We start from the raw sequence: 56,927 nt of genomic DNA, 5'->3' as shown, positions 1-56,927 counted from the left end.
CAGGCGACCGCGCAGAGGCCGGTACTGCCTTACCTGGCCAGCACCACCAACTTACCCACCGCCTGCCGTTGCCCCAGCTTCTCGATAGCAGCCCCGGCTTCTGCCAGTGGATAAGTCTGCGACACCAGCGGCTTCAACTTGCCCTCGGCATGCCAGGCAAACAGCTGGTGGAAGTTGGCCGCGTTGTCCTCCGGCTGGCGCTGGGCAAATGCCCCCCAGAACACGCCCAGTACCGCCGCGCCCTTGAGTAGCACCAGGTTGGCCGCCAGCTGTGGAATGCTGCCACTGGCAAAACCCACCACCAGCAGCCTGCCATTCCAGGCCAACCCGCGCACCGCTTGTTCGAACAGCTCGCCACCGACCGGGTCATAGATCACGTCCACGCCCTGGCCGCCGGTCAGGCGTTTGATTTCTTCGCGCAGGTTGGCCTGGCTGTAGTCGATCAGCTCATCCGCCCCGGCAGCCTTGGCCACGGCCAGTTTTTCGGCACTGCTGGCCGCCGCGATCACCCGCGCGCCCATGGCCTTGCCGATCTCCACCGCCGCCAGGCCCACCCCGCCGGAAGCGCCCAGTACCAGCAGGGTCTCGCCGGCTTGCAACTGGCCACGCTGGCGCAGGGCGTGCATCGAGGTGCCGTAGGTCATGCCGAAGGCCGCAGCGGTGGTGAAGTCCATGCTCGCCGGGATCGGCAGAACGTTATAGAACGGCACCGCCACTTGCTCGGCGAACGCACCCCAGCCGGTGAGCGCCATGACCCGGTCGCCGACCTTGAACGCGCCGGCCTTTTCGCCGACGGCGGCCACCACGCCTGCTGCCTCGCCACCTGGAGAGAACGGCAGCGGTGGCTGGAACTGGTACTTGCCTTCGATGATCAAGGTGTCGGGGAAGTTGACCCCGGCAGCCTGCACGTCCAGCAGGATCTCGTTCTTCTTCGGCAGTGGGCTGGCCACCTCTTCCAGCACCAGGTTGCGCGCCGGACCCAGGGTTTTGCACAACACAGCTTTCATCGGGGCTATTCCTTTGCGGGTAGTGGCCGATAAGTGTAGGAGGGCCGCTTGGCAGGTCAACGAGCATGGCCCGCCCTGATGGGCCGGCATAAGCCCGGGCTTGGGTTTGAGCGGTGTGCTGGGTAAGCTGGCGCCAACTGTATTGAGGAGCGAATTCGTGAAAGCGTGGATCTTGATGGTGCTGGCGCTGCTGCTGCCGGCTGCGGCCATGGCCGAGGAAGCCAAGGAAGGGGTGCCCAAGGTCGCCTACATCAGTCTGAGCCCGCCCTTCGTTGGCAACTATGCGCTCGACGGCAGCCCGCGGCTGCGCGTGTACAAGGCTGACGTGGCCCTGCGCGTGACGGGCGACGAAGCGGCCAAGACGGTGAAGCACCACGAACCGCTGATCCGTAACCAGCTGGTGGCACTGTTCACCCAGCAGACGGTGGACAGCATGAGCAACGTCGAGGCCAAGGAGCATCTTCGCCAAGAGGCGCTGAAACAGGTGCAGCAGGTGCTGGAGGCGGAAGAGGGCAAGCCGATCGTTGAAGACTTGCTGTTCAACAACCTGATCGTGCAGTGACCTGAAACAGGGTGAGGTCCATCACTGGTAAGTCGGATTGAATTCAGGCTTACCCCGTGTGTAGGACCCTTCTGTCTTTCCTGTAAGCCCGCCAGTTTTCAGTTTTTGGGGCCATGGCCAAGCTAGATTGTGCCTTGTCTTCAGTTGCTCGAGAATGTTGGCAATGGCTTTGAAGTACCAGCCGAAAGAGGCGACTGTACTGATGTGCGACTTTTCAGGCTTTCAAGTGCCTGAAATGATCAAGGTGCGTCCCGTGGTCGTTCTTCGCAAGCACAGTCAAAATCGCCAGTTAGTGACGATAGTCCCGTTGAGTACCACTGCACCGGATCACATGGCAGGGCATCACGTTGTGCTGCCGAGTTATCTGCCTGGTTCGGCCCTGACATGCTGGGCCAAGTGCGACATGATCTACACGGTGGCTACCTCCAGATTGGACAGATGTCGGGTCAAATCGCGGCAAGGAAGTGGTCGGGAATACATGACCTTTACAATGCGGCCAGAGCATTTCGCCGCCGTGAGGGCTGCAGTTGGCTTTACGCTGGGTTTCACACATCCAGCAACAGAGCGGTCTGTTGTCAATGTTACGCTCGATGCGTGATAATCAGCCTGTTCCCGCAAGGGGCTTGTAAGACTCTGAGGATCCTGGTTCGACCAGCAATTACAGAGCCGGGCAGGTATATGGCGATGACAAGTCGACCTGTCTGTGAGTAGGGCGCCGAAAGGCGCCCTTTGTCTTTGTGCCAGTTTTCCAATTTTCGGCGGACGCTCGCGCATGCCTTCAAGACGCCAGGCTCCGACGAAACCGTGCCAGCGCCACGCTGAAGAACACCAGGCCGATCAGCGTCAGCGCCAGGATATCCGGCCATACCACCGCCCACCCGGCATCCCTGAACAGGATTGCGGCACTCAGGCTGACAAAGTGCGTTGAGGGTGACCCTTGCATCACCCACTGCAGCCACTGCGGCATGCTGTCCAGTGGTGTGCTGCCGCCGGACAGCAACAGCATCGGGATGATCACCGGGATCGCCAGCAGGCCGAACTGTGGCGTCGAGCGCGCCAGGGTGGCGAGGAAAATGCCCAGCGATGTACTGGCGAACAGGTACAGCGCGGTCACGGCCAGGAACAGCCCCATCGAGCCAGACAGCGGCACGCCCAGTGCACCTTTGACGACTACCACCAACGAAATCCAGGTGCAGATCACCACCACCAGCGCATTGCTGCCGATCTTGGCCAGCATGATCTCCAGCGCGGTCAACGGTAGCACCAGCAGGTGGTCGAGGGTGCCATGCTCACGCTCGCGCAGCAGCGCGGTCCCGGTGAGGATGATCGCCAGGATGGTGATGTTGTTGACGATCTGGATCACGGCCAGAAACCAGCCCCCCTCCAGGTTGGGGTTGAACAGCGCCTTGGGGTTGATCAGCACCGGGCTTTGCTCGTTACCACGCTGGCTGTAGTCGAGCAGCTCGCGCTCGAAGATGCGGCCGATGTAGCCGGCGCCCATGAACGCTTGGCTCATGGCTGTAGCATCGACGTTGATCTGCAGCTCCGGCGAGCGCCCGGCCAGCAGGTCGCTCTGGAAGTTCACCGGTATGTTGATGACGAAGGTGTACTGGCCGCTGTCCATGGCCTGGTCCAGGCGCTGCGGAGGCAGCGGCACGGCTGGCTGGAACTCGGGCGGTTGCAGGGCTTCGCTGAGCTTGCGCGAGAGCAGGCTATGGTCTTCATCCACCACCGCCACGCTGGCGTTGTGTACACCGATCACCGAGCCGGCTGCCGGCATGTAGATCGCCACGCTGAAGGCATATAGCAGGAACAGCAGCAGGACGCTGTCATGGCGCAGGCTGGTCAGTTCTTTCAAGCCCAGGCGCAGGGTGTGGTTCAGGCGCGACATGTCAGGCCTCCTGCTTTTTCAGCATTGCCAGGCTCAGGCCGGTGAACGCGGCAAAGAAGCTCAGCAGGATCAGGCACTGCGGCCACAACTCGCGCAGGCCTAACGCCTTGGTGAAGGTGCCGACTGCGATGTCGAGGAAGTAGCCCGCCGGGAACAACTGGCCCATCACCGCTGCCGCGCCGTCCAGCGACGAGCGTGGCACGATCAGCCCGGAAAACTGGATGGTCGGCAGGCTGGTAATGATCATGGTGCCGAGAATGGCGGCGATCTGGGTGCGGGTGAATGCCGAAATCAGCAGGCCCAGGCTGGTGGTTGCCAGCAGGTAGGCCACGCCGCCACATGCCAAAGCCAGTACGCTGCCCTTGAGCGGTACGGCGAACAGCCAGCGGTTCATCGCCACCAGCAGCGCCAGGTTGACCAGGCTCACAGCCAGGTAGGGCATCTGCTTGCCAAGCAGGAATTCCAGGCGGGTGAGGGGTGTGGCGTAGAAGTTGGTGATGGAGCCGAGCTCCTTCTCGCGCACGATGCCCAGTGCCGTGAGCATGGCCGGAATGAAGGCCAGTATCAGTGCCATCACACCCGGGCCGATGGCGTTCACACTGACCACATCCTGGTTGTAGCGGAAACGCGTTTCCAGGCGCACCGGGTCCTGGCGTGGCTGCGGTTGTGGGCTGGCCTTTGCCAGTTGCTCAAGGTTGGCCTGGTGCACGGCTTCCACGTAGTTGCGGCTGGTTTCTGCGCGGAACGGCATGCCTCCGTCGAGCCAGGCAGCCACCACCGGCTGGCGCCCTGCGTACAGATCGCGGCCAAAGCCGGGCGGAATTTCCAGTGCCAGTTTGATTTCCGAGCGTTGCAGGCGCTGGTGCAGCTCGCTGCTGTCGCGGATCGGTGCCTGTTCGGCGAAGTAGCGTGAACCACGGAAGGCCTCGAGGTAGGCGCGACTTTGCGGGCTCTGGTCCTGATCGTGCACGGCGAAGGCGAGGTTTTCCACATCCAGTGAAATGCCGTAGCCGAAGATCACCATCATGAACAGTGCACCCAGTAAGGCGAAGGCCAGGCGCACCTTGTCGCGCAGCAGCTCCTTGCCCTCACGGCCGGCCACTGCCAGCAGGCGGCGCAGGCTGAAGCCCTGGCGCAGCGGTAGGGTGGGGGTGGACGCCTGTTCCAGCACGCTGCTGTCGGTGGCGGCTGGGGCCAGTTCCTGGGCCTGTTCCAGGCAGCGGACGAACGCGTCCTCCAGCGTATCGCCCTGGTACTGGTGCTGCAGGGCATCGGGCGTGTCGCAGGCCAGCACCCGCCCGGCGTGCATCAGCGAAATACGATCGCAGCGCTGGGCCTCGTTCATGAAGTGGGTGGAGAGGAAAATGGTCACGCCCTGCTCGCGGGACAGTTCTACCAGCAGGCGCCAGAAGTCGTCGCGGGCGGCGGGGTCGACGCCGGAGGTCGGTTCGTCGAGGATCAAGACTTCCGGGCGATGCAGAACCGCCACCGCCAGCGACAGGCGCTGGCGCAAACCAAGGGGCAGGGCGCCAGACGGTTGGTCGGCGATAGCGGCGAGGTCGAAGCGTTCGATCAGCTCATCGATGCGCTGGGCGCTCTCGGCTTTGGACAAGTCGAACAGGCGGGCATGCAGGGCCAGGTTCTGCCGGGTGCTGAGCTCGCCATACAGAGAGAAACTCTGCGACATGAAGCCGACCCGCTTGCGTGTGGCCAGGTCGCTGGCGTCCACCGGGCGACCCAGCAGGCTGGCGCTGCCCTCGCTGGCCGGCATCAGGCCGGTGAGCACTTTCATGGTGGTGGTCTTGCCGCAACCGTTGGAACCCAGGAAGCCGAAGATCTCCCCGCGGCCGATGGCGAAACTGACCTTGTTCACCGCTGTGAAGTCGCCAAAGCGCAGGGTCAGGTCGTGTGCCTCGATGGCGACCGGGCCGTCCGTGGCTTGGCGCGGCGGGATTGCCAATGGTTGATGCTGCGCCTTGCCCGCGCCCTGGTAATGGGTAAAGGCATCATCCAGTTTGCCGCTCGGGGTGACTGCAGCCAGTTCGTGGCTAGGGCCGGCGGCCAGCAGCCGGCCGCCATCGAGCATCAGGCAATGCTCGAACTGTTCGGCTTCTTCCATGTAGGCGGTAGCCACCAGCAAGGTCAGTTGCGGGCGTTGTGCGCGAACCTGTTCAACCAGCTCCCAGAAGCGCCGCCGCGACAGCGGGTCGACGCCGGTGGTCGGCTCGTCCAGGATAAGCAGGTCTGGCTCGTGGATCAGTGCGCAGCAAAGGCCCAGCTTCTGCTTCATGCCACCCGACAGCTTGCCGGCCGGGCGCTGGGCAAAGCGCTGCAGGTCGGTGGCCTGCAACAGATTGGCCATACGCTGTTCACACTCGCGGCGGCCCAACCCGAACAGGGTGGCAAAAAAACGGATGTTCTCGCTGATCGACAGTTCCGGGTACAGGTTGTTGCCCAGCCCTTGCGGCATGAATGCCACTTTGGGGTAGAGCGCCGTGCGATGGCGGCGTTGGCGGATCGAGCCACCCAGCACCTGCAGTTCTCCCTGCTGTAGGCGTTTCACGCCGGCGATCAGCCCCAGCAGGGTCGATTTGCCCGCCCCGTCAGGGCCTATCAGCGCGCAGCGGGTACCCACAGGGAGGCTGAAGCCTAGTGGGTGGAGGGCTATCACGTCGCCGTAACGGTGGCTGATGCCTTCGGCCAGCAGTGCCGGGGCGTTCATTGCAGGTTGGCCGGCCAGTCCACCTCAGCCGTGCGTACATAGCCGGCGCCTGGCATGCCTGGTTTGGCTTGCGGCACGGCGCCTGGGTCGCTCAGGCGCAGTTTGACCCGGAACACCAGCTTTTGCCGTTCGTCGCGGGTTTCCACCTGTTTGGGGGTGAACTGGGCCTTGGCTGCGACAAAGGCCACCTTGGCCGGCAGCGCGCGCTCGGGCAGGGCGTCGAGCACGATGCGCGCCTGGTCGCCTACAGTCAGCCGGCCGCTGGTAGAGGCCGGGAGGTACAGGTTCATGTACTGGTCGCTGGGGTCGATCAGCATCAGCACACGGCCGCCGGCACCCAGCACTTCACCGGGTTCGGCCAGGCGCAGCTGGATGATGCCGTTGATGGGCGCACGCAGGCTGCTGTCGTCGATTTCACTGGTGAGCTGCGCCACTTGGGCTTCGGCGGCGCCAATGGCGGCCTTGATCGCTGCCAGTTGGGCGCGGGCAGCGACTACTGCTGCGTTGGCCGTGTCAAAGCGCGCCTGCTGTTGGTCGAGCAACTGCTGGCTGGCGAACTTGCGCTGGAAGATTTCGCGTACGCGCTTGAGCTCCTGGCTGGCCAACAGCAGTTCACTCTGGCGCAGTTGCACGGTGGCCTGGGCGGCGGCGTAGTTTTCCCGGGCGCGCAGCACTTCGGCTTCGGCCTGGCTGCGCTGGGCTTCCATGGTGCGTGTGTCGATGCGTGCCAGTAGCTGGCCACGGGTCACGTTGTCGCCTTCATCGACCAGTACTTCGGCCAGGCGACCGGGGATCTTGCTGGCGATCTGCACTTCGGTGGCTTCAAGGCGGCCGTTGCCCATGCTCAGGCCTTCGGGCAACTGGTCGTGAAGCGACTTCCAGTACCCCAGCCCGCCGGCCGCAGCGAGCAGTGCGATCAGTGCAGTGGCGAAGATTCTAGGGGCGTATCGGTTCATCGTTCTGCATCCTTGCGGTCATGCACAGTACATCATGCCTGGCGGCCATATGTGGCGTGTTGATATCGGTCAAGCCCTTGACCTTAGCTGCGTATTCAGCCCAACGCGACAATCACCGCCCATTGCTCGGGCGTTACCGGCATGACCGACAGGCGGCTGCCTTTTTGCACCAGGGGCAACTCGACCAGACCGGCCTGCTGTTTCAGCCACCCCAGTTCCAGCACCCTTGGAAAGGTTTGTACGTGGGCCACATCCACCGCGCTCCACGGGTTCTTGTCGATCGTGGCCTTGGCATCGTGATAATGGCTTTCCGGGTCCAGCGCGGTCGGGTCCGGGTAGGCCGCGCGGGTGATTTTGGCAATGCCGGCGATGCCGGGTTGCGGGCAGCTGGAGTGGTAGAAGAAGAATTCGTCACCCACGCTCATGGCCCGCAGAAAATTACGCGCCTGATAGTTGCGCACGCCGTCCCAGCGCGCTTCGCCCAAGCGTGCGAGGGCTTCGATGGAGAGCTCGTCGGGCTCGGATTTCATCAGCCAGTAAGCCATGGATGCTGCTCCTGAAAAGGTTTGAAATAACCTGTTGCACGAAACCGACAGCCGGTTGGCGTCAAGGTTTGCGTGCGGACGCATGTTGTCGGAAAATGCGCCCCGTTTAAAGCGCGTGCGCCGGCGGTACCCAGAATATCGCCGAGTACTGAACAGTTTGCCTGGGGGGCAATCTTCGATGAATCAACGTAAAAAGCCGGATCTGCTGTGGATCCTGGTGTTCATTTTTGGCCTGGGTGTGGTCACTACCGGTTATGCGCAAGGGTTCTGGGAGCGCAAGCTGGACAACGCCTATCAGATGCCGGTCGACGCCAGCCAGCCACAACGTTGATACCCCCCGCTGGCGCCGCTCAACGTGGCGCCAGGTACCAGCCACGGTCCGAGACCGTGCCCTTCAGCGGTACATCCCAACTGGCCTGCGCCAGCCGCTCGACCTTCTGGCATTCATGCGCCAGCCCCAGCAGCAACGGTTTTTTCCAGGTTTGCCGACGCGCCTGGTAGGCCAGGCTGCGATCATAGAAGCCACCGCCCATACCCAAGCGGCCGCCCACTTCGTCAAAGCCGACCAGCGGTAGCAGAATCAGATCCAGCGCCCAGATCGGCCGCTGGCGTTTGCGGTCGATAATCGGCTCTGGAATACGGAAGCGGTTGGGCTTGAGCTTCTCACCCTGCTCAAAACGCTGGAACACCATGCGCGTGCGCGGCCAGGCGTGCAGCACCGGCAGGTAGGTGCACTTGCCGCGACGCTGGGCTTCGCGCATCAGCAGGCGAGGGTCGATTTCACCGTCGTTGGGCAGGTACAGGGCGATGTGGCGGGCGCGGCGGAACAAGGGGTGTTGCGCCAGTTGGCGGTACAGGCCGAGGGTGGCCTGGCGTTGCTGGGCAGGGGTAAGGGCGCGGCGGGCATTGCGAAGCAGGCGACGAAGCTGGGGGCGGGTGAGCGGCACGTTTTCGGTCATGGCACGGGCAATCCCAGATGTGCTGGCTTGGTACGAACAGTGCCTGCGCGGTGAATCGTCGTACAAAGCTTGAATAAAGTCGGCCAAAACGAATTGCCCGCCTTGGGGGCGGGCAAGAAAATTCAGGCTCCCCGATAAGACCGCTATCGGTGTAGCCCTTGAACCCGAAAGTTCAAGGTGGAGATTGCAGGGGGCGTTAAGGCTTTCCGTCGGGCGGACATGCACACCGGCCCCAGCGTGCAACCCCCGTGGTTGTGCGTATCGGCTCAGGGACATAACCGACTGGCGCATCCCCCAGGGAGTGGCGCCAGTATACCAATCTCAGCCGATTTTGGTATCCGTGTCGTCGGACAAAGCCTTATCTACCCGATCCAGCAGGTCGCGCACCTGTTCGCGGTTTGTGCCGCTGACCGGCGCATCGTTGCGGTCTTCCTGGCGGTGCAGCATTTCGTGGGTAATGTTCAACGCCGCCATCACCGCGATGCGGTCGGCACCGATCACCTTGCCGCTGCTGCGGATCTCGCGCATCTTGCCGTCCAGGTAGCGCGCAGCGCTGACCAGGTTGTTGCGCTCTTCCGGCGGGCAGATGATCGAGTATTCCTTGTCGAGGATCTGCACGGTGACGCTATTGCTTGAACTCATGAGTCTTGCTCCAGAGCCTTGAGGCGTAAAATCATCGACTCGACTTTGCGCTTGGCGATCTCGTTCTTTTCGATGAGGTGGGCGCGCTCTTCGCGCCAGGATTTTTCCTGAGCTACTAGGAGTGCATTTTGCCGTTTTAGTTGCTCGACGCGTTCGATCAGCAACTCGAATCGGCTCATCAGTGCCTGCAGGTCGTTCTCTTGCGTGGGTTGCACTCGATTCGCTCCGTCGTTGAGTCACCTGGCGATGATGCCTCTCCCTGGGCGGCAACGGCCAGTGCCGATGGTCTTGGCGCGCCTGCCGGTGCTAGGATACAAGGTCTTCATTCTAGACATTGCGCCGTCTGGCGCCTAGCTGCCCATGCCCAATACTCAATCGCCCTACAACGCTTTCGCCATACTGCTCTCGAGCAATGGCCATCCTGTCACCCCGGCCGAACTGCACGGCCTGCTGATTGGCCGCAGCTGCGCCGGCGCCGGCTTCGATGCCGATGCCTGGTTGGCCGATGCCGCCCAACTGCTGGAAATCGAGCCTGGTGACAGTGTCCGCAACGCCTTGGTCGGCTTGCAGGAAATGGTCAAGGGCGAGCTGACCAGCGACGACATGGCGATCGTCCTGCTGCTGCCTTCCGATGATGCTCCACTGAGCGACCGCGCCACCGCGCTGGGCCAGTGGTGCCAAGGCTTCGTGACCGGTTTCGGCCTGAACGCTGGCGGTAAGGACTTGTCCGATGAGGCCAAGGAAGTGCTGCAGGACCTGGTGGCCATTTCGCAGGTCCAGGAAGCGCTCGAAGAGTCCGAAGACGGCGAGAGCGACTACATGGAAGTCATGGAATACCTGCGTGTGGCGCCCCTGCTGCTGTTCTCCGAACTGGCCAAGCCGGCCGCACCCGCACCCAAGCCCTCGCTGCACTGATCAACCAGGGGTAGTCTGCCCATGAGCCACATTCCCAAGGCCGAGTATGCCCGTCGGCGCAAGGCGCTGATGGCGCAGATGGTCCCCAACAGCATTGCCATTCTGCCCGCCGCTGCGGTTGCCATCCGCAACCGCGACGTCGAGCACGTGTACCGCCAGGACAGCGACTTCCAGTACCTCAGCGGCTTCCCGGAGCCCGAGGCGGTGATTGCTTTGATTCCAGGGCGCGAGCATGGCGAATACGTGCTGTTCTGCCGTGAACGCAACCCCGAGCGCGAGCTGTGGGACGGCCTGCGGGCCGGCCAGGAAGGGGCGGTGCGCGATTTCGGCGCTGACGATGCCTTTCCCATCACGGATATCGACGAAATCCTGCCTGGCCTGATCGAAGGCCGCGAGCGGGTCTACAGCGCCATGGGCAGCAACCCGGAGTTCGACCGCCGGCTGATGGACTGGATCAACGTGATCCGCTCCAAGGCACGCCTGGGCGCCCAGCCACCGAACGAGTTCGTTGCGCTGGATCATCTGCTGCATGATATGCGCCTGTATAAATCGGCGGCGGAAGTGAAGGTGATGCGTGCTGCTGCAGACATTTCTGCGCGTGCCCATGTGCGGGCCATGCAGGCCTGCCGCGCCGGGCTGCACGAGTACAGCCTGGAAGCCGAGCTGGACTACGAATTCCGCAAGGGCGGGGCGAAGATGCCGGCCTACGGCTCGATCGTTGCGGCCGGGCGCAATGGCTGCATCCTGCACTATCAACAGAACGATGCGCCGCTCAAGGATGGCGACCTGGTGCTGATCGACGCCGGCTGCGAAATCGACTGCTATGCCAGCGACATCACCCGCACCTTCCCGGTCAGTGGGCGGTTTTCGCCCGAGCAGAAGGCCATCTACGAGCTGGTGCTAAAGGCGCAGGCGGCGGCGTTTGCCGAAATAGCCCCCGGCAAGCACTGGAACCACGCCCATGAGGCGACCGTGCGGGTCATCACCGCGGGCCTGGTGGAGCTGGGCTTGCTCGAAGGTGATGTGCAGGCGCTGATCGACAGCGAAGCGTATCGCGCCTTCTACATGCACCGCGCCGGGCACTGGCTGGGCATGGATGTGCATGACGTGGGCGAGTACAAGGTGGGCGGCGAGTGGCGGGTACTGGAACCCGGCATGGCGCTGACCGTGGAGCCGGGTATCTACATTGGCGCCGACAATCAGGCCGTGGCCAAAAAGTGGCGCGGCATTGGGGTAAGGATCGAGGACGACGTGGTAGTGACCAGGCAAGGTTGTGAAATCCTGACTTCGGGCGTGCCGCGTACCGTCGCCGAGATCGAGGCGCTGATGCAGGCTGCCCGCAAGGCCGTGGCATGAGCCGGGTAAACCTGGCGATCATCGGCGGTGGCCTGGTTGGCGCAAGCCTGGCGCTGGCCCTGCAGGCCGGCGCCAAGGCACGCGGCTGGAAGATCCTGCTGATCGAGCCGTTCGCCCCCGGCGACAGCTACCAGCCCAGCTACGATGCGCGTTCGTCGGCATTGTCCTTCGGCACCCAGCAGATTTATCAGCAACTGGGCCTGTGGCAGGTCATCGGCCGCCGCGCCGAGCCTATTCGCCAGATTCACGTGTCCGACCGTGGTCGCTTTGGCGCCACCCGCCTGGATGCCCTGGAAGAGGGCGTACCGGCGCTGGGTTACGTGGTGGAAAACGCCTGGCTCGGCCAGTGCCTGTGGCAAGGGCTGGACAGCGAGGTGGTGAGCTGGCGCTGCCCGGCCGAAGTGACCTCGATGCAGGCCATCGAACGCGGTTACCGCCTGCTGCTGAACGACGACACCCAGCTGGAATGTGACCTGGCGGTACTGGCCGATGGTGGCCGCTCTGGCCTGCGCGAGCAGTTGGGTATCCATGTACGCCACACGCCTTACCAGCAGAGCGCGTTGATCGCCAACATTACCCCGGGTGAGGCCCACGGCGGCCAGGCTTTCGAGCGCTTCACCGAAGAGGGCCCCATGGCCTTGCTGCCGTTGCCGGAAAACCGCTGCGCACTGGTGTGGACCCGCCAGGGCATGGATGCGCGGCGCCTGGCCGACATCGACGAGCGCAGCTTCCTGCGCGAACTGCAGGGGGTGTTCGGCTACCGCTTGGGCGCGCTGCGCCAGGTAGGCGCACGGCACCTCTACCCGCTGTCCTTGATCGAGGCCCAGGAGCAGGTGCGGCCGCACCTGGTGGTGCTGGGCAACGCAGCACACAGCCTGCACCCCATCGCGGGCCAGGGTTTCAATCTGTCGTTGCGTGACGTGCAATCCCTGGCCGAGGCGCTGCTGGTGGGTCCACAGCAGCCTGGCGACCTGAGCACGCTGCAGGCCTATCACCAGCGCCAGCGCCTGGACCAGGCGATAACCATCGGCTTCTCCGACCAGGTCACCCGCCTGTTCGGCAGCAATCAGCCGTTGCTGACGGCCGGGCGCAACCTTGGCCTGCTTGGGCTCGACCTGCTGCCACCGGCAAAAAGCTGGTTCGCCCGCCAGGCGATGGGCCTGGGCACCCGCCCTGATCCGCGGGGCCAGGCATGAGCAACCCGCGTAAACTGGCGCGCCGGGCGCGCATGCTGCGCTGGATGCTGAACCTCTACCCACCATACCTGGGTGCCGGTATCCGTGTGCAGCACATCAGCCCGGACCTGCGTAGCGTCAAGGTGGCGATGAAACTGACTCGCTGGAACCGCAATTACGTCGGTACCCAGTTCGGTGGCAGCCTGTATGCCATGGTCGATCCGTTCTACATGCTGCTGTTGATCGAGCAGCTGGGGCGTGACTACATCGTCTGGGACAAGGCCGCTAGCATCGATTTCATCTCGCCTGGCAAAGGCCCGGTTTATGCCGAATTCCACGTCGATGATGCGCTGCTGGACGAAATCCGCCAGCAGGCCGCCACCGGCAAGAAATGCCTGCCGCGTTTGCAGGTCGATATCCGCGATGGCGCCGGCGAGTTGGTGGCGCGGGTCGATAAAACCCTATACGTGCGGCTCAAGCCGCAAGCGAGGCAGGCGTAAGGCATGGAAATGCGTGCAGATCTGTTGATTGTCGGTGCCGGTATGGTGGGCAGCGCCCTGGCCTTGGCGTTGCGCCACAGTGGCCTGCAAATTTTGTTGCTCGATGGTGGCCCGCTGACGGTCGTACCCTTCGATGCCCAGGCCCCGTTCGAGCCGCGTGTCAGCGCGCTATCGGCGGCCAGCCAGCGCATCCTCGAGCGCCTTGGCGCCTGGGACGGCATTGCCAAGCGGCGCGCCACGCCGTACTCCGACATGCATGTGTGGGATGGCAGCGGCACCGGGCAGATTCACTTTTCGGCGGCCAGTGTGCATGCCCAGGTGCTCGGCCATATCGTCGAGAACCGGGTGGTGCAGGACGGCCTGCTGGAGCGCCTGCACGACAGCGACATCGGCCTGCTGGCCAATGCGCGGCTGGAGCAATTACGCCGCTCTGGCGATGAGTGGCTGCTGACGTTAGCCGATGGCCGGCAACTGCGTGCACCGTTGGTGATCGCCGCCGACGGTGCCAATTCGGCGGTGCGGCGTCTGGCTGGCTGCGAAACCCGCGAATGGGACTACCTGCACCATGCCATTGTCACCAGCGTACGTTGCAGCGCCGGGCACCAGGCCACGGCCTGGCAGCGCTTCACTGACGAAGGGCCATTGGCCTTTTTGCCCTTGAGCCGCGATGGCCAGCAAGACTGGTGCTCAATCGTATGGTCGACCACTCCGGAGCATGCCGAGCAGCTGATGGCGATGGATGAAGCGGCCTTCCTGCAAGCCCTTGGGCGTGCCTTCGAGGGCCGCCTGGGCGACGTGTTGCAGGCCGACCCAAGGGTATGCGTGCCGCTGCGTCAGCGCCACGCCAAGCGCTATGTGGGTGAAGGCCTGGCATTGATTGGCGATGCCGCGCACACCATCCACCCGCTGGCCGGGCAGGGTGTGAACCTCGGCTTCCTCGACGCGGCGGTGCTGGCCGAGGTGCTGGTCAATGCTTGCGAGCGCGGCGAGAGACTGGCCGATGTGAAGGTGCTGAGCCGTTACGAGCGCCGGCGCATGCCACACAACCTGGCGTTGATGGCGGCGATGGAGGGCTTCGAGAGGTTGTTCCAGGCCGATCCGCTGCCGTTGCGCTGGTTGCGCAACAGCGGGTTGAAACTGGTGGAGCAGATGCCGGAGGCCAAGGCGCTGTTTGTGCGCCAGGCGTTGGGTTTGAGTGGTGACCTGCCAGATCTGGCCAAGGCTTGAGAGTGGCGGGGCCGCTCTGCGGCCCTTTTCGCGACACTAGGCCCCACAGCGGTACGCAATCTCCTGTGTGGGCCTTGTGTCGCGATCGGCTGCGTAGCAGCCCCTTGCAACATCCGGTAACGGCTAGGTAGGTGAGCCAGAAAATGGGATTCACTACCATTCGCACCTCTCATACGATCGAGGAGTGCTTAAAATGTTGCCACGCAAGCCCCTACTGGCCGCCTTGGCCCTGACCCTGTTCGGCGGCACTGCCCAGGCAGCGGACGAAGTGGTGGTGTACTCCTCGCGCATCGACGAGCTGATCAAGCCGGTGTTCGATGCCTATACCGCCAAGACCGGGGTCAAGATCAAGTTCATCACCGACAAGGAAGCCCCGCTGATGCAGCGCATCAAGGCCGAGGGCGACAACGGCGTGGCCGACCTGCTGCTGACTGTCGATGCAGGCAACCTGTGGCAGGCCGAGCAGATGGGCATCCTGCAGCCGATCGAGTCCGACGTCATCGACCAGAACATCCCGTCGCAGTACCGCGCCTCGTCCCATGACTGGACCGGCCTGAGCCTGCGTGCCCGCACCATCATCTACTCCACCGAGCGGGTCAAACCCGAGGAGTTGAGCACCTACGAAGCCCTGGCTGACAAACAGTGGGAAGGCCGTCTGTGCCTGCGTACGGCCAAGAAGGTGTACAACCAGTCGCTGACCGCCACTCTGATCGAAACCCACGGTGAGGCCAAGACCGAGCAAATCGTCAAAGGGTGGGTCAACAACCTGTCCACCGATGTGTTCTCCGACGACAACGCAGTGATCCAGGCCATCGAGGCCGGGCAGTGTGATGTGGGCGTGGTCAACACCTACTACTATGGCCGTCTGCACAAGCAGAACCCGAACTTGCCGGTGAAGATCTTCTGGCCCAACCAGGGCGACCGTGGTGTGCACGTGAACCTGTCGGGCATTGGCCTGACCAAGCATGCGCCACACCCGGAGGCCGCGAAGAAACTGGTGGAATGGATGACCGGCGAAGAAGCGCAAAAGCTGTTTGCTGATATCAACCAGGAGTTCCCGGCCAACCCGAAGGTGAAGCCATCGGAGGAAGTGGCGGCGTGGGGCAGCTTCAAGGCCGACAGCATTCCGGTGGAAATTGCCGGCAAGCGCCAGGCTGAAGCCATTCGCTTGATGGATCGGGCTGGCTACAACTAAGCGCCAGGCCTTATCCTCTTTGGGCCCGTTAGGGCCCTTTCGCGGGTAAACCCGCTCCTACGGGATCTGCACTGCCTTGCGCGGTCCCCGTAGGAGCGGGTTTACCCGCGAACGACCGCGCAGCGGTCGCAATCGCACTCGAGATTTCAGCCTTGCCCCACACCCCTCAACGCCGCTGGTACCTCCCGGTCTCCCTGATCGCCGCCTTGGTGCTGCTGCCCCTGAGCGTGCTGCTGTTGTCCTGGCAATCCATCGACCTGCAGATCTGGTCCCACCTGCTCGACACCCAGATGGGTCGCCTGCTCGGCAATACCCTGACCCTGGTGGTGGGTGTGGGTGTGGGGGTCACCGTGCTGGGCGTCAGCCTGGCCTGGCTCACCAGCCTCTGCGACTTCCCCGGTCGACGCTGGCTGGACTGGGCGCTGATGTTACCGTTCGCCATCCCGGCCTACGTGCTGGCGTTCGTCTTCGTCGGCCTGCTGGACTTTGCAGGCCCGGTGCAAAGCGCCCTGCGCGAGGTGTTCGGGCCAATGCGCCTGCCTCGTGTGCGTTCCACCGGTGGGGTAATCACCGTCCTGGTGCTGGTCTTCTATCCCTATGTCTACTTGTTGGCGCGCACGGCTTTCCTGGCTCAGGGCAAGGGCCTGATGGAGGCGGCGCGGGTACTTGGGTTATCGCCCCTGCAGGCTTTCTGGCGGGTGGCCTTACCCATGGCTCGGCCGGCGATCGGTGCCGGTATCGCCCTGGCGCTGATGGAAACGCTGGCCGACTTCGGTGCAGTGGCCGTATTCAACTTCGACACTTTCACCACGGCCATCTACAAGACCTGGTACGGCTTCTTCAGCTTGTCCAGTGCGGCCCAGCTGGCCAGCCTGCTGCTGCTGGCGGTGATGCTGGTGCTGTACGGTGAGCGCCGCGCCCGCGGTGCCAGCCGGAGCGGCAACGAACGGCCGCGCGCGCAGGCGCTGTATCACCTGCGCGGCCTCAAGGCGCTGTTGGCCAGTGGCTGGTGCCTGCTGGTGTTTGCCTGCGCTTTCGTCATCCCGCTGCTGCAGTTGGTGGTGTGGTTCTGGCAGCGCGGTCGGCATGACCTGGATGAGCGTTATGTCGGCCTGGTGCTGCACACCCTGTACCTGGGCAGCATGGCGGCGCTGGTCACGGTGTGCGTGGCGCTGCTGCTGGCTTTCGCCCGGCGCCAGGCACCGACGGGCGGTATCCGCGCCGGGGTTGGCCTGGCCAATCTGGGGTATGCCCTGCCCGGTTCGGTGTTGGCGGTATCGATCATGCTGGCCTTCAGTTACCTCGACAACCACCTGGTCATCCCGCTGTCCAGCTGGATGGGCGGCGCCGGCAAGCCGCTGCTGCTAGGCAGCCTCTCGGCGTTACTGCTGGCCTACCTGGTGCGCTTCATCGCGGTGGCCTACGGGCCGCTGGAGAGCAGCCTGGAGCGCATCCGCCCGTCACTCCCTGAGGCCTCGCGCAGCCTGGGTGTCGGCGGTGCAAGATTGTTTTTCAAGGTGTATCTGCCGCTGCTGGTGCCGGGGGCACTTAGCGCCGCGCTGCTGGTGTTCGTCGATGTGCTCAAGGAAATGCCCGCCACCTTGCTGATGCGGCCGTTCGGCTGGGACACCCTCGCCGTGCGGGTGTTCGAGATGACCAGCGAAGGCGAGTGGGCGCGCGCCTCGCTGCCGGCACTGACCTTGGTATTGGTGGGGCTGCTGCCGGTCATCGGCCTGATTCGCCGTTCGGCACGTCGACCCGGTCACAGTCACTGAGGATGTCAGTTTGCGACCTTGCGGCTACAATGCGCGGCATTCGCGCGGCGGGTGTGAGTAACAAGAAAAGCTGACGACCCAACGTCATCGACCGCCGCCGCTTCGCCACGCCCGGAAGGAGAAACCCATGGGACAGCGCACGCTTTTGTATGACCTGCACCTGGCGCTAGGCGCCAAGACGGTCGATTTCGGTGGCTGGGACATGCCCCTGCACTATGGCTCGCAGGTCGAGGAGCACCACCAGGTGCGCAGCGATTGCGGCGTCTTCGATGTCTCCCATATGACCGTGATCGATGTCGACGGCACTGATGCCACTGTTTGGCTGCAGCGCTTGCTGGCCAACGATGTGGCCCGCCTCGACGACACCGGCAAGGCGCTGTATAGCCCACTGCTGAACGAACAGGGCGGTGTAATCGATGATCTGATCGTCTACCGCACGGAAACCGGCTATCGCCTGGTCAACAACGCCGCCACCCGTGCCAAGGTGCTCGATTGGCTGCAATCGCAGCGTGCCGGGTTTTCCGTGGACTTCCAGGTCCGCCCTGATCTGGCCATCCTTGCCATCCAGGGGCCGCGGGCCCGCGAAAAGGTCGCGGCCCTGCTCAGCCCCGCGCGCGCTGCACTCATCCGCGAACTGCGCCCGTTCGAGGGCGTTGCTGACGGCGACTGGTTCATTGCCCGCACCGGCTATACCGGTGAGGACGGCCTGGAGATCATCTTCCCGGGCGATCAGGCGGTGGCCTTCTTCAACGACCTGGTCGGCGCCGGTATCGCCCCAAGCGGCCTGGGCGCCCGCGATACCCTGCGCCTGGAAGCCGGCATGAACCTGTACGGCCAGGACATCGACGAAAACCACACCCCGCTCACCTCCAACCTGGGCTGGAGCATCGCCTGGGAACCGGCCGAGCGCGACTTCATCGGCCGTGTCGGCCTGCTTGCGGAAATCGAGCACGGCGTGCAGGAAAAACTGGTGGGTCTGGTGCTGGAAGAGCGCGGTGTACTGCGCGCCCATCAGGTCGTGCGTGTAGCCGGCATTGGCGAAGGGGAGATCACCAGTGGTAGTTTCTCGCCTACGCTGAGCAAGTCCATTGCGTTGGCGCGCGTGCCTATGGCTACCGGTGATCGGGCCGAGGTGGAAATTCGCGGCAAGTGGTACCCGGTGCGGGTGGTCAAACCGACCTTCGTGCGCCACGGCAAGATCCTGATCTGAACAATTTATAACCGGCGGGCGTACCGCTGAGCCAATCGAGGAATTCAAGACATGAGCAATATCCCCGCCGACCTGCGTTTTGCCGAAAGCCATGAGTGGGCTCGCCTGGAAGCCGACGGCAGTGTGACCGTGGGTATCAGCGATCACGCCCAGCAAGCCTTGGGTGATGTGGTGTTCGTCGAGCTGGCTGAAGTCGGCAAGGTGTTTGGCGCTGGCGACGCTGCGGGTGTGGTGGAGTCGGTCAAGGCCGCTTCGGACATCTATGCCCCGGTCGGTGGCGAAGTGATTGCGGTCAACGAAGAGCTGGCCGATAGCCCGGAACTGCTCAACGAAGAGCCTTACGGTTCGTGGATCTTCAAATTGAAGCCAAGCAACCCGGCCGAGCTGGACAACTTGCTGGATGCGGCTGGCTACCAGGCGCTGATTGGCGAGTAAGACCGCGTCGCTTGCTTCGCGGCTAAAGCCGCTCCTACACAGGTACAGCGCTGCATTCGAGACCGGTGCAGCCCCTGTAGGAGCGGCTTTAGCCGCGAAGAGGCCGGGCCTGCAGACAAGTTTCCCCGCACAATCGGCAATCCCTTCCTAGACTTGTAAGTCTCCATGAGGCCTGGTCTAGGAAGAGAGCGTCGTCATGTCCCAGTCGCCATCCCTGCATCAACTGCAAGAGCTCAACCCATTTCTGCGCCGCCACCTGGGCCCCGATGCCACAGAGCAGCAGGCCATGCTCAACGCGCTGGGTATCGCCAGCCGCAACGAGCTGATCGAGCAGACCGTTCCCCCTGACATCCGCCTCAATCGCCCCCTCGACCTCCCAGCGGCACTGGACGAGCAAGCCGCCCTGGCCAAGCTGGCCGGTTATGCCGAACAGAACCAGGTCTGGACCAGCCTCATCGGCATGGGCTACCACGGTACCATCACCCCCACGGTCATCCTGCGCAACGTGCTGGAAAACCCCGGTTGGTACACCGCCTACACACCCTACCAACCCGAAATTGCCCAAGGCCGGCTGGAGGCGTTGCTGAACTTCCAGCAAATGGTCATCGACCTCACCGGCCTGCCTCTGGCCAATGCCTCGCTGCTTGATGAAGCCACCGCTGCCGCCGAAGCCATGGCCCTGGCCAAGCGGGTGGCACGCAACAAGAGCAACGCCTTCTTCGCCGACGAGCACTGCCATCCGCAGACCCTATCGGTACTCAAGACCCGCGCCGAGGGGTTCGGCTTCGAGCTGATCGTCGATACTGTGGATAACCTTGCCAAACACTCGGTGTTCGGCGCTTTGCTGCAGTACCCCGACACCCACGGCGAAGTGCGCGATTTGCGCCCGCTGATCGACCAGTTGCACGGCCAACAGGCCTTGGCCTGCGTAGCCGCTGACCTGCTGAGCCTGGTGGTGCTGGCACCGCCCGGAGAGCTGGGCGCCGATGTGGTGCTGGGTTCGACCCAGCGCTTTGGTGTGCCGATGGGCTACGGCGGGCCTCACGCGGCCTATTTCGCCTGTCGCGACGACTACAAGCGAGCCATGCCGGGGCGCATCATCGGCGTGTCCCGCGATGCCCGTGGCAACACCGCATTACGGATGGCCCTGCAAACCCGCGAGCAGCATATTCGCCGCGAAAAGGCCAACTCCAACATCTGCACGGCCCAGGTGCTGCTGGCCAACATTGCCGGCTTCTACGCGGTGTACCACGGCCCGGAAGGCCTGCAGCGCATCGCGCAGCGTGTGCACCGGCTGACCTTCATCCTGGCTGCCGGCCTTGAGGCCAAAGGCATCAAACGCCTCAATCAGCACTTCTTCGACACCCTTACCCTGAATGTTGGTGGTGCCCAGGCTGCCATCATTGAAAGCGCCGAGGCAGCGCACATCAATTTGCGCATTCTCGGTCGCGGGCACCTGGGCGTGAGCCTGGACGAAACCTGCAACGAACAGACGGTGCTGCGCCTGCTCGACATCTTCCTGGGGGTGGATCATGGCCTGGAAATCACCGCCCTCGACCAGCTGGCCCTGCCTGAAGGCATCCCCGCCAGCCTGGTGCGACGCACGCCATTCCTCGCCCACCCCGTGTTCAACCTGCATCACAGCGAAACAGAGATGCTGCGCTACCTCAAGCAGCTAGAGAACAAGGACCTGGCGCTGAACCAGTCGATGATTCCGCTGGGCTCGTGCACCATGAAGCTCAACGCCACCAGTGAGATGATCCCCATCACCTGGTCCGGTTTTGCCCAGCTGCACCCGTTCGCTCCGGCGGCCCAGGCGGCAGGCTACAAGGCGATGATCGACGAACTGGAAAGCTGGCTGTGCGCGATCACCGGTTTCGATGCGATCTGCATGCAGCCCAACTCCGGTGCTCAGGGTGAATACGCCGGCCTGATGGCCATTACGCGCTATCACCGCAGCCGCCATCAGCCGATGCGCACGTTGTGCCTGATCCCGTCGTCGGCCCACGGCACCAACCCGGCGTCGGCACAGATGGCCGGCATGGACGTGGTGATCGTCGATTGCGACAACGATGGCAACGTCGACCTGGCTGACCTCAAAGCCAAGGCACACGCGGCCGGGGAGCGTCTGTCGTGCCTGATGATCACCTACCCCTCGACCCACGGTGTGTACGAGGAAGGGATACGCGAAATCTGCGATGTGGTGCACCAGCACGGCGGCCAGGTTTACATGGACGGTGCCAACCTCAATGCGCAGGTGGGCCTGGCGCGCCCCGCAGACATTGGGGCCGATGTTTCACACATGAACCTGCACAAGACGTTCTGCATTCCCCACGGCGGTGGCGGCCCGGGTATGGGGCCGATCGGTATCCGCGCGCACCTCAAGCCGTTCGTCGCCAGCCACCCGGTGGTGCCGGTGCCTGGGCTGGACCCGAACAACAGCGCGGTCAGCGCCGCGCCCTGGGGCAGCGCAAGCATCTTGCCGATCAGCTGGATGTATATCGCCATGATGGGCCCGCAGCTGGCCGACGCCAGCGAGGTGGCTATCCTTTCGGCCAACTACCTGGCCAGCCAGTTGGGCGCGGCGTTCCCGGTGCTATACCGCGGCCGCAACCAGCGCGTGGCGCATGAATGCATCCTCGACCTGCGGCCATTGAAAGCGCTGACAGGCATCAGCGAAGAGGACGTGGCCAAGCGCCTGATGGACTATGGCTTCCACGCACCGACCATGTCGTTCCCGGTGCCGGGCACGCTGATGGTGGAGCCGACCGAGAGTGAGTCGAAGGCCGAGCTGGACCGGTTCGTCGAGGCGATGCTGGCGATTCGGGCGGAAATTGACGAAGTACAGCAGGGCAACTGGCCTGCGGAGAACAACCCGCTGAAGCATGCACCGCATACCTTGGCTGATGTGCTGGGGGGATGGGACAGGCCGTATAGCCTGGAGCAGGCCGTGGCCCCCAGTGCTCACGTGCGCCAGCACAAATACTGGCCGGCGGTGAACCGGGTAGACAACGTGTATGGGGACAGGAACCTGTTCTGTGCGTGTGTGCCGGTGGAGGCTTATCGCTGAGGTTGGTGTTGGATGCTTCGCGGGTGCCTGTAGGAGCGGGTTTACCCGCGAAGCAGGCGACGCAGTTACTCGGCTACTGCATTTTTGGCCAGGATGGCATTGGCCAACTCCATGTCGGAAGCCTGCATCCCTGGGTTCTCTGCCCGTGCCTCGCGCATGGCCGCTTCCAGGAACGGCCCGCGGATCGCGCCTTCGCTGGCGACGAAGCTGCTGGCGTCATCCTGCGCGGCCACTACCAGCTTGTGATCTCGCGAGGTCAGGTAGCTCGATGCCGTGGTAGCACCGGAAGTCATCACGTTACGCCAGAAGGTATCGGCCATGGCCGAGCCAATAGGCAGCGAAAGCAAGGTAGCGGCGGCAATGGCGGTTTTGAGACGCATGTTGAAACACCTCGAAGGGTGATGGTTGAAGATGCGCGCTTGGATCTTTTCGGGCGAGGCAAGTTCCTTGAATACAAAGGACTTTTCGTCAGTTGCAGACGCGCAGCACTTCCTCGGCACGGGTCTGTCCAGCGGCCACTTTGGCCTCGCCGCAATGGCGCAGGTCAATCAGGCCATCGGCCAGCGCCTGGCGCCGCAATCGGGTCAGGTCGGCATGAGGGCCGATCAATGCGCGCAAGGTGTCGCTGGGCTCGAGTAGTTCGAATAATCCTGTGCGCCCCTGAAAACCGGTGCCGCGGCAGGCTCGGCAGGTGGCTGATGAACCTGCCTGGCAGTCGGTGCAGACGGTTCGCACCAGGCGCTGGGCCATTACCCCGATAAGCGTCGCCTTGATCAGGTAGTCGGCCACACCCAGCTCTTGCAAGCGGGTAATTGCTGCACAGGCGTCGTTGGTATGCAGGGTCGACAGTACCAGGTGCCCAGTCAGCGCTGCCTGAACTGCCACCAGGGCGGTTTCGCGGTCGCGAATTTCGCCGATCATGATGATATCGGGATCTTGGCGCAGCATGGCCCTGACCGCGTTGGCAAACCCCAGGTCCAGCGCGGGCTGTACCTGCAGCTGGTTGAAGGCTGGCTCCAGGCGCTCGATCGGGTCTTCGATGGTGCACAGGTTGACCTGTGGGGTGGCCAACAGTTTGAGGCTGGTGTACAGCGTGCTGGTTTTGCCGGAGCCGGTGGGGCCGGTGACCAGGATGATGCCTTGGCGCTGACGTAGCAGGCGCTGCCATTGGGCCAGTTGCTGGCCGTGCAGGCCAAGGCGTTCGAAGCCCTCTTGCAACTGTTGCGGGTCGAACAGGCGCAGCACCAGTTTCTCGCCAAACGGGGTGGGCAGGGTCGAAAGCCGCAGCTCCACCTCGCCACCACCGGGCAGGCGGCTTTGCAGCCGGCCGTCCTGCGGCCGGCGCTTCTCGGCAACGTCCATGCGGCCCAGGTGTTTCAGGCGGCTGACGAGGGCCAGGGTGACCCCGGCGGGGAAGGCATAGACGGTGTGCAGCAGGCCATCGATGCGGTAGCGCAATTGGCCCTGTTCGCGGCGTGGTTCCAGGTGGATATCGCTGGCGCGTTGCTCAATGGCGTACTGCAGCAGCCAGTCGACGATATGCACAATGTGTGCGTCGTCTGCGCTGGCCTCGGCCTGGCGTTTGCCCAGCTCCAGCAATTGCTCAAGTTCCCCCAGGCTGGCCGACTGCTGGTATTGCGCGCCTTTTACCGACTGGGCCAGGCGGTGAAACGACTGCGCTGACTGACGGATCTGCTGCGGGCTGGCCAGTACGCGACGGATCGATCGGCCGAGGCTACGGGCCAGGTCGGCCTGCCAGTCATCCTGGAAAGGCTGGGCGCTGGCGACGGTGACGCTTGCGGCATCGGCCGCGACGATGAGGATGCCGTGGCGCTGGGCGAAGGCTGGGGAGATCAGGCCGGTGACCTGGGGCAGGTCGAGTTGCATAGGGTCGATGCGCAGGTAGGGTTGGCCGACCTTGTCGGCCAGCCATTGGCAAAGGTACTCCAGGTCCAGAGGCTGGCCAGGGTGCTGGCGGCTTTCCAGGCTGCTGGCGGCGATGTGTTCCAGCGGGTGGCTACCGGGGTGGGCGGCGGCGTGTTCGAGTACTTGCAGGGTATCGCTGGCGTGCAGGTGCTGGTCAGCGAGCAGGGCCTGGAGCACGCGCTTGAGGTCGAGTGCCAGGTTGTCGGGGGTGTGCATGGTTGGCGTCCGTGCCTGATCGGATAGTGTTGATCAAGGCTAGCCGGGCGGCGGGTGGCTATTGGAGGTGAAAGGTTTCGGGATTTTGCTGCGCCTGTTCCGGACGCTTCGCGGGTGAACCCGCTCCTACAGGGATCGCACGGGCCTTGAGTGCTATGCGGTACAGGCCCGGCAGAGAGGGGGGTCAGACCACTGCCAACGCCACTCGCTGCAAGTTGGTCAGGCTCACCTCACCCACACACACCAGGTTACGCAGTTTCTGTGCAATGACCTCGGCCCGGTGCCAGCTCAACCCGCCAATGCCGATTTCGATATCCAGCCAGTCATCCTGCTGGCTGACCTGCACGCTATGCGGGGTCAGGAACTGCAAGGCGAACAGGTTGAGCACCCGGCACAGGCTATCGGGCTCGGCCTCGGCCTGCAGGCGATAGTGCACGGTGCTGTGGGCGTTGGTGGCGGCCCAGGCGTCGGTACGGGGCTGTGCGTTCATGCTGGTCTCCGCAAATGAGGGAGAAATTCTTGCACGTTGGTGGCGGAATTTTTTCGCTATGATTGGGTGATTTCGCCTTATTGGTGAATTCTTTTATTCAATAAAATCTGATGTGGAGAATAAACAATGCACAGCGAGCTGGACGCCTACGACCGTCGCATCCTCGAACTGCTGCAGGAGGACGCTTCGCTGTCCAGTGCACAGATCGCCGAGCGCGTCGGGCTGTCGCAATCGCCGTGCTGGCGGCGCATTCAGCGGTTGAAGGAAGAGGGGGTGATTCGTGGGCAGGTGACCTTGCTGGACCGCAAGAAGGTCGGCCTGAACACGCAGATTTTCGCCGAAGTGAAACTGAACGCCCACGGGCGCTCCAACTTCACCGAGTTCACCGAGGCGATCCGCGGGTTCCCTGAGGTGCTGGAGTGTTATGTACTGATGGGGGCTGTGGACTTTCTGCTGCGAATCGTCACGTCGGACATCGAGGCCTACGAGCGGTTCTTCTTCGAAAAACTGTCGAACGTGCCGGGGATTCAGGAGGTGAATTCGATTGTGGCGCTTTCCGAGATCAAGTCCACCACTAGCCTGCCGCTATCGCGTTGAGGCCATTCGCGGGTAAACCCGCTCCTACGACTGGCCCCACGCCTGGCGCGGATCCTACGTAGGAGCGGGTTTACCCGCGAAGCAGGCGACGCGGTATCACGCCTTGAGCAGGTGCTTCCAGCCGCGGCTCTGGTCCACCGCCCGAGCCTGTTCGATACGCGCTTCCAGCACTTCATCGCTGATAGGCTGCTCGGCCAGCTCGTGCAGCTTTTTCAGGTCGCCGTACAAGCGGTCCATTTGCGGCGCTTCCAGCACCTGGCGGGCGTGGTGCAGCCAGGCCAGAAGTTGCTCGATACGTGGCAGCTGCTCAGCCAGGTCTTCCGGGCGCTGGGTGTACAGCGGCAGCTTCAGCGCGCGGCCTTCCTCGCCCAGCAGGTGACCCAGCCAGCTGGCCAACTGCGCCTTGCCCTGGCGTTCGCCGCGGCCCTTGCGCTCTGTGGTCCAGGTCCGGGCCATCAGCCAGCGTGAGGTTTCCAGCGAGAACTGGCCCCAGCGTACGTCTTCCAGTTCTTCGGCGAACTGCTCGGGCGCGGCGCGACGGATGTCTTCGTCATCGTTGCCGGCCTGAACCAGCGGGCGCCAGTCTTCAAGCAAGGCATCAAGGCTGGTGCGCAGGTCGCGGGTGGTGGCGCGCGGTGCTGCCTGGCCCAGGCTGGCGGTGAGCGCGCGCAGCTCGCTCAGGCACTCGACCCAGTCCTGGAGCAGGCGCCAGTGACCGTTGTGGCGGTACTGCTCGGCCAGGCGCTGGCTGCTGCCCAGCAGTTGCCAGGCGAGGGCGGCATAGGCGTCGTCCAAGGCCATTTCGGCTTCCAGCGCGGTGTGCGGCAGGTCCAGCTCGTAGCTGTCCGGTTCCAGCAGGCGGTAACCGCGCTCAGCCTTGCTGATGTCGCACGGCATCAGTGGCAGGCTGGCGGCCAGTTCTGCAGCCAGTTCCAGCAGTGCTTGCGGTTCACCTTCACGCAGCTCCAGCTCCAGCTCGCAGATCTCCTCCTTGCGCTTGCCGGCGATCACGAAGCCTTGGTCCAGCGCGGCCTCGATCACCACCTTGCTCTTGCCACGGCCCCAGGCGATTTCAGCGTATTCACGGCTGAAGTCGGTGGTGAACAGCGGCTTGATGGTTTTCTTGTCCAGGTTGGCCAGTTGCTCGGGCCAGCAGGTGGCGTCCAGCTTCTTCAGGTCGAGCTTGACCTTGTCCAGGTTCCATTCGTACTCGTTGCGCTCTGACAGGCCAGCCACGCTCTGACCGCGGCACTTGAGGGTTTGGATGACAGCGTCGCCATCGCGGCGCAGGCGCAGGGCGACACGGGCGGCGGACAGCTCACGCTCGGGGGTGTCGAAGTACTGGTTGAGCAGTTCACGGGTCTGCCAGCCGGACTTGTTGCGCTTTTTCAGCAGAGGGTGCTCGCGCAGTGCGGCAAGGGTCTCGCGGCTGGCGCGGAGCTTCAGTTCGGTTTCTTTGTGCATCACAGACTCGAAAGAGGGGGGCGTGGTTGGCAGAGAGTCTACAGCAGTCAGCCCTCAACGGTTTATTCCAGACAGCGGATAGTCCTATGATGGGCAACGTTTTCGAGGAGTACGCGCATGCCGTTGCCGACGCTGAAAGACCAGTTTGCCGCCTTGATCGCCGCGCCTTCGGTCAGCTGTACCCAACCTGCGCTGGACCAGTCCAACCGCCAGGTTATCGACCTGTTGGCCGGTTGGCTCGGCGACCTGGGTTTCAAGTGCGATATCCAGCAGGTCAGCCCCGGCAAGTTCAACCTGCTGGCCAGCCGTGGCACCGGCCCGGGAGGGCTGGTGCTGGCCGGGCACAGCGATACCGTGCCCTATGACGAACAGCTGTGGGCCAGCGACCCGCTGAAGCTGACCGAAGCCGATGGCCGTTGGGTCGGCCTGGGCAGCTGCGACATGAAGGGCTTCTTCGCCCTGGTCATCGAAGCGGTCATCCCGCTGCTGGAGCACGACTTCAAGGAGCCGCTGCTGATCCTTGCCACCTGCGACGAAGAAAGCTCCATGTCCGGCGCCCGTGCCCTGGCCGAGGCCGGCCAGCCACTGGGGCGTGCAGCGGTCATCGGTGAGCCTACCGGGCTGCGGCCGATCCGCATGCACAAGGGCATCCTCATGGACCGCATCGACATCCTCGGGCGCAGTGGCCATTCGTCGGATCCAAGCCTGGGCCGCAGCGCCATGGAAGCCATGCATGCGGTCATGGGCGAGCTGATGGGCCTGCGCCAGCACTGGCAAAACACCTATAGCAACCCCCAATTCACCGTGCCGACCCCGACCATGAACTTCGGCTGCATCCACGGTGGTGACAACCCCAACCGCATCTGCGGCCAGTGCGCCCTGGAGTTCGACCTGCGGCCGCTGCCGGGCATGGACGTGGACCAGCTGCGCGCGGCCATTCGCGAAAAGCTGGTACCCGTGGCCGAGCGCCATGAGGTGCGCATCGACTATGCACCGCTGTTCCCGGAGGTGCCGCCGTTCGAGCAGGCTGCCGATGTCGAACTGGTACAGGTCGCGGAGCGCCTGACCGGCCATCGCGCTGAAGCGGTGGCGTTCGGCACCGAAGCACCTTATCTTCAGCAACTGGGCTGCCAGACCATCGTGCTGGGCCCTGGCGACATTGCCTGCGCCCACCAGCCCGGCGAATACCTTGAAATGTCACGAATCGAGCCTACCGTGCGTCTATTGCGTGACCTGATCCGGCACTATTGCCTGCACTAAACGTCAATCGAACTGATTCGTTCCTGCCTAGAGGAGACCGCGCGTGACCGCAAGCCTGTTCCGACGATGATCCTGAACGCCCCCTGCATCGCCGTTCTCCGTCCACTTATCCACAGGCCCTGTCATGCCCGATTACGTCAACTGGCTGCGTCATGCATCCCCCTATATCAATGCCCATCGCGACTGCACCTTCGTGGTCATGCTCCCTGGCGATGGGGTGGAACACCCTAATTTCGGCAACATCGTCCACGACCTGGTGCTGCTGCACAGCCTCGGCGTGCGGCTGGTGCTGGTGCATGGCTCGCGCCCGCAGATCGAAAGCCGGCTGGCCGATCGCGGCCTGACCCCGCACTACCACCGGGGCATGCGTATTACTGATGCGGCTACCCTGGACTGCGTGATCGATGCCGTCGGCGCCCTGCGCCTGGCCATTGAAGCGCGGCTGTCGATGGACATCGCCGCTTCGCCGATGCAGGGCTCGCGCCTGCGCGTGGCCTCCGGCAACCTGGTCACTGCGCGGCCGATCGGCGTGCTCGAAGGCGTGGACTACCACCACACTGGCGAAGTGCGCCGGGTCGACCGCAAGGGCATCAGCCGCTTGCTCGACGAGCGTTCCATCGTGCTGTTGTCGCCCTTGGGCTACTCGCCTACCGGGGAAATCTTCAACCTGGCCTGCGAAGACGTGGCTACCCGTGCGGCCATCGAACTGGGTGCCGACAAATTGTTGCTGTTCGGCGCCGAGCCGGGCCTGTTGGACGCTGACGGTAGGCTGGTGCGTGAACTGCGCCCGCAGCAGGTTGCTCCGCATCTGCAGCGTCTAGGCAGCGATTACCAGGGCGAACTGCTGGATGCTGCGGCCGAGGCGTGCAAAGGCGGTGTGGCGCGCAGCCATATCGTCAGCTATGCCGAGGACGGCGCGCTGCTCACCGAGCTGTTCACCCGGGGCGGTGGCGGTACGCTGGTGTCGCAGGAGCAGTTCGAAGTGGTGCGCGAGGCGACCATCGAGGACGTCGGTGGCCTGCTGGAGTTGATCAGCCCGCTGGAAGAGCAGGGCATCCTGGTGCGCCGTTCGCGCGAAGTGCTGGAGCGAGAGATCGAGCAGTTCAGCGTGGTCGAGCGCGAGGGCATGATCATCGCCTGTGCGGCGCTGTACCCGATTGCCGATTCCGAGGCCGGGGAGCTGGCTTGCCTGGCGGTGAACCCGGAGTACCGCCATGGCGGACGTGGCGATGAGCTGCTGGAACGCATCGAGAGCCGGGCACGGCAGATGGGCTTGAGTACTTTGTTCGTGCTGACTACGCGCACTGCGCACTGGTTTCGCGAGCGCGGCTTTGCGCCCAGTGGCGTGGAGCGGCTGCCGGCGGCGCGGGCTTCGCTGTACAACTACCAGCGCAATTCGAAGATTTTCGAGAAGCCCCTGTAAGCCTGTACCGCAGCCCATGTGGGAGCGGCCTTGCGTCGCGAAAGGGCCGCAAAGCGGCCCCGACAATATCAGCTTGATGCGCAAATACTGGGGGCACTTCGCCCCTATCGCGACGCCGCTCCCACAATGGGGGCGGCGTTTTCGTTTACACGGTATGCAGGTACCAGTTGTACTCGAGGTCGGAGATCGAGTGCTCGAACTCTTCCAGCTCGCTTTCCTTGCACGCGACAAAGATGTCGATGTACTTCGGATCGATGTACTTGTTCAGGATTTCGCTGTCGTCCAGCTCGCGCAGGGCATCGCGCAGGTTGTTCGGCAGGCTCTGCTCCAGCTGCTCGTACGAGTTGCCTTCGATCGGCTCGCCCGGTTCGATCTTGTTGGTCAGGCCGTGGTGCACGCCCGCCAGCACCGCAGCCATCATCAGGTACGGGTTGGCGTCGGCACCGGCCACGCGGTGCTCGATGCGCACGGCGTCCGGCGAGCCGGTCGGTACGCGCAGGGCCACGGTGCGGTTGTCCAGGCCCCAGCTTGGCGCGTTCGGTACGTAGAACTGCGCGCCGAAGCGGCGGTACGAGTTGACGTTCGGGCAGAGGAACGCCATGGACGCGGGCAGGGTCTCGAGCACACCGCCGACAGCGTGACGTAGCGCGGCGTTCTGCTCGGGATCCTCGCTGGTGAAGATGTTGTTGCCATCTTTGTCCAGCACGGAAATGTGTACATGCAGGCCGTTACCTGCCTGGCCCGGGTAGGGCTTGGCCATGAAAGTGGTGTCCATTTCATGGTCGTAGGCGATGTTCTTGATCAACCGCTTGAGCAGTACTGCGTAATCGCAGGCCTTTAGCGGGTCGGGCACGTGGTGCAGGTTGACTTCGAACTGCGCCGGGGCGCTTTCCTTGACGATGGCGTCGGCCGGGATGCCTTGCTCCTTCGCGCCTTCGAGGATGTCCTGCAGGCAGTCGGCATACTCGTCGAGGTCGTCGATCAGGTACACCTGGGTCGACTGCGGGCGCTTGCCCGAGATTGGCGAGCGCGGCGGCTGCGGGCGGCCATTCACGTTCTCCTGGTCGATCAGGTAGAACTCCAGCTCGAATGCGGCGCAGATGGTCAGGCCCATATCGGTGAACTTGCTCACCACCTGGCGCAGCACTTCACGCGGGTCGGCGAAGAACGGCTCGCCTTCCAGCTCGTGCATGGTCATCAGCAGCTGGGCGGTAGGGCGTTTTTGCCACGGCTCATTACAGAGCGTGTCGGGGATTGGATAGCAGATGCGGTCAGCATCGCCGATGTCCAGGCCCAGCCCGGTGCTTTCGACGGTGGAACCGTTGATGTCCAGGGCAAAGAGGGAGGCCGGCAGATTGATGCCTTTCTCGTAAACCTTGTGGAGGCTGGTGCGCTCTATGCGCTTGCCACGCACCACACCATTCATATCTGCAATCAGAAGGTCAACGTAGAGAACCTCAGGATGTTCCTTAAGGAACGCGTTCGCTTCGTTAAGCTGAACGGCACGCGGGGGTACCGACATGATGCAACACCTTTGTTGTTAAAAATATCAATCAAGGGGGGCTTGCAGGACCAGTCAACCGAAAAGCCATACTGATGTCAAGCCAACCCCATGACGCCCTGAAATGGCACATCTACGGCAGATTTGCTGCATATCGGGGCAGGCCATTATCCGCTATTTCTGCCTGAAAGGGTGATCTCAAACGTGCCGTGTTTTATTTTTTACGGAAGTGTTGTGTAAAAAAATGAACAAGGCTAAGCTCGGTCACAACCCAGAACACAATAATACGAGGGTCACATGGTCCGCTTGCCGCGACCTGAAAGTACTGCGTGCGCAGTGCAATCGGGTACTTCCGTCGTTTTTGCAAGCTTCGTCAATGGCGTGGTCGCCCTGGCCGCAATAATTGACGTTTGGCGTTCCCGGACCCGTCCTCGTAGCGGCTTGCCGCCCTTCGCTTCGTCTTCCTGCCTTTTGAACTCATTACGGACACAGCTGATTTCAGTGTATCCACTGTGGCTCTGCGCGTGGGTTTTTGCTTTAGCAATCGACTCCATCCAGAATCAAGTCGCGGACCACCTTACCTCCTGAGGTATTTATGAGTAACAACCTCGACCAGCTCACCGATTGGTTGAAAGAGCACAAGATCACCGAAGTCGAATGCATGATCAGCGACCTGACCGGCATCACGCGCGGCAAGATTTCGCCAACCAACAAATTCATCGCTGAAAAAGGCATGCGGCTGCCCGAGAGCGTGCTGCTGCAGACCGTGACCGGCGACTACGTCGACGACGACATCTATTACGAACTGCTCGACCCTGCAGACATCGACATGATCTGCCGCCCTGACGAGAACGCTGTGTTCCTCGTGCCGTGGGCCATCGAGCCGACCGCACAGGTCATCCACGACACCTACGACAAGAAGGGCAACCCGGTCGAACTGTCGCCGCGCAACGTGCTGAAGAAAGTGCTCAAGCTATACGCTGACAAGGGCTGGCAGCCGATCGTCGCACCGGAGATGGAGTTCTACCTGACCAAGCGCAGCGAAGACCCGGACTTCCCGCTGCAGCCCCCGGTAGGCCGTTCCGGTCGCCCGGAAACCGGCCGTCAGTCGTTCTCGATCGAAGCTGCCAACGAATTCGACCCGCTGTTCGAAGACGTCTACGACTGGTGTGAGCTGCAGCAGCTGGACCTCGACACGCTGATCCACGAAGACGGCACGGCGCAGATGGAAATCAACTTCCGTCACGGCGATGCTCTGCACCTGGCCGACCAGATCCTGGTGTTCAAGCGCACCATGCGCGAGGCGGCGCTCAAGCACAACGTGGCTGCCACCTTCATGGCCAAACCGATGACCGGCGAGCCGGGCAGTGCCATGCACCTGCACCAGAGTGTGGTCGACGTGGCCACCGGCAAGAACATCTTCAGCAATGAAGACGGCAGCATGAGCGAGCTGTTCCTCAACCACATTGGCGGCCTGCAGAAGTTTATCCCCGAGGCGCTGCCGCTGTTCGCGCCCAACGTCAACTCGTTCCGCCGCTTCCTGCCCGACACTTCGGCGCCGGTAAACGTGGAGTGGGGCGAAGAAAACCGCACCGTCGGCCTGCGTGTACCGGATGCCGGCCCGCAAAGCCGGCGCGTCGAAAACCGCCTGCCGGGCGCCGACGCTAACCCGTACCTGGCCATCGCCGCCAGCCTGCTGTGTGGCTACATCGGCATGGTCGAAGGTATCGAGGCCAGCGCGCCAGTGCAGGGCCGTGGTTACGAACGCCGCAACCTGCGCCTGCCCCTGACCATCGAAGACGCCTTGGAACGCATGGAAAACAGCCGTGCGCTGGTGCAGTACTTGGGCAAGAAATTCATTACCGGGTATGTCGCTACCAAGCGCGCCGAGCACGAAAACTTCAAGCGTGTCATCAGTTCGTGGGAGCGTGAGTTCCTGCTGTTCGCTGTCTGATCAACCCTGGTGCCGCAGGAGCGCGGCGGTCCAATAACGGAGAAGCACATGAGCGTCAACAACCCGCAAACCCGTGAATGGCAAACCCTGAGCGGGGAGCATCACCTCGCACCTTTCAGTGACTACAAGCAACTGAAGGAGAAGGGGCCGCGCATCATCACCAAGGCCCAGGGTGTGCATTTGTGGGATAGCGAGGGGCACAAGATCCTCGACGGCATGGCCGGTCTGTGGTGCGTGGCGGTCGGCTACGGACGTGAAGAGCTGGTGCAGGCGGCGGAAAAACAGATGCGTGAGCTGCCGTACTACAACCTGTTCTTCCAGACCGCTCACCCGCCTGCGCTCGAGCTGGCCAAGGCGATCACCGACGTGGCGCCGAAAGGTATGACCCATGTGTTCTTCACCGGCTCCGGCTCCGAAGGCAACGACACTGTGCTGCGCATGGTGCGCCACTACTGGGCGCTGAAGGGCAAACCGCACAAGCAGACCATCATCGGCCGCATCAACGGTTACCACGGCTCCACCTTCGCCGGTGCTTGCCTGGGCGGCATGAGCGGCATGCACGAGCAGGGTGGCCTGCCGATTCCGGGCATCGTACACATCCCTCAGCCGTACTGGTTCGGCGAGGGTGGCGACATGACCCCTGACGAATTCGGTATCTGGGCCGCCGAGCAGTTGGAGAAGAAGATCCTCGAAGTCGGCGAAGACAACGTCGCTGCCTTCATCGCCGAGCCGATCCAGGGCGCAGGTGGCGTGATCATCCCGCCGCAAACCTACTGGCCGAAGGTGAAGGAGATCCTCGCCAGGTACGACATTCTGTTCGTCGCCGACGAGGTGATCTGCGGCTTCGGCCGTACCGGCGAGTGGTTTGGCTCTGATTACTACGACCTCAAGCCTGACCTGATGACCATCGCGAAAGGCCTGACCTCCGGTTACATCCCCATGGGCGGTGTGATTGTGCGTGACACCGTGGCCAAGGTGATCAGCGAAGGCGGCGACTTCAACCACGGTTTCACCTACTCCGGTCACCCGGTGGCGGCCGCGGTGGGCCTGGAAAACCTGCGCATCCTGCGTGACGAGAAAATTGTCGAGAAGGCGCGCACGGAAGCGGCACCGTATTTGCAAAAGCGTTTGCGTGAGCTGCAGGACCATCCACTGGTGGGTGAAGTGCGCGGCCTGGGCATGCTGGGTGCGATCGAGCTGGTCAAGGACAAGGCCACCCGCAGCCGTTACGAGGGCAAGGGCGTGGGCATGATCTGCCGCACCTTCTGCTTTGAGAACGGGCTCATCATGCGTGCGGTGGGTGACACCATGATCATCGCGCCGCCGCTGGTAATCAGCCATGCGGAGATCGACGAACTGGTGGAAAAGGCGCGCAAGTGCCTGGACCTGACCCTTGAGGCGATTCGATAAGCGTTTGCTAGGCTAGCGTTGTGACATTAAGTCGTTACATGGCCCTGCTTTCCTTGATACAGGGCCTTGTAACTTGCCAGACTAGCGACTGTTTCAGTCGCCGCGCGCTCTGCACCGTGGGTTCTGGCTGCTGGACAGTTGCTAAATAAAAATTCTGGAGCATTACGCATGAATAAAATGGGCAAGACGTTGCTGGCCGCCGCCCTGATGGGTGCCATGGCCTCCGCTGTTCAGGCTGAAGACAAAGTGTTGAACGTCTATAACTGGTCGGACTACATCGCTCCGGACACCATCGCCAAGTTCGAGAAGCAGACAGGGATCAAGGTCAAGTACGACGTCTTCGACAGCAACGAAACCCTGGAAGCCAAGCTGCTGGCAGGCAAGTCGGGCTACGACATCGTCGTGCCTTCGAACAATTTCCTGGCCAAGCAGATCAAGGCGGGCGTGTACGAGGAGCTGGACCGGTCCAAGCTGCCGAACTGGAAGAACCTCGACCCCGACCTGCTCAAGGCCGTTGGCGATGCCAGCGACAAGGACAACAAGCATGCCTTCCCTTACATGTGGGGCTCGATCGGCATCGGCTACAACCCGGAAAAGGTCAAGGCTGCCCTGGGCGTGGACAAGATCGATTCGTGGGATGTGGTGTTCAAGCCTGAGAACATCGCCAAGCTCAAGAGCTGCGGCGTGAGCTTCCTCGACGCCCCGACCGAAATGCTCCCGGCTGCGCTGCACTACCTCGGCAAGCCGACCGACAGCACCAAGAAAGAAGACCTGAAGGCCGCCGAGGACCTGTTCCTCAAGATCCGTCCTTCGATCACCTATTTCCACTCGTCCAAGTACATCGGCGACATGGCCAACGGCAACATCTGTGTAGCCGTCGGTTACTCGGGTGACCTGGAGCAATCCAAGGCCCGTGCCCATGAAGCGGGCGACAAGGTCAAAGTGGACTACGTCATTCCGAAGGAAGGTGCCGGTACTTTCTACGACATGGTCGCCATCCCGAAAGATGCCGAGCATAAAGACGCGGCCTACGAGTTCATGAACTTCCTGATGCAGCCGGAAATCATGGCTGAAATCACCAACGCCGTGCGCTTCCCGAACGGTAACGCTGCTGCCACCCCGTTCGTGGACAAAGACATCACCAGCGACCCAAGCATCTACCCGCCTGCCGAAGTGAAGAAGCAGCTGTATGCGATCGCTGCGCCTGACGCTTCTGTGCAGCGAGTGATCACCCGCAGCTGGACGAAGATCAAGTCGGGCAAGTAAGCCCGATGCGACACCTCTGGGCCGGGTTTGCCGGCCCAGAGCCATTGAAAGGTAATTGATGATTGCGGCATCGAAGCTGCGAAGTTAAGTTGCGCGCCGGTTTTGCGTGTGCGGCAGCATTGTCGCTACCCAGGCACTGATTGTGAGGACCCCCACTTGTCTATTTCTGTATTCCGCAAGGCCTTGATGGCCAGCGCGGGCCTGACGCTGGCGTGCAGCGTCCAAGCGGCGCCGACGGTGCACTTCTATAACTGGTCCGACTACATCGGCCCGACTACACTCGCGGACTTCGAGAAAGCTACGGGCATCAAGCCCGTGCAAGACGTGTTCGACTCCAACGAAACCCTGGAAGGCAAGCTGCTGGCCGGTAACACCGGCTATGACGTGGTGGTGCCGTCCAACCATTTCCTGGGCAAGCAGATCAAGGCGGGCGCCTTCCAGAAGCTCGACAAGAACCTGCTGCCCAACTATTCCAACCTCGACCCGGCGTTGATGAAGCGCCTGGAAAAGAACGACCCGGGCAACCAGTACGCGGTGCCTTACCTGTGGGGCACCAACGGCATCGGTTACAACGTCGACAAGGTCAAGGCCGCGCTGGGCGTGGATACCATCGATTCCTGGGCCGTGCTGTTCGAGCCCGAAAACATGAAGAAGCTCTCCAAGTGCGGTGTGGCCTTCCTCGACTCGGCAGACGAAATGCTGCCAGCGGTGCTCAACTACATGGGCCTCAACCCCAACAGCACCGACCCCAAGGATTACGTCAAGGCCGAGCAGAAGCTGCTGGCGGTGCGCCCGTACGTGACCTACTTCCACTCGTCCAAGTACATCACCGACCTGGCCAACGGCGACATCTGCGTCGCGGCAGGTTTTTCGGGTGATGTGTTCCAGGCCAAGGCCCGCGCTGAAGAAGCGAAGAAGGGCGTGAACCTGGCCTACGCCATTCCCAAGGAAGGCGGCAACCTCTGGTTCGACGTGCTGGCGATCCCCAAGGACGCCAAGAACGTCAAAGAGGCGCATGCCTTCATCAACTATTTGCTGAAACCTGAGGTTATCGCCCAGGTCAGTGATTACGTCGGTTACGCCAACCCGAACCCCAAGGCTGGCGCCCTGATGGACCAGGCCGTAAGGACTGACGCCGCGGTTTACCCACCGCAGGAAGTGCTGGACAAGATGTTCGTGAACTCAGAGTTGCCACCCAAGGTGCAACGGCTGATGACCCGCAGCTGGACCAAGGTCAAGTCGGGCAAGTAAAAATCCAGACCCGCGACGGCACCGTAGAACAGGCCACGCGGGCACAAAAATCTTGTTGGGAGTTTCACTCATGGCAGTTGCCTCCGGTGCCTATAAAAAAGCCCTCGAGGGTGGCCAGCAACCCAAGCAGGTGCTGGTCAAGATCGACCGGGTCACGAAAAAGTTCGACGAAACGGTAGCCGTGGACGATGTGTCCCTGGAAATCCGCAAGGGCGAGATCTTTGCCCTGCTGGGCGGCTCCGGTTCCGGCAAGTCCACCTTGCTGCGCATGCTGGCCGGCTTCGAGCGCCCGTCCGAAGGGCGGATCTTCCTCGATGGCGTCGACATCACCGACATGCCGCCGTACGAGCGGCCGATCAACATGATGTTCCAGTCCTACGCGCTGTTCCCGCACATGACCGTGGCGCAGAACATCGCCTTCGGCCTGCAGCAGGACAAGATGCCCAAGGCCGAGATCGATGCCCGCGTGGCCGAGATGCTCAAGCTGGTGCACATGACCCAGTACGCCAAGCGCAAGCCGCACCAGTTGTCGGGCGGCCAGCGTCAGCGTGTGGCGTTGGCCCGCTCGCTGGCCAAGCGCCCCAAACTGCTGCTGCTCGACGAGCCGATGGGTGCACTGGACAAGAAACTGCGTTCGCAGATGCAGCTGGAGCTGGTCGAGATCATCGAGCGCGTGGGTGTAACCTGCGTGATGGTGACCCACGATCAGGAAGAGGCCATGACCATGGCCCAGCGCATCGCCATCATGCACCTGGGCTGGATCGCCCAGATCGGCTCGCCAGTGGACATCTACGAGACACCTACCAGCCGCCTGGTGTGCGAGTTCATCGGTAACGTCAACCTGTTCGAAGGTGACGTGGTCGACGACGCCGAAGGCTACGCGATCATTGCCAGCCCGGAGCTGGAGCGCAAGATCTACGTGGGCCACGGCATCACCACCTCGGTGGAAGACAAGCACATCACCTACGCCCTGCGCCCGGAAAAGATGCTGGTCACCACCCAGCAGCCAACCTGCGAGCACAACTGGTCGCGCGGCAAGATCCACGACATCGCCTACCTCGGGGGCCACTCGGTGTTCTATGTGGAGCTGCCGAGCGGCAAGGTCGTGCAGTCGTTCGTCGCCAACGCCGAGCGCCAAGGTACCCGTCCGACCTGGGGCGATGAAGTGTACGTATGGTGGGAAGACGACAGCGGCGTGGTACTGCGGTCATGAAACTGCGCAAGCTCAAGCGAGCCTTCCAGCGTCTGGTCCCGGAGGGGCGGCACTTGGTGATCGGCGTGCCGTTCATCTGGCTGTTCCTGTTCTTCATGCTGCCGTTCTTCATCGTCCTGAAGATCAGTTTTGCCGAAGCTGACGTGGCAATCCCGCCGTATACCGAGATCTATACCTACGTCGAAGACAAGATCCAGCTGGTCCTCAACCTGGCCAACTACGGGCTGTTGACCGAGGATGAGCTGTACCTCTCGGCCTACCTGGGTTCGTTGAAGATGGCGTTCTTCAGCACCCTGCTGTGCCTGCTGATCGGCTTCCCGATGGCCTACGCCATTGCCAACGCCAAGAAGGAGACCCAGACGGTCCTGCTGTTGCTGATCATGATGCCAACCTGGACCGCGATCCTGATCCGCGTCTATGCCTGGATGGGTATCCTCAGCAACAACGGCCTGCTCAACGGTTTCCTCCTGTGGACCGGGTTGATCGACCAGCCGTTGCAGATCCTCAACACCAACCTGGCGGTCTACATCGGCGTGGTCTATTCGTACCTGCCGTTCATGATCCTGCCGCTGTTCGCCAACCTGGTGAAGCATGATCCGAGCCTGCTCGAAGCTGCATCCGACCTGGGTTCGAGCACCTTCAACAGCTTCTGGAAGATCACGGTACCGCTGTCGAAAAACGGCATCATCGCCGGCTGCATGCTGGTGTTCATCCCGGTGGTGGGCGAGTTCGTGATCCCGGAACTGCTGGGTGGCCCGGAAACCCTGATGATCGGTAAAGTGCTGTGGCAGGAGTTCTTCAACAACCGTGACTGGCCGGTGGCATCCGCCCTGGCAGTGGTGATGCTGGCGATCCTGATCGTGCCGATCCTGCTGTTCAACCGTAGCCAGGCCAAAGAGATGGAGGGCCGCGCATGAAACGCTTCAGTTTCTCCAAGCTGATGCTGGTGCTCGGCTTGCTGTTCATCTATCTGCCGATGTTGATCCTGGTGATCTACTCGTTCAACGCCTCCAAGCTGGTGACGGTGTGGGGCGGCTGGTCGATCAAATGGTACGTCGGCCTGCTCGACAACACCCAGCTGATGGGTTCGGTGATGCGCTCGCTGGAAATCGCCTGCTACACGGCGGTGGCGGCAGTGGCGCTGGGTACCCTGGCGGCCTTCGTGCTGACCCGCGTCACCCGCTTCAAGGGCCGCACGCTGTTCGGTGGCCTGGTCACTGCGCCGCTGGTAATGCCCGAAGTGATCACCGGTCTGTCGCTGTTGCTGCTGTTCGTGGCCATGGCGCAGATGATCGGCTGGCCGCAGGAGCGGGGTATCGTCACCATCTGGATCGCCCATACAACGTTCTGTGCGGCGTATGTGGCGGTGGTGGTGTCGGCTCGCCTGCGTGAGCTGGACCTGTCGATCGAGGAAGCGGCGATGGACCTGGGTGCCAAGCCGTGGAAGGTGTTCTTCCTGATCACCATCCCGATGATCGCGCCATCGCTGGCGGCGGGCGGCATGATGTCGTTTGCCCTGTCGCTGGACGACCTGGTATTGGCCAGCTTCGTCTCCGGGCCTGGCTCGACCACCTTGCCGATGGAAGTGTTCTCGGCGGTGCGCCTGGGTGTGAAACCGGAGATCAACGCCGTGGCCAGCCTGATCTTGCTGTCGGTATCGCTGGTGACCTTCTTCGTCTGGTACTTCAGCCGCCAGGCCGAAGAGCGTCGTCGCAAGGCGATTCAGCAGGCGATCGAAGAGGGTGCTGCAGCCAACGCTTCGCAGCCGCAAGTCAAGCGCCCGGCGCCGGTGGCTGCGTCGGCCTGACCTGGCCCTTTCGCGGGCACGCCCGCTCCCACAGGGACCTCACAGCCTTCAGGGTTGTGGTGAGCCCTGTGGGAGCGGGCATGCCCGCGAAGGCTCCAGCACCGATTCAAAGCCATACCGCATCCCAATGTGGATAGTCCCTGATACTTCTGACCAATCCAGCCCTCAAGGGATTGGCAACAATGTACCGGGCTACATGAACCACACACTCTTCCCGCCGCAGCGCATGGTCCTGGTAACCCGATTGCCATATCGGCTTGTGCCCGACACCGGCCTTGCGCAAGGCAATCGCTGTGCGTGATTTGAACTTGCGCATCAGCGTTCCCAATGTCACTTCTTTCAGCTCGATCAGCCAATGCAGATGGTCCGGCATCACTACCCAGGCCAACGATTGGCAGTCCTGAATGTCATCTGAGACCCGAAGGTGTTTGACCACCAGACGGGCATGGTGGAAGTCGCGGAACAGTGGTTTGCGTTGATGCGTGATGGTGGTCAGCATGTAGAGCCTGCCAGGCTCGGAGAAGCGCCCGCGGCGCAGTCGGTGGGATTCGGCTAACGGCATTTTGATCTTCCTTGAATGTGAGCCTCCCCGTGAAAGGTAGCGGTTGGAGCGGGGATGGCAGAAGACCGATGGTTTCTGGATATGGCAGATACTGATACCTGGCTGTGGAGGCCTCTTCGCGGGCTCGCCCGCTCCCACAGGTACCGCGCAGGTCTCAAATAGTGCGCTCTCTCTGTGGGAGCGGGCGTGCCCGCGAAGAGGCCCCCACAGGCACCAAAAATGCCAGCATGGCCCCCGCCAGTGATGTTTATCGAACCCTGAACTACGCTCACAGTCGCATCCCACAAATCATTTGTGCGCAAGCAAGGAGCCAGCATGGCGTTGATGCGTCCGCTGTCGGTCATCTGTCTGGGGTTGTTGTACATGCTCACCGGCTGTAGCAAGGAAGAGGTCCCCAAGACGCTGCCTCGGGTGGGGGTGCAGCAGGTACAACCCACCGATTTCGCTGCCAGGGTCACCCTGACCGGCGACGTACAGGCACGGGTGCAGACCGATTTGTCATTCCGCGTCGGCGGCAAGATCATTTCGCGTAGCGTCGACGTAGGTGATCACGTCAAGGCCAACCAGGTGCTGGCCCGGCTGGACCCGAAAGACCTGCAGAACAATGTCGATTCGGCCAAGGCCGAAGTATTCGCCGCGCAGGCGCGCGTTACCCAGACCAGTGCGGCCTTCGTGCGCCAGCAAAAACTGCTGCCCAAGGGCTACACCAGCCAGAGCGAATACGATGCTGCCGAAGCCGCGCTGCGCAGCAACCAGAGCGCACTCAAGGCCGCCCAGGCGCAACTGGCCAATGCCAACGAGCAACTCAGCTACACCGCACTGGTCTCCGAGGCCGCCGGGGTCATCACCGAGCGCCAGGCCGAGGTTGGCCAAGTGGTGCAGGCGACCATGCCGATCTTCAGCCTGGCCGTCGATGGCGACCGCGATGCGGTGTTCAACGTCTACGAATCGCTGCTGGTGGCGCCGCCCAGCGATGCCGGAGTAGTCGTGAGCCTGCTGGACGATCCCAAGGTCCAGGCCCGTGGCTTCGTACGTGAAATCACCCCCACCGTGTCGGCGCAAAGCGGCACCGTGCAGGTCAAGGTGGGGCTCAAGGACGTGCCGCCCGGGATGCAATTGGGGGCACCGGTTACTGCCACCACCAATGCCCAGGGTCGGCCCAGCATCGAGCTGCCATGGTCGGCGCTGACCAAGGCCTTGCATGAGCCTGCCGTGTGGGTGGTGGGCGAGGGCGACAAGGTGGAACTGCGCAAAGTCAAAATCCGCCGTTACCTCACCGGCAAGATCGTGGTCGCCAGCGGCCTAAAAGCCGGCGAGACCGTAGTGGTCAATGGCGGCCAGTTGCTGCACCCCGGCATGCAGGTACAGAAGGTCGACGCCAAGGGCCCAGGGGGTGAGCTATGAAGCGTCTGCTGCTGATGCTGTCGGCCGGAGTGCTGCTGGTCGGTTGCAGTAGCGAAGAAGAGGCACCAGAGGCGATCCGGCCAGTGCTGTCGGTCAAGGTCGAACCCCAGGTGCAGTCACAGCTGGGCCGCTTCGCCGGCAGTATTCAGGCGCGCTTCGAAAGCACCTTGGGCTTCCGGGTTTCCGGGCGCATTGCCCGGCGCTGGCTGGACGTGGGCGCCCAGGTGAAACCGGGCGACACTTTGGCCACCCTGGACCCCACCGACCAGCAGAACCAGCTGCGCGCCGCCGAAGGCGATCTGGCCAAGGTGCAGGCACAGTGGATCAACGCCCAGGCCGATGCCCGTCGCCAGCAGCAGTTGTATGACCGTGGGGTAGGCGCCCAGGCACAGCTGGATATTGCCCAGACCAACCTGAAAACCACCAGTGCGGCGTTGGAGCAGGCGCGCTCCGCCGTCAGCCAGGCCCGCGACCAGCTCGACTACAGCACCCTGCGTACCGACCACGCTGCCGTGATTACTGCGTGGCAGGCCGAAGCCGGGCAAACCGTTACCGCCGGGCAAGCCGTGGTGACCCTGGCCCGGCCAGACGTGAAGGAAGCGGTAATCGACCTGCCGATCGATCTGGCCGAGCAGTTGAGCAAAGGCCTGACCTTCACCGTTGCTTCGCAACTGGACCCGACCATCAACACCACGGCCAGCCTGCGCGAACTGGAGCCCCAGGCCGATGCCACCACCCGGACCCGCCGTGCTCGCCTGACCCTGGCCAGCACACCGGCGGCCTTTCACCTTGGCACCGCCATCAGTGTGACCCTTAGCTCGGAAGTGTCCCCGCGCAGCGAACTGCCCTTGAGTGCCTTGCTCGAGCGCGACGGCAAGACCCAGGTGTGGGTGATCGATACGCAGCACAAGACCGTGGCCACCCGTGACGTGGCGCTGATCGACCGCACCGATGACAGCATCGTACTGAGCGCCGGCGTGCAGCCCGGTGAGCGTGTGGTCACTGCCGGCGTCAACAGCCTCAAGCCTGGCCAGAAGGTCATCTTCGACGAGGATGCGCAATGAAAGGAAGCTTCAACCTGTCCGACTGGGCGCTCAAGCATCAATCGTTCGTCTGGTACCTGATGTTCGTTGGCCTGTTGATGGGGATTTTTTCCTACTTCAACCTGGGCCGTGAGGAAGACCCGTCGTTCACCATCAAAACCATGGTCATCCAGACCCGCTGGCCCGGTGCGACCCAGGACGAAACCCTCTACCAGGTCACCGACCGTATCGAGAAGAAGCTCGAGGAACTCGATTCACTCGACTACACCAAAAGCTACACCCGCCCCGGCGAGTCCACGGTCTACGTGTATCTTCGCGACACCACCAAGGCCAAGGACATCCCGGAAATCTGGTACCAGGTGCGCAAGAAGATCCAGGACATTCGTGGCGAATTTCCTGCCGGTATCCAGGGGCCGGGCTTCAACGACGAATTCGGTGATGTGTTCGGTTCGATCTATGCCTTTACCGCCGACGGCCTGACGCTGCGCCAACTGCGGGACTACGTGGAACAGGCAAGGGCCGAGGTCCGCGATGTACCCAACATCGGCAAGATCGAGCTGGTCGGCACCCAGGACGAAGTGCTTTACCTGAACTTCTCCACCCGCAAGCTGGCTGCCCTGGGCATTGACCAGCGCCAGGTAATGCAGGCACTTCAAGCACAGAATGCGGTGACGCCGGCCGGCATGATCGAGGCCGGCCCGGAGCGCATCTCGGTGCGCACGTCCGGGCAGTTTGCCTCGGAAAAAGACCTGCAATCCGTCAACTTGAGGATCAACGACCGCTTCTTCCGTCTGGCTGATATCGCCGACATCGAGCGCGGCTATGTCGACCCGCCCTCGCCAATGTTCCGTTACAACGGCCAGACAGCCCTTGGCCTGGCCATCGGCATGAAGGCCGGCGGCAACATCCAAGTGTTCGGTGCGGCGTTGAAAAAGCGCATGGACCAGGTGGTCCAGGATCTGCCGGTGGGTGTCGGTGTACACACCGTTTCTGACCAGGCCGTGGTGGTCAAGCAGGCGGTCGGCGGTTTCACCAGCGCGCTGTTCGAGGCGGTGGTGATCGTGCTGGCCGTGAGCTTTGTCAGTCTTGGCGTGCGCGCCGGGCTGGTGGTGGCCTGCTCGATCCCACTGGTGCTGGCCATGGTGTTCGTATTCATGGAGTACAGCGGCATCACCATGCAGCGGATTTCGCTGGGTGCGCTGATCATTGCACTTGGCCTGCTGGTGGACGATGCGATGATTACCGTGGAGGTGATGGTCACGCGGCTGGAAATGGGTGAAAGCAAGGAGCAGGCGGCGACGTTCGCCTACACCTCCACAGCCTTCCCCATGCTTACCGGCACCTTGGTGACCGTGGCCGGGTTCGTGCCTATCGGCCTCAACGCCAGCTCTGCGGGTGAATACACCTTCACCCTGTTCGCGGTGATTGCCGTGGCCCTGATCGTGTCGTGGGTGGTGGCTGTGTTCTTCGCGCCGGTGCTTGGCGTGCATATTCTCAAAGGCGACAAGCTCAAGGCTCACGAGGCTGAGCCTGGCCGGGTCGGGCGGGCATTTGAAGGCGGGTTGCTGTGGTGCATGCGCAACCGCTGGTTGACCATCATCGGCACCGTGGTGCTGTTTGCCCTGTCGATCTTCTGCATGCGTTTTGTGCAGAACCAGTTTTTCCCGTCCTCGGACCGCCCGGAAATTCTCGTCGACCTCAACCTGCCGCAGAACGCCTCGATCGAGGAGACGCGCAAGGTGGTCGACCGCTTCGAGGCACGGATCAAGGACGATCCGGACCTGGTGCACTGGAGTACCTACATCGGCCAGGGCGCGATCCGCTTCTACCTGCCCCTCGATCAGCAGTTGCAGAACCCTTACTACGCGCAGTTGGTGATTGTCAGCAAGGGCTTCGAAGAGCGTCAGGCCATGATGGACCGCCTGCAGAAGATCCTGCACGAAGAGTTCGTCGGCGTCGGCACCAACGTGCAATCGCTGGAGATGGGCCCGCCGGTAGGCCGGCCGATCCAGTACCGGGTCAGCGGTGCCGACATCGACCAGGTGCGCAAACACGCCATCGAGCTGGCCACCTTGCTCGACCAGAACGAGCACATCGGTGAGATGATCTACGACTGGAACGAGCCGGGTAAGGTGCTGCGCGTGGAAATTGCCCAGGACAAGGCACGCCAGCTGGGGCTGTCGTCCGAAGATGTTGCCAATGTGATGAACAGCATCGTCAGTGGCGTGCAGATCACCCAGGTCAACGACAACATCTACCTGGTCGATGTGGTCGCGCGCGCCGAAGACAGCGAACGTGGCTCGCCTGATACCCTGCAGAACCTGCAAATTCTTACCCCTAACGGCACGTCGATCCCGCTGCTGTCGTTCGCCACCGTGCGCTACGAACTGGAACAGCCGCTGGTGTGGCGCCGCGACCGCAAGCCGACCATCACCATCAAGGCCTCGGTCAATGGCGAGATCCAGCCCACTGACTTGGTCGCCCAACTGAAGCCAAAAATTGACGAGTTCGGCAGCAAGCTGCCGGTCGGTTACGAAGTGGCCACGGGGGGTACGGTTGAAGAAAGCAGCAAGGCCCAGGGGCCGATCGCCAAGGTCATCCCACTGATGCTGTTCCTGATGGCGACCTTCCTGATGATCCAGTTGCACAGCGTGCAGAAGCTGTTCCTGGTGGTCAGCGTGGCGCCGCTGGGGTTGATTGGCGTGGTGCTGGCGCTGGTGCCTACGGGTACGCCGATGGGCTTTGTGGCGATCCTCGGCATCCTTGCGCTGGCGGGCATCATCATTCGTAACTCGGTGATTCTGGTGACCCAGATCGACGAGTTCGAAGCCCAGGGCTTGTCGCCGTGGGATGCGGTGGTGGAGGCCACCAACCATCGGCGCCGGCCGATCCTGCTGACCGCGGCGGCGGCTAGCCTGGGCATGATCCCGATTGCACGCGAGGTGTTCTGGGGCCCCATGGCCTACGCCATGATTGGCGGGATCATCGTGGCGACCTTGCTGACGCTGCTGTTCCTGCCGGCGCTGTACGTGGCCTGGTACAAGATCCGCGAGCCGCAGAAACACGCCTGAAGGCCCATATGGCCCCTTGTAGGAGTGGGTTTACCCGCGAATGCGATGGTGCATCGACCACCGTATTCGCGGGTAAACCCGCTCCTACAAGGGGCGTGTGCTTTTAAATGGTTATATAAAAATTCTTAAACAGTATTTTTAAGAATAATCCCGCCTCACTACTATTGCCCTCAAGCCAGGCGCAAATCCCCTTCAAACCTCTGCCCGGCGCCCTCACTCCAAGGAGAACGAGCATGAGTGCATCTCTGCGTAGCATCGACGGTCAGGACGAAGCCACCATCTTGCGTGAAATCCAGAGCGCCTTGCGCGACCTGCGTTTCGGTGCGGTGGAGATCACCGTGCACAACGCTCAGGTCGTACAGATCGAGCGCAAGGAGAAGTTCCGCCTGCAACAGCCCGGCAACAAGCCCGGCTGATCGGCGCCACAACATCCAAAACTAGAAAAATGCCAATCGGGAGCTTCACCATGTCCATCCGCCGTTATGCGCTCGCCGCCCTGGCCAGTGCTGTTTTTGCCGGTTCCGCCATCGCCAAGGACTACGAACTGCTCAACGTGTCCTACGACCCGACCCGTGAGCTGTACCAGCAGTACAACGCTGAGTTCATCAAACACTGGCAACAGGCCCATCCGGGTGACAAGGTGAAAATCCAGCAATCCCATGGAGGGTCGGGCAAGCAGGCCCGTGCGGTGATCGACGGCCTGCGTGCTGATGTGGTGACCCTGGCCCTGGCCGGTGACATCGACGAAGTGGCCAAGCTTGGCAAGACACTGCCCGAGAACTGGCAGACCCGCCTGCCTGACGCCAGCACTCCGTACACCTCGACCATCGTGTTCCTGGTGCGCAAGGGCAACCCGAAAGGCATCAAGGACTGGGGCGACCTGATCAAGAAGGACGTGTCGGTCATCACCCCGAACCCGAAAACCTCCGGCGGTGCGCGCTGGAACTTCCTCGCAGCATGGGCGTACGGCCTGAAGGCCGGCGGTAGCGAAGAGAAGGCCAAGGCCTATGTGCAGGAGCTGTTCAAGCATGTACCGGTGCTGGATACCGGCGCCCGTGGTTCGACCATCACCTTCGTCAACAATGGCCAGGGCGACGTGTTGCTGGCCTGGGAAAACGAGGCCTTCCTGGCCCTGAAGGAAGACGGGGGTGCCGACAAGTTCGACATCGTCGTGCCGTCGCTGTCGATCCTGGCCGAGCCGCCAGTGGCCGTGGTCGACAAGAACGCCGAGAAGAAGGGCAATACCGAGATTGCCACCGAATACCTCAAGCACCTGTACAGCCCGGCCGGGCAGAAAATTGCCGCCGAGAACTTCTACCGCCCGCGTGACGAGAAGGTCGCTGCGGAGTTCGGCAAGCAGTTCCCGAAACTGGAGCTGGTGACCATCGACAAGGACTTTGGTGGGTGGAAGACTGCACAACCGAAATTCTTCAATGATGGCGGTGTGTTCGACCAGATCTATCAGGCACAGTAAGGGCCAAAGGAAATCGGGGCCGCGTTACGGCCCATTCGCGGCACAAGGCCTCCCCCACAAGGAACCATAGTCCCCTGTGGGAGCGGCCTTGTGTCGCGAATGGGCTGCCAAGCAGCCCCAGGATACAAAAGCTTGCACCGGCCCGGGATTGTTTCCGGGCTGAGTGCGTTCAACCAGGGATATTTATGTCGCGTCGCATCTCCCCCGTCATACCCGGCTTCGGGCTGACGCTGGGCTACACCTTGGTGTACCTCAGCCTGATCGTGCTGATACCGCTGGCGGCCATGTTCATCCATGCCTCGCAGCTGACCTTCGAGCAGTTCTGGACCATCATCAGTGCGCCGCGGGTGATCGCTGCGCTCAAGCTGAGCTTCGGCACCGCCCTGTTCGCCGCCATCATCAACGGTGTGATCGGTACCCTGCTGGCTTGGGTGCTGGTGCGTTACACCTTCCCTGGGCGCAAGATCATCGATGCGATGATCGACCTGCCGTTCGCCTTGCCGACCGCGGTTGCCGGTATCGCCCTGACTGCCCTGTACGCGCCGCAGGGCTGGGTCGGCCAGTTCGCCACCGACCTGGGCTTCAAGATCGCCTACACCCCGCTGGGCATCACCCTGGCACTGACCTTCGTGACCCTGCCGTTCGTGGTGCGCACGGTGCAGCCGGTACTGGCCGACATCCCGCGTGAAGTGGAAGAGGCCGCAGCCTGCCTGGGGGCCAAGCCATTGCAGGTGTTCCGCCACATCCTGGCGCCGGCCCTGCTGCCGGCATGGCTCACCGGCTTTGCCCTGGCCTTCGCCCGTGGCGTGGGCGAGTATGGTTCTGTGATCTTCATTGCTGGCAACATGCCGATGAAGACCGAGATCCTGCCGCTGCTGATCATGGTCAAGCTCGACCAGTACGACTACACCGGCGCGACCGCCATCGGCGTGTTGATGCTGGTGGTTTCCTTCATCCTGCTGCTGCTGATCAACCTGCTGCAGCGCCGCATCGAAACCCCTTGAAGGAGGCCGGCATGTCCAGTTCATCCCTGAGTGCAAGTGCCGCAGCCAACGCCGCCCGCCGTGGCAGCGCCACGTCACGGCGTATCCTGATCGGCCTTGGCTGGCTGGTGTTCGCCCTGTTCCTGCTGCTACCGCTGGTGATCGTGGTATCGCAGGCGCTGAAGAACGGTTTTGGCACCTTCTTCGAGGCGATCTTCGAACCCGATGCGTTGTCGGCGCTGAAGCTGACCCTGCTTGCCGTGGTTATCTCGGTGCCGCTGAACCTGGTGTTTGGCGTAAGCGCTGCCTGGTGCGTGAGCAAGTACACCTTCCGTGGCAAGAGCATCCTGGTCACCCTGATCGACCTGCCGTTCTCGGTGTCACCCGTGATCGCCGGCCTGGTCTACGTGCTGATGTTCGGCGCGCAAGGCCTGTTCGGGCCATGGCTGCAGGACCACGATATCCAGATCGTGTTCGCCCTGCCGGGCATTGTCCTGGCGACCATTTTCGTTACCGTACCGTTCGTGGCCCGTGAGCTGATCCCACTGATGCAGGAGCAAGGCACGCAGGAGGAGGAGGCTGCACGGCTGCTCGGTGCCAACGGCTTGCAGATGTTCTGGCACGTGACCCTGCCGAACATCAAATGGGGGCTGATCTACGGCGTGGTGCTGTGTACCGCGCGGGCCATGGGCGAGTTCGGTGCGGTGTCGGTGGTGTCGGGCCACATCCGTGGCGTGACCAACACCTTGCCGCTGCATGTGGAGATTCTCTACAACGAGTACAACCACGTCGCAGCCTTCAGCGTGGCCAGCCTGTTGCTGATCCTGGCGCTCTTCATCCTGCTGCTCAAGCAGTGGAGCGAGAACCGTATTAACCGCCTGCGCCATAGCGCCGCGGAGGAATGATTCATGTCGATCGAAGTTCGTAACGTCAGCAAGCGCTTCAACAGCTTCCAGGCCCTGAACGCTATCAACCTGGACATCAACAGCGGCGAGCTGGTGGCTTTGCTCGGCCCGTCCGGCTGCGGCAAGACCACCCTGCTGCGCATCATTGCCGGCCTGGAAACCCCGGACCAGGGCAACATCGTGTTCCATGGCGAGGACGTTTCCGGCCATGACGTGCGTGACCGTAACGTCGGGTTCGTGTTCCAGCACTACGCGCTGTTCCGCCACATGAGCGTGTTCGACAACGTTGCTTTCGGCCTGCGCATGAAGCCCAAGGGCGAGCGCCCAAGCGAGAGCAAGATTGCCGAGAAGGTGCATGAGCTGCTGAACATGGTGCAACTGGACTGGCTGTCCGACCGCTACCCCGAGCAGCTTTCCGGTGGCCAGCGTCAGCGTATCGCCCTGGCCCGTGCCCTGGCGGTGGAGCCGAAGGTGCTGCTGCTGGACGAGCCATTCGGTGCGTTGGATGCCAAGGTGCGAAAAGAGCTGCGGCGCTGGCTGGCGCGGCTGCACGAGGATATCAACCTGACGTCGGTGTTCGTTACCCACGACCAGGAAGAAGCCATGGAAGTAGCCGACCGCATCGTGGTCATGAACAAGGGCGTGATCGAGCAGATCGGCTCGCCGGGTGAGGTGTACGATCAGCCGGCCAACGATTTCGTCTACCACTTCCTCGGTGACTCCAACCGCCTGGCCTTGAGCGAAGGGCATCACGTGCTGTTTCGCCCGCACGAGGTGTCGCTGTCGCGGCATGAGACCGAAGGGCACCATGCGGCCGAGGTGCGCGACATTCGGCCGTTGGGCGCGACCACGCGGGTGACCTTGAAGGTGGAAGGGCAGAGCGAGCTGATCGAGGCCGAGGTGGTGAAAGACCATGACAGCCTGACCGGGTTGGCGCGGGGAGAGACGTTGTTCTTCCGGCCGAAGGTTTGGCAGAAGGTGGCGGATATCTGATTCGCACAAGGAAAAGAGAGCCCGGGCATGGTCCCGGGTTTTTCTTGCCTGAACGTTTGACAGGGCAGCTTTACAGCCTTTTACAAGCGAGTGGCGGTAGCGTACTTGTTATGCCCTATGGGTATTAATAAATATCTTCTTATTCCTTTACGAATATTTCGTCCTCCCTATACTTGTCTCCAAGCACGCAAACTTACTGGAGGCGTCCCCATGCGCAATGAGTCGATTCGCTACCTGATTGTGCCGGGTTGGCAAGGATCGCCAGACAACCATTGGCAGAGTCACTGGCAGCGCACCCTGCCCAACAGTGCTCGGGTTGAACAGCAAGACTGGCTCACCCCGCAGCGGCAGGACTGGGTGCACGCGCTGGAGCAGGCGATTACCGCCGACCGCTCCCCGGTGATCCTGATTGCCCACAGCCTTGGTTGCATCACTGTCGCCCATTGGGCAGCGCAGGCAAGCCCAGCCTTGCTGCGGCAGGTGCGTGGTGCACTGCTGGTGGCGCCGGCAGATGTCGAACGGCCCACGTGCGCACCCGTGCTGCGCAACTTTGCGCCGATCCCTACCGAGGTGCTGCCGTTCCCTAGCCAGGTCGTCAGCTCGGACAACGACCCGGCCGTGAACGTGCCACGGGCGCTGTACCTGGCCCAGGCATGGGGCGCCGAAGCGGGTTTGCTGAGCAATGCCGGGCACATCAACGTCAAGTCCGGTCATGAGCGCTGGGAACAAGGCTTCGCCTACCTGTATCGCTTGCAGAGCCGGATCGAGCAGCGTGCACTGCGCCGCGCCTGATCGCCCTTACTGTTCACCCTTTGCCTGACGCCTGGCCATTACGGGCCTGGGGCGGGAGTTCGTCATGACGTTTCAAAACCCGTTCGGCCAGCCGCTACTGACCTTCCCCGAGCTGGACAAGAGCCCGCTGAGCATTCGTGCCAAGGCGCTGGTGTTCATCGACCCGCGCTCGCAGCAGCTGCGCGAGGACCTTGAGCGCCTGGCGCTACAACCTTTGCCAGTGCTGATCCGTGGCGAAACCGGCACCGGCAAGGAGCTGCTGGCCCGGCAGATTCACCGTACCAGCGACCGTGGAGGGTTGTTCGTGTCGGTCAACTGCGCGGCCATCAGCCCCACCTACGCCGATGCCGAGCTGTTTGGCTATAGCGCGGGCACCCATGGCGGTACGGCCAGCAGCCGCGCCGGCTGGTTCGGTTCGGCCAGCGGCGGCACCTTGTACCTGGACGAGATTGCCGACTTGCCGTTGGCCATCCAGGGCAAGCTGCTGGCGGCCCTGGAAAACCGCGAGGTCACTCGGGTGGGCGCGCAGCAGCCACAGCCGGTGGATGTGCGCCTGGTAGCCGCCACCAGCATCGACCTGGCCCGTGTAGTACGTGCAGGGCGCTTCAACGAGCGCCTGTACCAGTATCTGCGCGAGGGCGCGCTGGAGCTGCCGCCGCTGCGCGAGCGGCCGGGCGATATCCTGCCGCTGGCCGAGTACTTCGTGGGCATCTACAGCGTGCGCCTGCAACGGCCACTGCCCTTGGTGAGCGAGGCGGCGCAGCGGGTGCTGGAGGCGCATTTCTGGCCGGGCAATACCCGCGAACTGGAGAACGTCATCCACTTTGCCTTGCTGGTCAATGACGGCGAAGAGATCCTGCCAGAGGATCTCGAACTGCCTGACCCCTCGCGTTAGACATCGCTCATGGGTAAAGAGGCTGATGGTATTGTGTTTTTGGAATAAGCAGCTAAGTAAAAGATATTGTTGCGGAATAAAAAATTTGGGTATCGTCCGCCTCACGCCCACTGGTGAACCGGTTGGGCACCCGATTTGCCATCGTCGATGGCCCAGATTCAGAACAAGGACCACCATGAAGAAGACCCTGCTGACCACTGCCCTGGCTGCTGCCCTGTCGTTTTCCGGCCTGGCCGCTGCTGCCGAGAAACTGGTGGTTGCCGCTACCCCGGTACCGCACGCCGAAATTCTCGAACTGATCAAGCCGACCCTGGCAAAAGAAGGCGTGGACCTTCAGATCAAGGTCTTCACCGATTACGTACAGCCGAACGTGCAGGTGGACCAGAAGCGTCTGGATGCCAACTACTTCCAGACCCTGCCGTACTTGAAGAGCTTCAACGAAGGCAAGGGCACCCACCTGGAAACCGTGATCGGTGTGCACGTCGAGCCGTTCGGTGGTTACTCGAAGAAGATCAAGAACCTGTCCGAGCTGAAGGAGGGCGCCACCGTTGCCATCCCTAACGAAGGCAGCAACAGCGGCCGCGCCCTGATCCTGCTGCAGAAGGCTGGCCTGATCACTCTGAAAGACCCGAAAAACGCCCTGGCCACGCCAAAGGACATTGCCGAGAACCCGAAGAAGCTGAAGTTCCGCGAGCTTGAATCGGCCATGCTGCCGCGTGTGCTGGACCAGGTCGACCTGGACATGATTAACACCAACTACGCCCTGGAAGCCGGCCTGAACCCGGCCAAGGACGCGCTGGTGATCGAAGGTGCCGACTCGCCGTACGTGAACTTCCTGGTTGCCCGCCCGGACAACAAGGACAGCGAAGCCATCCAGAAACTGGCCAAGGTCCTGACCAGCCCTGAAGTGAAGGCATTCATTGCCAAGAAGTACCAGGGTGCGGTGCTGCCGGCGTTCTGATGCGCTTGCTTCACCTTGCATGACCCGACGCCGACACCTTTGTGTCGGCGTTTTCATTGCTGGGATCTCTGAAAGCTGGCGCGATCCCTGTGGGAGCGGGTTTACCCGCGAAGAATCCAACGCGCTGCATGGCACCGGCTGCGCCGGTGTTCGCGGCTAAATCCCTACAGTGCTCGCGCAAACTTTTGGGTTTTGAGCAAGGCAGCCCCTTACGGCCCTGGCACCAATCGCAAGGTACTCTGCGCCGGTATTACCCCCATCTGTGCCTTCTGATACTGCCCCTGCACATACCCCTCAGCCTGGTCCGCGTAATGCCGGTCAAACGGCACGCCACTCTGCCCAACCGGGTTGCTGGTCAGCGCCTGCCCGGCATCGGCAAAGTCGATCAGCCGCCGCGTCGACGGCCCGTACGTCACCGGCCATGGCGCCGGGCCGATCTTCGCCGAAAGGTTGTTCGGTACTTCATGAGTACCCGGTGCGGCAAACGGCCCAACGTTGAACAGCAGGTTCAGCGGCTTTTTCACCCCCAGCGGATGGTTGTGGGTCAGGGTATGGGCCTTGCCCCACTGCCAGCTGGCTGGGTCCTTGCCGAGGGTGTCGCGCAAGTGGCCAAGGCTCTTCTGCCAGGCTTCGCGCACGATCGAGCTGCGGTCAGTGCGCTGGTTGGCGCCGCGGGTGTTCCACCAGGGCGACTCGGCATCGGCGGCAAGACGCGGCAGCGCGGCATCGATGGCACGGGTGCTGATCAGCACCGGGAACCAGGTATCGCCCAATTCGTCATGCAACGCGGCATAGGCCAGCGCATAGAGGAACTGGTTGAACAGCGTGGCACTGGTTGAGTCCAGTGGATAGTCGCCGCGCCAGGCAGCCAGCTGCTCGACCAGTTCCTTTTCCTCGTCACCCTGGGCGATCTGACGCAACGTCGCTAGCAGCGGTGCCAAGGTGCGCGGGCCGTAATCGCTGGCCGTATCGAGTTGCAGCGCCTGGCTGTTCTGCATGTCCCATTTCACCTCCGGGTTGGCCAGCTGGCGATCGAGCTGGCGGCCGCGGTCGGCGAGGTTGTAGTAGCCGGGTATCGGCACCACGGCGGGTGGCTGGTAGTTGGCCGAGACGATATAACCGCTGGCCGGATTCTCCTGTTGCGGGTTGACGCTGAAGGGGTAAAAGCCGGGTTTGTCGGCCTGGCTGCTGGCGCCGTCGAGGATGAACGCCGGGTTCACACCGTCCGGGCGAATCGGCAGTTTTGCCGCCGCCCACCAGCCGATATCGCCGCGGGCATTGGCCCAGACGAAGTTCAGCCCCGGCGCCTGCACCTTGGCAGCCGCTTCGCGCATCTTGCCCAGGGTGTCGGCGCGATTGAGCTGGTAGAAGCCTTCGAGGATCGGGTTCTCGGTTTCGAGGAACGCCCACCACATGGCAATCGGCGTGGCCCCTGCCGTGGCGCCGAGGACTTCGTTGACGATTGGCCCGTGGGGTGAGCGGCGCAGGTTGATGGTGACCGGTTGCTCGCCTTTGATTGCAATCTGCTGCTCGGTCTTTTCCAGTGTGCGCCACTGGCCATCGACCATGACCTGGTCAGCGTTGGCAGGGTTGGTCTTTTCTGCGATCAGGTCGACGTCATCGTTCTGGAACATGGTCAGGCTCCAGCCAAAATCACGGTTGTGGCCGAGCAGAGCGAACGGGTTGAGAGCCTGGAAATAGCCGTAGAGATTGAAACCGGGCGCTGACAGCTCGGCCTCGTACCACACCGCAGGTACGGCGAAGCTGATGTGCGGGTCGCCAGCCAGCAACGGTTTGCCACTGCGAGTGCGGCTACCCGCGACCGCCCAGGCGTTGCTGCCTTCGAACTGCGGGATGCCGGCGTCGCCCAGTGCATCATTGCTTAAGCGCGCAAGTGCTTCCAGGCTTTGCCAGTCGGCAGCGGCCAGTGGCGTGCCCAGTGCGCCCTCGGGTTGCCAGCCAAGGTCGAATATTTTCAGGTAGTCAGGCCCCAGCTGGTCGCGGATGTAGGTCAGCGCTGGCTCGGTGCGGAACGCGGCGGCAAAACTGTAGGCCAGGTAGCCGGCGATGCTCAGCGTGTCCTCGGCGGTGAACGGGCGCGGGGTGATGCCGAGCAGGTCGAATTCCGTGGGCTTGGGGTGGCTGGCCTGCCAACTGTTGACCCCCTCGAGGTAGGCTTGCAGGGCCTGCCATGCCGGCGCCTGCGGATCCTGCCGCTTGGCCATCAGCGCGGCCTGCTCGCGTATGCGCAGGCTGCGGAACAGGGTGTCGGTGGGCAGCAGCTTGTCGCCGAGCACCTCAGCCAGTTCGCCACGGGCCAGGCGGCGCAAAATCTCCATCTGGAACAGCCGGTCCTGGGCATGCACGTAGCCCAGTGCACGGTAAAGGTCCGGCTCGCTCTGTGCCTGCAGGTGTGGCACGCCGCGGGCGTCGTAGCGCACGCTGACCGGCGCTTGCAGGCCGGTAATGGCGACCTCGCCCTCGCGCTGCGGCAGCTTCCCCTGCATGTACCAGTAACCGGCGGCGCCAGCGGAAACGGTGACTACCACCGCCAGCAGGGTCAGGCTGCGCTTCATTCAGACTCCTTGTGCATTCAAACGAAAAATGTGGTCCGATCATCGGCGGATTCGCGAACAGAGCATAGCCCCAGGAAGGAGTTTCCATGTCCCTCAGCGAAAAACACAAAATGCTCACCGGCCAGCTCTACCACGCTGGCTGCCCTGAACTGCAGGCCGAGCAGATCGCCAACAAACACTGGATGCACCGCTACAACAACAGTGTCGAACTGCTCAACGACGCACGCCACGGGCTGCTTGTGGAGCACTTTGGCCAGGTTGGCGAAGGCGCGGTGATTCGCCCGCCGTTCTATTGCGATTACGGCTACAACATCAGCGTTGGCCGTAATACTTTCATGAACTTCAACTGCGTGATCCTCGACGTGGTGCCGGTGCGTATCGGCGACGACTGTCAGATCGGCCCCAACGTGCAGATCTACACCGCCGACCATCCGCTCGATCCTGAAGTGCGGCGCAGCGGGCTGGAGAGTGGGCGGACGGTGACCATCGGCGACAACGTGTGGATCGGCGGTGCGGCGATCATCCTGCCGGGGGTGACCATCGGTGATAACGCTATCGTCGGCGCCGGCAGTGTGGTGACCCGGGATGTGCCCGCGGGCGCGACGGTGGTGGGTAACCCGGCGAGGGTCCGTCAGCCCGACCAAGGGCAGTAGCAGCCTACCGCCAGGGTATTGGAGGCGTTGACCTGGCGGCCGTCGAGCAAAGCCTTGAGGATTGGCTCGATGAAGCTGTTGCTGGCGTTGCACACAGCACCTTCGCTGTAGGGGCCAAAATAAGCCAGGCGGCCTTGCCGGTCCCAGATGGCCACGGCCGGGGACGCAGGCAGGTGCTCGCTGCCGGGCAGGTGGGTGATGGGTTGCAAGCTACCGATATTGGCCGGTAGCTGGCCGTGGCTGCCGGGCTTTTGCAGCACATGGAAGGTAACGTCGTGGCCAGCGAACTGGCTGATAAGGTCGCCCAGGTGCTGTTGGTTGCCAACGTTGCATGGGCAGGCCGGGTCCCAGAAATGCACGACACGGATCGGGCCAGCACCGGCCAGCTCGGCAGGTAGCTGTAACTGGCTGCCGTCGAACAGCGTGGCCTGGTTGTCGAACGGGCGCAGGTAGCGGGCCTGAAAGGCGCTGTAGGCCTGCCAGAGAATTACGGCGCCGACCAACAAGGCGATGACCGTGCACAGCGGTTTGATGATTCGGCTATTCATGAAGAGTCGGTGGCCCTTGTGGGAGCAACTGTCTTGCTCAATTTCTAAAAGCTGGCGCCGATCCCTGTGGGAGCGGCCTTGCGTCGCGAAAGGGCCGCGCAGCGGCCCCAGGATCTCGGCATCATGCATAGATCGCTGGGGCCGCTG

The 56,927-nt window shown here is 62.6% G+C and carries 51 protein-coding genes and 1 other RNA gene; 35 read left to right on the top strand and 17 right to left on the bottom strand.

Going from position 1 to position 56,927, the window contains the following annotated elements:
- Positions 1-29: 29 nt before the first annotated feature.
- Positions 30-1,007, bottom strand: a complete 978-nt coding sequence (locus tag I8746_RS21770) for an NADPH:quinone oxidoreductase family protein (protein ID WP_012054058.1) — start codon at positions 1,005-1,007, stop codon at positions 30-32.
- Positions 1,008-1,164: 157 nt separating this feature from the next.
- Between I8746_RS21770 and I8746_RS21765 the strand changes: the two genes are divergently transcribed.
- Together I8746_RS21765 and I8746_RS21760 are read left to right on the top strand one after the other, a co-directional pair.
- Positions 1,165-1,569, top strand: a complete 405-nt coding sequence (locus tag I8746_RS21765) for a flagellar basal body-associated protein FliL (RefSeq protein WP_003253671.1) — start codon at positions 1,165-1,167, stop codon at positions 1,567-1,569.
- A gap of 163 nt (positions 1,570-1,732) precedes the next feature.
- A complete protein-coding gene (locus I8746_RS21760; RefSeq protein WP_060489058.1) occupies positions 1,733-2,167 on the top strand; it encodes a type II toxin-antitoxin system PemK/MazF family toxin in 435 nt (144 codons plus the stop codon).
- Between the two features lie 180 nt (positions 2,168-2,347).
- Here the strand turns inward: I8746_RS21760 and I8746_RS21755 are convergent, their stop codons facing one another.
- The 4 genes from I8746_RS21755 to I8746_RS21740 form a co-directional block, all read right to left on the bottom strand.
- Positions 2,348-3,460: an ABC transporter permease gene (locus I8746_RS21755; RefSeq protein WP_003253673.1), complete on the bottom strand. Its 1,113-nt coding sequence runs from the start codon at positions 3,458-3,460 to the stop codon at positions 2,348-2,350.
- 1 nt (position 3,461) lies between these two features.
- A complete protein-coding gene (gene rbbA, locus I8746_RS21750; RefSeq protein WP_221101051.1) occupies positions 3,462-6,182 on the bottom strand; it encodes a ribosome-associated ATPase/putative transporter RbbA in 2,721 nt (906 codons plus the stop codon).
- Positions 6,179-7,138: an HlyD family secretion protein gene (locus I8746_RS21745; protein WP_003253678.1), complete on the bottom strand. Its 960-nt coding sequence runs from the start codon at positions 7,136-7,138 to the stop codon at positions 6,179-6,181. The genes rbbA and I8746_RS21745 overlap by 4 nt, the downstream gene beginning before the upstream one ends.
- A 95-nt stretch (positions 7,139-7,233) precedes the next feature.
- Positions 7,234-7,683, bottom strand: a complete 450-nt coding sequence (locus I8746_RS21740; RefSeq protein WP_161773865.1) for an EVE domain-containing protein — start codon at positions 7,681-7,683, stop codon at positions 7,234-7,236.
- 178 nt (positions 7,684-7,861) lie between these two features.
- Between I8746_RS21740 and I8746_RS21735 the strand changes: the two genes are divergently transcribed.
- Positions 7,862-8,014: a hypothetical protein gene (locus I8746_RS21735; RefSeq protein WP_003253683.1), complete on the top strand. Its 153-nt coding sequence runs from the start codon at positions 7,862-7,864 to the stop codon at positions 8,012-8,014.
- A gap of 19 nt (positions 8,015-8,033) precedes the next feature.
- On the opposite strand, the gene I8746_RS21730 is transcribed toward I8746_RS21735, so the two are convergent.
- The 4 genes from I8746_RS21730 to I8746_RS21715 form a co-directional block, all read right to left on the bottom strand.
- Complete coding sequence (locus tag I8746_RS21730) at positions 8,034-8,642, bottom strand: 5-formyltetrahydrofolate cyclo-ligase (protein ID WP_003253685.1); 609 nt, start codon at positions 8,640-8,642, stop codon at positions 8,034-8,036.
- A 124-nt stretch (positions 8,643-8,766) separates the two neighbouring features.
- Positions 8,767-8,946, bottom strand: a non-coding RNA gene (gene ssrS / locus I8746_RS21725) — 6S RNA.
- 17 nt (positions 8,947-8,963) lie between these two features.
- Positions 8,964-9,284 (bottom strand): cell division protein ZapA, encoded by a 321-nt coding sequence (locus tag I8746_RS21720; RefSeq protein WP_003253687.1) that lies wholly within the window; start codon positions 9,282-9,284, stop codon positions 8,964-8,966.
- The gene (locus I8746_RS21715) at positions 9,281-9,463 is read right to left on the bottom strand and encodes a TIGR02449 family protein (RefSeq protein ID WP_029886233.1); all 183 of its coding nucleotides are present in this window, start codon (positions 9,461-9,463) and stop codon (positions 9,281-9,283) included. The genes I8746_RS21720 and I8746_RS21715 overlap by 4 nt, the downstream gene beginning before the upstream one ends.
- Before the next feature lie 181 nt (positions 9,464-9,644).
- Between I8746_RS21715 and I8746_RS21710 the strand changes: the two genes are divergently transcribed.
- The 10 genes from I8746_RS21710 to gcvP all read left to right on the top strand — a co-directional run bounded on the left by I8746_RS21710 (position 9,645) and on the right by gcvP (position 22,142).
- On the top strand, positions 9,645-10,199 hold the full coding sequence (locus I8746_RS21710; protein ID WP_003253690.1) for a YecA family protein: 555 nt from the start codon (positions 9,645-9,647) through the stop codon (positions 10,197-10,199).
- A gap of 21 nt (positions 10,200-10,220) precedes the next feature.
- The gene (pepP, locus tag I8746_RS21705; protein WP_003253692.1) at positions 10,221-11,555 is read left to right on the top strand and encodes a Xaa-Pro aminopeptidase; all 1,335 of its coding nucleotides are present in this window, start codon (positions 10,221-10,223) and stop codon (positions 11,553-11,555) included.
- A complete protein-coding gene (gene ubiH / locus I8746_RS21700; protein ID WP_221101050.1) occupies positions 11,552-12,751 on the top strand; it encodes a 2-octaprenyl-6-methoxyphenyl hydroxylase in 1,200 nt (399 codons plus the stop codon). The genes pepP and ubiH overlap by 4 nt, the downstream gene beginning before the upstream one ends.
- Complete coding sequence (locus I8746_RS21695) at positions 12,748-13,230, top strand: DUF4442 domain-containing protein (protein WP_010955722.1); 483 nt, start codon at positions 12,748-12,750, stop codon at positions 13,228-13,230. The genes ubiH and I8746_RS21695 overlap by 4 nt, the downstream gene beginning before the upstream one ends.
- Before the next feature lie 9 nt (positions 13,231-13,239).
- Positions 13,240-14,457, top strand: a complete 1,218-nt coding sequence (locus I8746_RS21690; RefSeq protein ID WP_181406962.1) for a 2-octaprenyl-3-methyl-6-methoxy-1,4-benzoquinol hydroxylase — start codon at positions 13,240-13,242, stop codon at positions 14,455-14,457.
- A 193-nt stretch (positions 14,458-14,650) separates the two neighbouring features.
- Positions 14,651-15,652, top strand: a complete 1,002-nt coding sequence (locus I8746_RS21685; protein ID WP_012054051.1) for an extracellular solute-binding protein — start codon at positions 14,651-14,653, stop codon at positions 15,650-15,652.
- A gap of 152 nt (positions 15,653-15,804) precedes the next feature.
- Complete coding sequence (locus tag I8746_RS21680) at positions 15,805-17,427, top strand: iron ABC transporter permease (RefSeq protein ID WP_012054050.1); 1,623 nt, start codon at positions 15,805-15,807, stop codon at positions 17,425-17,427.
- Between the two features lie 127 nt (positions 17,428-17,554).
- A complete protein-coding gene (gene gcvT, locus I8746_RS21675; protein ID WP_003253703.1) occupies positions 17,555-18,637 on the top strand; it encodes a glycine cleavage system aminomethyltransferase GcvT in 1,083 nt (360 codons plus the stop codon).
- A 51-nt stretch (positions 18,638-18,688) separates the two neighbouring features.
- Positions 18,689-19,072 carry a glycine cleavage system protein GcvH gene (gene gcvH, locus I8746_RS21670; protein ID WP_221101049.1) on the top strand — a complete coding sequence of 128 codons (384 nt, stop codon included), beginning with the start codon at positions 18,689-18,691 and terminating at the stop codon, positions 19,070-19,072.
- 196 nt (positions 19,073-19,268) lie between these two features.
- A complete protein-coding gene (gene gcvP / locus I8746_RS21665) occupies positions 19,269-22,142 on the top strand; it encodes an aminomethyl-transferring glycine dehydrogenase (protein ID WP_221101048.1) in 2,874 nt (957 codons plus the stop codon).
- 65 nt (positions 22,143-22,207) lie between these two features.
- Here the strand turns inward: gcvP and I8746_RS21660 are convergent, their stop codons facing one another.
- The 3 genes from I8746_RS21660 to I8746_RS21650 all read right to left on the bottom strand — a co-directional run bounded on the left by I8746_RS21660 (position 22,208) and on the right by I8746_RS21650 (position 24,774).
- Positions 22,208-22,522, bottom strand: a complete 315-nt coding sequence (locus tag I8746_RS21660; protein ID WP_004575834.1) for a DUF2388 domain-containing protein — start codon at positions 22,520-22,522, stop codon at positions 22,208-22,210.
- An 88-nt stretch (positions 22,523-22,610) separates the two neighbouring features.
- Positions 22,611-24,284 (bottom strand): GspE/PulE family protein, encoded by a 1,674-nt coding sequence (locus I8746_RS21655; protein WP_221101047.1) that lies wholly within the window; start codon positions 24,282-24,284, stop codon positions 22,611-22,613.
- 184 nt (positions 24,285-24,468) lie between these two features.
- Positions 24,469-24,774 carry a hypothetical protein gene (locus tag I8746_RS21650; protein ID WP_003253715.1) on the bottom strand — a complete coding sequence of 102 codons (306 nt, stop codon included), beginning with the start codon at positions 24,772-24,774 and terminating at the stop codon, positions 24,469-24,471.
- A 126-nt stretch (positions 24,775-24,900) separates the two neighbouring features.
- Between I8746_RS21650 and I8746_RS21645 the strand changes: the two genes are divergently transcribed.
- Complete coding sequence (locus I8746_RS21645; RefSeq protein ID WP_003253717.1) at positions 24,901-25,371, top strand: Lrp/AsnC family transcriptional regulator; 471 nt, start codon at positions 24,901-24,903, stop codon at positions 25,369-25,371.
- A 96-nt stretch (positions 25,372-25,467) separates the two neighbouring features.
- On the opposite strand, the gene I8746_RS21640 is transcribed toward I8746_RS21645, so the two are convergent.
- Positions 25,468-26,835 (bottom strand): inorganic triphosphatase, encoded by a 1,368-nt coding sequence (locus I8746_RS21640; protein WP_012054046.1) that lies wholly within the window; start codon positions 26,833-26,835, stop codon positions 25,468-25,470.
- 117 nt (positions 26,836-26,952) lie between these two features.
- Here I8746_RS21640 and argE point away from each other — a divergent pair, with 117 nt between their 5' ends.
- On the top strand, positions 26,953-28,095 hold the full coding sequence (argE, locus tag I8746_RS21635) for an acetylornithine deacetylase (protein ID WP_012054045.1): 1,143 nt from the start codon (positions 26,953-26,955) through the stop codon (positions 28,093-28,095).
- Between the two features lie 124 nt (positions 28,096-28,219).
- Positions 28,220-29,518: an amino-acid N-acetyltransferase gene (gene argA / locus I8746_RS21630; protein WP_003253723.1), complete on the top strand. Its 1,299-nt coding sequence runs from the start codon at positions 28,220-28,222 to the stop codon at positions 29,516-29,518.
- Positions 29,519-29,663: 145 nt separating this feature from the next.
- Here the strand turns inward: argA and I8746_RS21625 are convergent, their stop codons facing one another.
- Positions 29,664-31,040, bottom strand: a complete 1,377-nt coding sequence (locus I8746_RS21625; protein WP_003253725.1) for a glutamine synthetase family protein — start codon at positions 31,038-31,040, stop codon at positions 29,664-29,666.
- Positions 31,041-31,614: 574 nt separating this feature from the next.
- Between I8746_RS21625 and I8746_RS21620 the strand changes: the two genes are divergently transcribed.
- From I8746_RS21620 to I8746_RS21590, 7 genes are all read left to right on the top strand, one after another.
- Positions 31,615-32,973: a glutamine synthetase family protein gene (locus tag I8746_RS21620; protein WP_003253727.1), complete on the top strand. Its 1,359-nt coding sequence runs from the start codon at positions 31,615-31,617 to the stop codon at positions 32,971-32,973.
- Between the two features lie 48 nt (positions 32,974-33,021).
- Positions 33,022-34,383 carry an aspartate aminotransferase family protein gene (locus I8746_RS21615; RefSeq protein WP_004575837.1) on the top strand — a complete coding sequence of 454 codons (1,362 nt, stop codon included), beginning with the start codon at positions 33,022-33,024 and terminating at the stop codon, positions 34,381-34,383.
- A 168-nt stretch (positions 34,384-34,551) separates the two neighbouring features.
- Entirely contained in the window at positions 34,552-35,649 is a 1,098-nt protein-coding gene (locus I8746_RS21610) for a polyamine ABC transporter substrate-binding protein (RefSeq protein ID WP_010955708.1), read from the top strand.
- 156 nt (positions 35,650-35,805) lie between these two features.
- A complete protein-coding gene (locus I8746_RS21605; RefSeq protein WP_012054043.1) occupies positions 35,806-36,900 on the top strand; it encodes a polyamine ABC transporter substrate-binding protein in 1,095 nt (364 codons plus the stop codon).
- Positions 36,901-36,970: 70 nt separating this feature from the next.
- Positions 36,971-38,113 carry a polyamine ABC transporter ATP-binding protein gene (gene potA, locus I8746_RS21600; RefSeq protein WP_010955706.1) on the top strand — a complete coding sequence of 381 codons (1,143 nt, stop codon included), beginning with the start codon at positions 36,971-36,973 and terminating at the stop codon, positions 38,111-38,113.
- Positions 38,110-39,030: an ABC transporter permease subunit gene (locus I8746_RS21595; protein ID WP_003253736.1), complete on the top strand. Its 921-nt coding sequence runs from the start codon at positions 38,110-38,112 to the stop codon at positions 39,028-39,030. Before potA ends, I8746_RS21595 begins: the two co-directional genes overlap by 4 nt.
- On the top strand, positions 39,027-39,920 hold the full coding sequence (locus I8746_RS21590) for an ABC transporter permease subunit (RefSeq protein WP_012054042.1): 894 nt from the start codon (positions 39,027-39,029) through the stop codon (positions 39,918-39,920). Before I8746_RS21595 ends, I8746_RS21590 begins: the two co-directional genes overlap by 4 nt.
- Before the next feature lie 106 nt (positions 39,921-40,026).
- Here the strand turns inward: I8746_RS21590 and I8746_RS21585 are convergent, their stop codons facing one another.
- Entirely contained in the window at positions 40,027-40,482 is a 456-nt protein-coding gene (locus I8746_RS21585; RefSeq protein ID WP_012054041.1) for an REP-associated tyrosine transposase, read from the bottom strand.
- Positions 40,483-40,797: 315 nt separating this feature from the next.
- On the opposite strand from I8746_RS21585, the gene I8746_RS21580 reads away from it, so the two are divergent.
- From I8746_RS21580 to I8746_RS21530, 11 genes are all read left to right on the top strand, one after another.
- Positions 40,798-41,886: an efflux RND transporter periplasmic adaptor subunit gene (locus I8746_RS21580; protein WP_012054040.1), complete on the top strand. Its 1,089-nt coding sequence runs from the start codon at positions 40,798-40,800 to the stop codon at positions 41,884-41,886.
- Positions 41,883-42,950 (top strand): efflux RND transporter periplasmic adaptor subunit, encoded by a 1,068-nt coding sequence (locus tag I8746_RS21575; protein WP_012054039.1) that lies wholly within the window; start codon positions 41,883-41,885, stop codon positions 42,948-42,950. The genes I8746_RS21580 and I8746_RS21575 overlap by 4 nt, the downstream gene beginning before the upstream one ends.
- Complete coding sequence (locus tag I8746_RS21570; RefSeq protein ID WP_012054038.1) at positions 42,947-46,000, top strand: efflux RND transporter permease subunit; 3,054 nt, start codon at positions 42,947-42,949, stop codon at positions 45,998-46,000. The genes I8746_RS21575 and I8746_RS21570 overlap by 4 nt, the downstream gene beginning before the upstream one ends.
- Positions 46,001-46,233: 233 nt before the next feature.
- The gene (gene oscA / locus I8746_RS21565) at positions 46,234-46,416 is read left to right on the top strand and encodes a sulfur starvation response protein OscA (RefSeq protein WP_003248957.1); all 183 of its coding nucleotides are present in this window, start codon (positions 46,234-46,236) and stop codon (positions 46,414-46,416) included.
- 50 nt (positions 46,417-46,466) lie between these two features.
- Positions 46,467-47,474 carry a sulfate ABC transporter substrate-binding protein gene (locus I8746_RS21560; protein WP_221101046.1) on the top strand — a complete coding sequence of 336 codons (1,008 nt, stop codon included), beginning with the start codon at positions 46,467-46,469 and terminating at the stop codon, positions 47,472-47,474.
- Positions 47,475-47,659: 185 nt separating this feature from the next.
- Positions 47,660-48,478, top strand: a complete 819-nt coding sequence (gene cysT / locus I8746_RS21555; RefSeq protein ID WP_003248961.1) for a sulfate ABC transporter permease subunit CysT — start codon at positions 47,660-47,662, stop codon at positions 48,476-48,478.
- Between the two features lie 11 nt (positions 48,479-48,489).
- Positions 48,490-49,362, top strand: a complete 873-nt coding sequence (gene cysW, locus I8746_RS21550; RefSeq protein WP_012054036.1) for a sulfate ABC transporter permease subunit CysW — start codon at positions 48,490-48,492, stop codon at positions 49,360-49,362.
- A gap of 3 nt (positions 49,363-49,365) precedes the next feature.
- Positions 49,366-50,355: a sulfate/molybdate ABC transporter ATP-binding protein gene (locus I8746_RS21545; RefSeq protein ID WP_003248965.1), complete on the top strand. Its 990-nt coding sequence runs from the start codon at positions 49,366-49,368 to the stop codon at positions 50,353-50,355.
- A gap of 210 nt (positions 50,356-50,565) precedes the next feature.
- Positions 50,566-51,147, top strand: coding sequence for an alpha/beta hydrolase (locus tag I8746_RS21540; RefSeq protein ID WP_221101045.1), 582 nt, complete (start codon positions 50,566-50,568; stop codon positions 51,145-51,147).
- Between the two features lie 64 nt (positions 51,148-51,211).
- On the top strand, positions 51,212-52,042 hold the full coding sequence (locus I8746_RS21535; protein WP_012054033.1) for a sigma 54-interacting transcriptional regulator: 831 nt from the start codon (positions 51,212-51,214) through the stop codon (positions 52,040-52,042).
- A gap of 175 nt (positions 52,043-52,217) precedes the next feature.
- The gene (locus tag I8746_RS21530) at positions 52,218-53,003 is read left to right on the top strand and encodes a MetQ/NlpA family ABC transporter substrate-binding protein (RefSeq protein ID WP_221101044.1); all 786 of its coding nucleotides are present in this window, start codon (positions 52,218-52,220) and stop codon (positions 53,001-53,003) included.
- 209 nt (positions 53,004-53,212) lie between these two features.
- On the opposite strand, the gene I8746_RS21525 is transcribed toward I8746_RS21530, so the two are convergent.
- Positions 53,213-55,579, bottom strand: coding sequence for a penicillin acylase family protein (locus tag I8746_RS21525; RefSeq protein WP_014754769.1), 2,367 nt, complete (start codon positions 55,577-55,579; stop codon positions 53,213-53,215).
- Positions 55,580-55,665: 86 nt separating this feature from the next.
- Here I8746_RS21525 and I8746_RS21520 point away from each other — a divergent pair, with 86 nt between their 5' ends.
- On the top strand, positions 55,666-56,232 hold the full coding sequence (locus I8746_RS21520) for a sugar O-acetyltransferase (protein WP_012054030.1): 567 nt from the start codon (positions 55,666-55,668) through the stop codon (positions 56,230-56,232).
- Here I8746_RS21520 and I8746_RS21515 read toward each other — a convergent pair.
- Positions 56,211-56,780, bottom strand: a complete 570-nt coding sequence (locus tag I8746_RS21515) for a DUF6436 domain-containing protein (protein ID WP_010955693.1) — start codon at positions 56,778-56,780, stop codon at positions 56,211-56,213. The two genes, I8746_RS21520 and I8746_RS21515, sit on opposite strands and share 22 nt — an antisense overlap.
- Between the last annotated feature and the right edge of the window lie 147 nt (positions 56,781-56,927).

This window comes from Pseudomonas sp. USTB-Z (assembly GCF_019691255.1).
GTDB classification, from domain to species: Bacteria; Pseudomonadota; Gammaproteobacteria; order Pseudomonadales; family Pseudomonadaceae; genus Aquipseudomonas; species Aquipseudomonas alloputida.
Note: the sequence above shows the minus strand (reverse complement) of the source record. Positions and strands in the feature narration are given on the sequence as shown.

Coding starts and splice junctions, on each gene's coding strand:
- I8746_RS21770 (WP_012054058.1), bottom strand. CDS start 1,007: ATGAAAGCTGTGTTGTGCAAAACCCTGGGTCCGGCGCGCAACCTGGTG.
- I8746_RS21760 (WP_060489058.1), top strand. CDS start 1,733: ATGGCTTTGAAGTACCAGCCGAAAGAGGCGACTGTACTGATGTGCGAC.
- I8746_RS21755 (WP_003253673.1), bottom strand. CDS start 3,460: ATGTCGCGCCTGAACCACACCCTGCGCCTGGGCTTGAAAGAACTGACC.
- rbbA (WP_221101051.1), bottom strand. CDS start 6,182: ATGAACGCCCCGGCACTGCTGGCCGAAGGCATCAGCCACCGTTACGGC.
- I8746_RS21745 (WP_003253678.1), bottom strand. CDS start 7,138: ATGAACCGATACGCCCCTAGAATCTTCGCCACTGCACTGATCGCACTG.
- I8746_RS21740 (WP_161773865.1), bottom strand. CDS start 7,683: ATGGCTTACTGGCTGATGAAATCCGAGCCCGACGAGCTCTCCATCGAA.
- I8746_RS21735 (WP_003253683.1), top strand. CDS start 7,862: ATGAATCAACGTAAAAAGCCGGATCTGCTGTGGATCCTGGTGTTCATT.
- I8746_RS21730 (WP_003253685.1), bottom strand. CDS start 8,642: ATGACCGAAAACGTGCCGCTCACCCGCCCCCAGCTTCGTCGCCTGCTT.
- I8746_RS21720 (WP_003253687.1), bottom strand. CDS start 9,284: ATGAGTTCAAGCAATAGCGTCACCGTGCAGATCCTCGACAAGGAATAC.
- I8746_RS21715 (WP_029886233.1), bottom strand. CDS start 9,463: ATGAGCCGATTCGAGTTGCTGATCGAACGCGTCGAGCAACTAAAACGG.
- I8746_RS21710 (WP_003253690.1), top strand. CDS start 9,645: ATGCCCAATACTCAATCGCCCTACAACGCTTTCGCCATACTGCTCTCG.
- pepP (WP_003253692.1), top strand. CDS start 10,221: ATGAGCCACATTCCCAAGGCCGAGTATGCCCGTCGGCGCAAGGCGCTG.
- ubiH (WP_221101050.1), top strand. CDS start 11,552: ATGAGCCGGGTAAACCTGGCGATCATCGGCGGTGGCCTGGTTGGCGCA.
- I8746_RS21695 (WP_010955722.1), top strand. CDS start 12,748: ATGAGCAACCCGCGTAAACTGGCGCGCCGGGCGCGCATGCTGCGCTGG.
- I8746_RS21690 (WP_181406962.1), top strand. CDS start 13,240: ATGCGTGCAGATCTGTTGATTGTCGGTGCCGGTATGGTGGGCAGCGCC.
- I8746_RS21685 (WP_012054051.1), top strand. CDS start 14,651: ATGTTGCCACGCAAGCCCCTACTGGCCGCCTTGGCCCTGACCCTGTTC.
- gcvT (WP_003253703.1), top strand. CDS start 17,555: ATGGGACAGCGCACGCTTTTGTATGACCTGCACCTGGCGCTAGGCGCC.
- gcvH (WP_221101049.1), top strand. CDS start 18,689: ATGAGCAATATCCCCGCCGACCTGCGTTTTGCCGAAAGCCATGAGTGG.
- gcvP (WP_221101048.1), top strand. CDS start 19,269: ATGTCCCAGTCGCCATCCCTGCATCAACTGCAAGAGCTCAACCCATTT.
- I8746_RS21660 (WP_004575834.1), bottom strand. CDS start 22,522: ATGCGTCTCAAAACCGCCATTGCCGCCGCTACCTTGCTTTCGCTGCCT.
- I8746_RS21655 (WP_221101047.1), bottom strand. CDS start 24,284: ATGCACACCCCCGACAACCTGGCACTCGACCTCAAGCGCGTGCTCCAG.
- I8746_RS21650 (WP_003253715.1), bottom strand. CDS start 24,774: ATGAACGCACAGCCCCGTACCGACGCCTGGGCCGCCACCAACGCCCAC.
- I8746_RS21645 (WP_003253717.1), top strand. CDS start 24,901: ATGCACAGCGAGCTGGACGCCTACGACCGTCGCATCCTCGAACTGCTG.
- I8746_RS21640 (WP_012054046.1), bottom strand. CDS start 26,835: ATGCACAAAGAAACCGAACTGAAGCTCCGCGCCAGCCGCGAGACCCTT.
- argE (WP_012054045.1), top strand. CDS start 26,953: ATGCCGTTGCCGACGCTGAAAGACCAGTTTGCCGCCTTGATCGCCGCG.
- argA (WP_003253723.1), top strand. CDS start 28,220: ATGCCCGATTACGTCAACTGGCTGCGTCATGCATCCCCCTATATCAAT.
- I8746_RS21625 (WP_003253725.1), bottom strand. CDS start 31,040: ATGTCGGTACCCCCGCGTGCCGTTCAGCTTAACGAAGCGAACGCGTTC.
- I8746_RS21620 (WP_003253727.1), top strand. CDS start 31,615: ATGAGTAACAACCTCGACCAGCTCACCGATTGGTTGAAAGAGCACAAG.
- I8746_RS21615 (WP_004575837.1), top strand. CDS start 33,022: ATGAGCGTCAACAACCCGCAAACCCGTGAATGGCAAACCCTGAGCGGG.
- I8746_RS21610 (WP_010955708.1), top strand. CDS start 34,552: ATGAATAAAATGGGCAAGACGTTGCTGGCCGCCGCCCTGATGGGTGCC.
- potA (WP_010955706.1), top strand. CDS start 36,971: ATGGCAGTTGCCTCCGGTGCCTATAAAAAAGCCCTCGAGGGTGGCCAG.
- I8746_RS21595 (WP_003253736.1), top strand. CDS start 38,110: ATGAAACTGCGCAAGCTCAAGCGAGCCTTCCAGCGTCTGGTCCCGGAG.
- I8746_RS21590 (WP_012054042.1), top strand. CDS start 39,027: ATGAAACGCTTCAGTTTCTCCAAGCTGATGCTGGTGCTCGGCTTGCTG.
- I8746_RS21585 (WP_012054041.1), bottom strand. CDS start 40,482: ATGCCGTTAGCCGAATCCCACCGACTGCGCCGCGGGCGCTTCTCCGAG.
- I8746_RS21580 (WP_012054040.1), top strand. CDS start 40,798: ATGGCGTTGATGCGTCCGCTGTCGGTCATCTGTCTGGGGTTGTTGTAC.
- I8746_RS21575 (WP_012054039.1), top strand. CDS start 41,883: ATGAAGCGTCTGCTGCTGATGCTGTCGGCCGGAGTGCTGCTGGTCGGT.
- I8746_RS21570 (WP_012054038.1), top strand. CDS start 42,947: ATGAAAGGAAGCTTCAACCTGTCCGACTGGGCGCTCAAGCATCAATCG.
- oscA (WP_003248957.1), top strand. CDS start 46,234: ATGAGTGCATCTCTGCGTAGCATCGACGGTCAGGACGAAGCCACCATC.
- I8746_RS21560 (WP_221101046.1), top strand. CDS start 46,467: ATGTCCATCCGCCGTTATGCGCTCGCCGCCCTGGCCAGTGCTGTTTTT.
- cysT (WP_003248961.1), top strand. CDS start 47,660: ATGTCGCGTCGCATCTCCCCCGTCATACCCGGCTTCGGGCTGACGCTG.
- cysW (WP_012054036.1), top strand. CDS start 48,490: ATGTCCAGTTCATCCCTGAGTGCAAGTGCCGCAGCCAACGCCGCCCGC.
- I8746_RS21545 (WP_003248965.1), top strand. CDS start 49,366: ATGTCGATCGAAGTTCGTAACGTCAGCAAGCGCTTCAACAGCTTCCAG.
- I8746_RS21540 (WP_221101045.1), top strand. CDS start 50,566: ATGCGCAATGAGTCGATTCGCTACCTGATTGTGCCGGGTTGGCAAGGA.
- I8746_RS21535 (WP_012054033.1), top strand. CDS start 51,212: ATGACGTTTCAAAACCCGTTCGGCCAGCCGCTACTGACCTTCCCCGAG.
- I8746_RS21530 (WP_221101044.1), top strand. CDS start 52,218: ATGAAGAAGACCCTGCTGACCACTGCCCTGGCTGCTGCCCTGTCGTTT.
- I8746_RS21525 (WP_014754769.1), bottom strand. CDS start 55,579: ATGAAGCGCAGCCTGACCCTGCTGGCGGTGGTAGTCACCGTTTCCGCT.
- I8746_RS21520 (WP_012054030.1), top strand. CDS start 55,666: ATGTCCCTCAGCGAAAAACACAAAATGCTCACCGGCCAGCTCTACCAC.
- I8746_RS21515 (WP_010955693.1), bottom strand. CDS start 56,780: ATGAATAGCCGAATCATCAAACCGCTGTGCACGGTCATCGCCTTGTTG.